Here is a 54,683-nt window from a genome sequence, read left to right as displayed (position 1 = left end):
ACGCCGAGAACAACCTCTCCCTTGACCCGACCACCCTCTGGGTGTCGAAGGTCTACGTGGACGAGGGGCCGACGCTGAAGCGTTTCCGTCCGCGGGCCCAGGGCCGCGCGTACCGGATCCGCAAGCGCACGAGTCACATCACCGTCGAGGTCGAGTCCCGTCCCAAGACGGAAGCCCGTCCCAAGGCGGTTCGCAAGACCAGCGCGAAGGGAAGTAACCGGTAGTGGGTCAGAAGATCAACCCGCACGGCTTCCGGCTGGGGATCACCACTGACTGGAAGTCCCGCTGGTACGCCGATAAGCAGTACGCCGAGTACGTGGCCGAGGATGTCAAGATCCGCAAGCTGCTCGGCCGTGGCATGGAGCGTGCCGGCATCTCGAAGGTGGAGATCGAGCGCACTCGTGACCGCGTTCGCGTCGACATCTTCACCGCACGGCCGGGCATCGTCATCGGTCGTCGTGGCGCCGAGGCCGACCGCATCCGCGGTGAGCTGGAGAAGCTCACCAAGAAGCAGGTGCAGCTGAACATCCTCGAGGTCAAGAACCCCGAGTCGGATGCGCAGCTCGTTGCCCAGGGTGTGGCGGAGCAGTTGTCCAACCGCGTCGCCTTCCGGCGCGCGATGCGCAAGGCCATTCAGTCGGCCATGCGCTCCCCGCAGGTCAAGGGCATCCGCGTGCAGTGCGGCGGTCGTCTCGGCGGTGCCGAGATGTCCCGTTCCGAGCACTACCGCGATGGCCGAGTGCCGCTGCACACGCTGCGCGCGGACATCGACTACGGCTTCTTCGAGGCCCGCACCACGTTCGGCCGTATCGGCGTGAAGGTGTGGATCTACAAGGGTGACGTCGTCGGTGGTCTGAACGCCAAGCGTGAGCGTGACGCCGCCCCGTCGGCCGACCGCGCGCCTCGTCGCGACCGCGATGCCCGCCCGAACCGGGCCCGTCGTTCTGGTGCCAGCGGCACCACGCCGACGAGCACCGAGGCTGGGCGCGCCGCGGCCGACGCACAGGCCAGCGAGACGCCGGCAGCCCCGGCCGCTGAAGAGAAGACGGAGGGCTGAGTCGTGCTCATCCCGCGGAGGGTTAAGCACCGCAAGCAGCACCACCCCGGTCGGTCGGGTGCTGCCAAGGGCGGCACGAGGGTCACCTTCGGTGAGTTCGGCATCCAGGCTCTGGAGCCGGCCTACGTGACCAACAGGCAGATCGAGTCCGCGCGTATTGCCATCAACAGGCACATCCGTCGTGGTGGCAAGGTCTGGATCAACATCTTCCCGGACCGCCCGCTGACGAAGAAGCCCGCCGAGACCCGCATGGGTTCCGGTAAGGGTTCTCCGGAGTGGTGGGTGGCCAACATCAAGCCGGGTCGGGTGCTCTTCGAGATGAGCTTCCCGAACGAGGCCGTGGCCCGCGAGGCACTGCGCCGCGCGATCCACAAGCTCCCGATGAAGTGCCGCATCGTTACGCGTGAGGGTGGTGAGTTCTGATGGCAGCGGGTACCACCGCTTCCGAGCTGCGTGAGCTCACCGAGGAGGAGCTCGTGCTGCGCCTGAAGGAGGCGAAGGAGGAGCTGTTCAACCTCCGCTTCCAGATGGCCACCGGGCAGCTCGACAACAACCGTCGTCTGCGGACGATCCGGCACGAGATCGCCCGGATCTACACCGTGATGAGGGAGCGGGAGCTCGGTCTCTCGGTTTCCCCCGACGCGGTCTCCACTGGTGAGGGTGCGGCATGACCGAAAGCAACGAAGCCACGACCGAAGACCGCAACGACCGCAAGGTCCGCGAGGGTTACGTCGTCGGCGACAAGATGGACAAGACGATTGTGGTCGCGCTCGAGGACCGCAAGAAGCACCGCCGGTACTCCAAGGTCCTGCGCTCCACCACCAAGGTGAAGGTGCACGACGAGGAGAACACGGCCGGTGTGGGTGACCGCGTTCGCCTCATGGAGACGCGTCCCCTCTCCGCCACCAAGCGCTGGCGGCTCGTCGAGATCCTCGAGAAGGCCAAGTAGTAGTTCGTTGGACCGAGCCTGTCAGGTCGGAAATCTGGCAGGCCAGGAATGGTCAGGAGTTGTAAGTGATCCAGCAGGAGTCGCGGCTGCGCGTCGCCGACAACACCGGTGCGAAGGAAATCCTTTGCATCCGTGTTCTCGGTGGCTCGGGCCGCCGCTACGCGGGTATCGGGGACATCATCGTCGCGACGGTGAAGCAGGCCATCCCCGGTGCCAACGTGAAGAAGGGCGATGTCGTCAAGGCCGTCATCGTTCGGACCGTGAAGGAGCGCCGTCGTCCCGACGGTTCCTACATCCGGTTCGACGAGAACGCCGCCGTGCTCATCAAGCCGGACAACGAGCCGCGGGGTACCCGCATCTTCGGACCGGTCGGCCGTGAGCTGCGCGACAAGAAGTTCATGAAGATCATCTCGCTGGCACCGGAGGTGCTCTAACCATGAAGGTCAAGAAGGGCGACACGGTCGTCGTCATCGCCGGCAAGGACAAGGGCGCCAAGGGCAAGGTCATCCAGGCCCACCCGGACACCAACAAGGTCCTGGTCGAGGGCGTGGCCAGGGTCAAGAAGCACACCCGGATCTCGCAGACCCAGCGTGGTGCGCAGTCCGGTGGCATCGTGACCCAGGAGGCCTTGATCCACGTCTCCAACGTGATGGTCGTCGACGCGGACGGCAAGCCGTCGCGCATCGGCTACCGGACGAACGACGAGGGCAAGCGCGTCCGCATTTCCCGTCGTAACGGGAAGGACATCTGATCATGACCACTGCTGAGAAGATCATTCCGCGGCTGAAGACCCGCTACCGCGAGGAAATCGCCGCCGAGCTGAACAAGCAGTTCGACTACGCCAACGTCATGCAGATTCCGGGCGTGGTGAAGGTTGTCGTCAACATGGGTGTCGGCGACGCCGCCCGCGACGGCAAGCTGATCGAGGGCGCCGTTCGCGACCTCTCGATCATCACCGGCCAGCGTCCCGAGGTTCGGCGCGCTCGCAAGTCCATCGCGCAGTTCAAGCTCCGCGAGGGCATGCCGATCGGCGCCCGCGCGACGCTGCGTGGCGACCGCATGTGGGAGTTCCTGGACCGGCTGCTGACCATCGCGCTGCCGCGTATCCGTGACTTCCGCGGCCTGTCGGGCAAGCAGTTCGACGGCAACGGGAACTACACGTTCGGTCTCAACGAGCAGTCGATGTTCCACGAGATCGACCCCGACGCCATCGACCGCCCGCGCGGCATGGACATCACGGTCGTCACCACCGCGACCACCGACGAAGAAGGTCGGGCGCTGCTGAAGCTCCTGGGCTTCCCGTTCAAGGAGAACTGAGTCGATGGCCAAGAAGGCATTGATCAACAAGGCTGCCGCCAAGCCCAAGTTCAAGGTGCGGGGTTACACCCGTTGCCAGCGCTGCGGGCGTCCCCACTCGGTGTTCCGCAAGTTCGGCCTGTGCCGGATCTGCCTCCGGGAGATGGCGCACCGCGGCGAACTGCCGGGTGTCAGCAAGTCAAGCTGGTAAGAAGCGTTTCCACTTCGCTGTAGGCCTGCCCGCGACCGTGAACTCGGACCCTGGGCTGGGGAACCGCAGTGAGAAAGGTTGACTAGGTCACCATGACGATGACCGATCCGATCGCAGACATGTTGACTCGTCTGCGCAATGCGAACTCGGCGTACCACGACAAGGTCGTGATGCCGCACTCGAAGCTCAAGGCGAACATCGCGGAGATCCTCAAGCGCGAGGGCTACATCTCCAGCTACCGCGACGAGGCGGGTGACGTTGCGAAGAACCTGGTGGTCGAGCTGAAGTACGGCCCGAACCGGGAGCGCAGCATCGCGGGCCTCCGCCGGGTGTCCAAGCCCGGTCTGCGCGTGTACGCGAAGTCGACCAACCTCCCCAAGGTGCTCGGCGGCCTTGGCGTTGCCATCATTTCGACCTCTGGCGGTCTGCTGACCGACCGCCAGGCCAACAAGCAGGGTGTAGGCGGAGAAGTTCTCGCCTACGTCTGGTAAGGGAGGGGGACCGCATGTCGCGCATTGGAAAGCTGCCGATCACCGTTCCCTCTGGGGTCGACGTGAACATCGACGGCCAGGACGTGAGCATCAAGGGGCCCAAGGGCACCCTGAGCCTCACGATCGCTGAGCCGATCGTGCTGGAGAAGGCCGAGGACGGCACCCTCGAGGTGAAGCGTCCCGACGACGAGCGGCGCAGCCGTTCGCTGCACGGCCTCTCCCGCACCCTGGTCCACAACATGGTCATCGGTGTGACCCAGGGGTACGAGAAGAAGCTCGAGATCCACGGGGTCGGCTACCGCGTCGCGCTCAAGGGTTCCGACCTGGAGTTCGCGCTCGGCTACAGCCACCCGGTGAAGGTCGAGGCCCCCGAGGGCATCACCTTCATCGTCGAGAACCCCACGCGTTTCTCCGTCAAGGGTATCGACAAGCAGCTCGTGGGCGAGGTTTCCGCCAACATCCGCAAGCTGCGCAAGCCCGACCCGTACAAGGGCAAGGGTGTGCGGTACTCGGGCGAGAAGATCCGCCGCAAGGTCGGAAAGACGGGTAAGTGACATGAGCGAGTCGACTGCTACGAAGCGCAAGCCGGTGGGCAAGGACATCTCGACCACGCGTCGCATCGCCAAGGCCCGTCGTCACTTCCGCCTGCGCAAGAAGGTCAGCGGTACCGCCGAGCGTCCGCGCTTGGTCGTGCACCGTTCCTCGAAGCACATCACCGTGCAGATCGTGGACGACCTGAAGGGCCACACCATCGTGTCGGCCACCTCCCTGGAGGCGGACGTGCGCGCGGTGGACGGCGACAAGAAGGCCCGTGCGGCCAAGGTCGGTCAGCTTGCCGCGGCTCGCGCCAAGGACGCCGGGATCACGGCGGTCGTCTTCGACCGCGGTGGCAACGCGTACCACGGCCGCATCGCCGCTCTGGCGGACGCGGCCCGCGAGGCGGGGCTGGAGTTCTGACAATGCACATCACCGGAATTGAGAGGGACGCCTGATGCCAGGACGCACGCGTCGCGAAGGCGGCGGGGGCGAGCGCGGAGAGCGCCGCGACCGTCGTGACGGCGGCCGCGGCGGCGCGGCCCAGGAGAAGACCCCTCACCTCGAGCGCGTGGTTGCGATCAACCGCGTGTCCAAGGTGGTCAAGGGTGGTCGCCGCTTCAGCTTCACGGCCCTCGTGGTCGTGGGCGACGGCGACGGCATGGTGGGCGTCGGCTACGGCAAGGCCAAGGAAGTTCCCGCGGCCATCGCCAAGGGTGTCGAGGAAGCGAAGAAGAACTTCTTCCGCGTTCCCCGCATCGCGGGCACCATCCCCCACCCGATCCAGGGTGAGAAGGCCGCTGGCGTCGTGCTGCTGCGTCCGGCTTCGGCCGGTACCGGCGTCATCGCCGGTGGCGCCGTTCGCGCGGTGCTGGAGTGCGCGGGCGTTCACGACGTGCTGAGCAAGTCGCTGGGTAGCGACAACGCCATCAACATCGTGCACGCCACCGTTGCGGCCCTCAAGGGCCTGCAGCGTCCCGAGGAGGTCGCGGCCCGCCGCGGCCTGCCGCTCGAGGACGTCGCTCCCGCCGGAATGCTGCGCGCTCGCGCGGGTCAGGGGGTGTGACCACCATGGCACAGCTCAAGATCACGCAGGTGAAGAGCACGATCGGTACCAAGCACAACCACCGCGAATCGATCCGCACCCTCGGGCTGCACAAGATTCGCCAGTCGGTGGTGCGTGATGACACCCCCCAGGTCCGCGGTCTGATCCACGCCGTGCGCCACCTGGTGGTCGTCGAGGAGGTCAACTCATGACCATCAAGATCCACCACCTCCGTCCTGCCCCCGGTTCGCACACCGCCAAGACCCGCGTCGGCCGCGGTGAGGGTTCCAAGGGCAAGACCGCTGGTCGCGGTACGAAGGGCACGGGCGCTCGCAAGAACACCCCGGCGCGCTTCGAGGGTGGCCAGATGCCGCTGCACATGCGGCTCCCGAAGCTCAAGGGCTTCAAGAACCCGTTCCGCACCGAGTACCAGGTCGTGAACGTCGGCGACCTGGCCCGCCTGTTCCCCAAGGGCGGCACGATCGGTGTCGACGAGCTCGTCGAGTCGGGCGCGGTCCGCAAGGGCCAGCTCGTCAAGGTGCTCGGCGACGGTGACATCGCGGGCGTCAAGCTCGACGTCACCGCGCACAAGTTCTCGGGCAGCGCCGTCGAGAAGATCGCCGGCGCCGGTGGCACCACCACCGCGCTCTGACGACTGCTCCAACTGAAGGGCCCCCCTGAGCTCCGGCTCCGGGGGGCCTTTCGCTGTGCCAGACCGGATCCGGTGCGCCGGGGCGGTTTTCCGGCCCTCAGAAGGGCGCGGGTGCCCAGGGGGATGTCCACCATGCGGGCGGTCCTTGTCCGCCCGTAGCGAAGTCCTCAGGCGCCACCACGGCGTCCGCACCCGTTGTCCCCGAACCGTCACCGGGCGGCGTGGTCACGGTGCCCCGGCTCCGTCTACGGTGGTCGTGAAGTGGAATTTCCCCGTGGTCGCGAGGCAGGTCCGAGCGGTCGCGCGGGCGCTGTGTTCAGCTCAACCGGTTGACCCATCAGGCCCATCCGGGCCCAAAGATCAACCGTGCTGCAAGGTGTGAACGACGACTGGCTGCGGAGTTGCCCCCGATGACTGTTAAAGTCGCGGGCTGAACCCGGATGTCCTCCGGGTCGGTGGCGGCTACCTGCTGCGACCGGTCGAAAACCGTCGGCAATTCGCCCGTCGGTAAGTCAGTGCCGGCGGACGGCCGGTACCGCTCGATGTCGGCCCTGGGCCGACAACGCTCAGGAGGTTCGCGTGCTCGGCGCATTCCGCTCGGCTCTCGCGACGCCGGACCTACGGAAAAAGATCCTCTTCACCCTGGGGATCATCGTGGTGTACCGGTTGGGCGCGACTCTGCCCGCGCCGGGCGTGTCCTTCAAGAACGTCAAGCTCTGCGCGGAACAGATCGACCAGCAGGGGATCTACTCGCTGATCAACCTGTTCAGCGGTGGCGCACTGCTCAACTTGTCGATCTTCGCGTTGGGCATCATGCCCTACATCACCGCCTCCATCATCATCCAGTTGCTCACCGTGGTCATCCCGCGGTTCGAGCAGTTGAAGAAGGAAGGCCAGGCGGGCCAGGGCAAGCTCACGCAGTACACCCGGTACCTGACGATCGCGCTCGCGGTCCTCCAGTCCACCGGCATCGTCGCGCTGGCCGTGCGCAAGCAGCTCTTCCCGAACTGCGCCGAGCCGGTCGTCCCGAACGACACCATCTTCACGCTGATCGTCCTGGTCGTCACGATGACCGCGGGCACCAGCGTCATCATGTGGCTCGGCGAGATCATCACCGAGAAGGGCATCGGCAACGGCATGTCGTTGCTGATCTTCACCGGTATCGCCGCCCGCATCCCGGCCGAGGGCTCGAACATCCTGGCCAAGGGTGGCCTGACGTTCTTCCTGGTCATCGTCGCCGGTCTGATCATCATCGCCAGCGTCATCTACGTGGAGCAGGCCCAGCGCCGCATCCCGGTCCAGTACGCGAAGCGCATGATCGGTCGCCGCATGTACGGCGGCACCTCGACCTACCTGCCGCTGAAGGTGAACCAGGCGGGCGTCATCCCGGTCATCTTCGCGTCCTCGCTGCTGTACCTGCCCGACCTGATCGCCCGGCTGACGGCGTCGACCGACCCCGGTGCCACGCCGAGCTGGTGGGCGACCTTCGTGGCGACGCACCTGGTGAGCCAGTCCAGCCCGGTGCACATCGCGCTGTACTTCCTGCTGATCGTCTTCTTCACGTACTTCTACGTCGGCATCACGTTCAACCCCGACGAGCGTGCGGACGAGATGAAGAAGTTCGGCGGGTTCATCCCCGGCATCCGTCCGGGACGTCCCACCGCCGAATACCTGCGCTTCGTTCTGGGCCGCATCACGCTGCCCGGCTCGCTCTACCTCGGCATCGTGGCCATCCTCCCGAACATGTTCCTGGAACTGACCGGTGAGGGTCAGAACCAGAACTTCCCGTTCGGCGGCACGGCCGTGCTGATCATGGTGGGCGTCGGCCTCGACACCGTGAAGCAGATCGAGAGCCAGCTCATGCAGCGCAATTACGAAGGGTTCCTCCGCTAGTGCGACTCGTTCTCGTTGGCCCGCCTGGAGCGGGCAAGGGCACCCAGGCCACCGTGTTGAGCGAGAAGCTCGGCGTGCCGCACATCTCCACCGGGGACCTCTTCCGCGCGCACATCAGCGACCAGACCGAGCTCGGCCGGGAGGTCCAGGAGTACCTGGACTCCGGCGAGCTCGTCCCGGACGCCGTGACGAACGAGATGGTCCGCGAACGCCTGGCCCAGCCGGACGCCGTCGAGGGCTTCCTGCTGGACGGCTTCCCGCGCAACGTCGCACAGGCGGGTGTGCTCGGCGAGATCCTCGCCAGGGACGAGCAGAAGATCGACAACGTGCTGGAGTTCAAGGTCGACGAGGACGTCGTCGTCGAACGCCTGCTCGCCCGCGGCCGGACGGACGACAAGGAAGACGTCATCCGCCACCGCCAGCAGCTCTACCGCTCGGAAACCGCCCCGCTGCTCGACTACTACGACAAGATCGTCGTCAGCATCGACGCCGTGGGCGACGTCAACGAGGTCAGCGAGCGCGCCTTGCGTGCCCTGCGCGGCGAGCGGTGAGCGGTGGAGTCCTCGATGTCCTTCGTCGCTTCGTCCCCGGTGGCCGTGAACGCATGATCGAGATCAAGTCGCGCGGCGAACTGGAAGCCATGCGCGCCGCAGGCCTCGTGGTGGCCCGCACGCTCGCCCTGGTGTCCTCGCACGCCAAGGCGGGCATCAGCACCCACGAACTGGACGAGCTGGCAGAGCAGAACATCCGTGAAGCGGGCGCCATCCCGTCCTTCAAGGGCTACAACGGCTTCCCGGCCAGCATCTGCGCCTCGGTCAACGAACAGGTCGTCCACGGCATCCCCAGCCGCACCCAGGTGCTGAAGGAGGGCGACCTCATCTCCATCGACTGCGGCGCCATCCTCGAGGGCTGGCACGGCGACTCGGCCCTCACCGTCGCGATCGGCGAGGTGACCCCGGCCGAGTTGTTGCTGTCGGAGGCGACCCGCACGTCGATGCTCGCGGGCATCGAAGCGGCGGTGGCCGGTGGGAAGCTGTCGGACATCTCGTTCGCCATCGAAGCGGAGACGATCGCGGCGGGGGAGCGGGACGGGTTCGAGTACGGGATCGTGGAGGGGTACGGCGGTCATGGCATCGGGACCAAGATGCACATGGAGCCGTTCCTGCCCAATTACGGGAAGCCGGGTAAAGGGCCTCGGTTGAAGCCCGGTATGGCTATCGCGATCGAGCCGATGTTGACGCTGGGGACCGAGCACACGGCTGAGTTGGATGACGGGTGGACCGTTGTGACCACTGATGGGTCGCGCGCGGCTCACTGGGAGCACAGCATCGCGATCACGGAGGATGGTCCTTGGGTGCTCACGGCGCTTGAGGATTGAGGGTTGGTTGACGGTTGAGGGCCTCACCTGCGGGTGGGGCCCTTTGTCGTTGGGTCTTTGGTTCGGGGCTCGGGTGGCTTGGGCTCGGTTGGTGCGGTGGGCGGGCAGGGCGGGTTGTTGGGGGTGGGGTTGGCCCTCGCGGGGGTGCGGTGGGTGTGTTCGATTTGACTTGGGGCCCCTCTTTTTGGCGCTAGTCGGGCCAAAACGGCAGGTGGAGAGCTTGCCGCCCGACTGAGTTTAGCGCCAAAAACCCCAAGTAAAATCGAACACGCAATGCGCCCGCGTTCCGTCCTTTGGTTCTAGACTTTAATGCTCAAAAACGGGACGCCGCCTACGCAGCGTGGCCGATTTTACTTGGGGGATTTGCCCCTTAAACTTGCGTCGGACGGCAGCTTCACCTTCTGCCCTTTATTGTCCGACGAAGGGGCAAATCTAGGGGCCCCAAGTCAAATCGGCCACATCCTCGCTGGTACTTCGGTACGGCACCCGACCCCGCCGGAAGCCGAAGCCACAGGCCCCCGACCACGCTGCCAGCCGCACCCACCGTTCCCGCAGCCACTCGACCCACGACACCAAGATCCGTACCCAACCACCCCCAACCCCGAACCCTCACCCGCCCTCCCCACACGCACGGGGGCTAGCCCCATGTACCCCAGCCCTCAACCAAGCCACCATGGACGACGTGAGCGACGACACGCCGACCATGAGGGCCGCTGACAACGATCGTGAAGCGATCGTGGAGTTGTTGACGCGCGCACAGGCCGAAGGGCGTCTCGACCTGGCCGAGTTCGACCATCGGGTTCAGCTCGCGTGGTCGGCGCAAACGTATGCGGACCTCTCCGCCCTCATCGCCGACCTGCCACCTGACGACGAGTCCTCCTCCAGGTCTCCGCACCGTCCTGAGCAGCAGGTCTACCAGCACCAGACCTACCACCCACCGGCCTACCAGCCGCCCACCTACCAGCACGCCACGTACCTCCCGGAAGTCCGCCAGTCGAACAAGGCCGCGCGCTTCCTCTTCCGGGCCTGGGTCGCGGCCAGCATGATCAATTTCGTCATCTGGGCACTGGTCAGCGTCACGACCCTGGAGTGGGCCTACCCGTGGTGGATCTGGGTCGTGGGGCCCTGGGGAGCGCTCATCCTGGCGGGTCGGATGACCCGATTTGGGCAACAGGGCTGAACTGCGTACTATGGGTAGGTGGCGCACACGTCGCGCCGGTTCCGTCATGCCTGTGATGGTGGCCAGAGATGGTCGAGCTCCAGGTGATCAGTGGTTCGCAAGGGCCCGTCGGAGTCGGGGAGGCGCGTGTCCACATCCGGGAATACCACCGTCACGAAACGCGGAGGACATGGGCAAGAAGGACGGGGCCATTGAGGTCGAGGGCCGCGTAGTCGAGCCGCTCCCCAACGCGATGTTCCGAGTCGAGTTGGAGAACGGTCACAAGGTCCTGGCACACATCAGCGGCAAGATGCGTCAGCACTACATCCGCATCCTTCCTGAGGACCGGGTTGTCGTGGAGCTCTCGCCCTACGACCTGTCCCGAGGGCGCATCGTCTACCGCTACAAGTGACCTCCACGGTGGCCGGGGCAGCCGCCTCGGGCACGCGGCAAAGCAGGAGAGCTCAGGCGTGAAGGTTCAGCCGAGCGTCAAGAAGATCTGCGACAAGTGCAAGGTGATCCGCCGTCACGGGCGAGTCATGGTGATCTGCGAGAACCTGCGCCACAAGCAGCGTCAGGGCTGATCAACCCCTCCGCACTTCGTCGTGGTCCTCAGATGGACGCGACAAAGTAGTAAGCCTCCTCGTACCTGCCAGGCGTTCCGACGCCTGGCGCACCCCCGGACTCCAGGCCGGGGCCGGGACACCACGTGTGAAAGCACGCGGAACGGCACAGCGAGTCAGTCCCGGAACCGGACGAGGAGCAGACCTGGAGCGACACCTGTTAGGAGCAAGCGCCGTATGGCACGACTCGCTGGCGTCGACCTCCCCCGCGAAAAGCGGATGGAGATCGCGCTGACCTACATCTTCGGTATTGGTCGCACGCGCTCGAAAGAGCTGCTGACCGCTACCGGGATCAGCTTTGACCTCCGGGTCAAGGACCTGGGTGACGACGACCTCGCGAAGCTGCGCGAGTACGTCGAGACCAACTTCAAGGTTGAGGGTGACCTTCGCCGCGAGGTTCAGGCCGACATCCGCCGGAAGATGGAAATCGGCTGCTACGAGGGTCTGCGCCACCGTCGCAACCTGCCCGTCCGCGGGCAGCGCACCAAGACGAACGCGCGTACCCGCAAGGGGCCGAAGAAGACCGTCGCCGGCAAGAAGAAGGCCGGAAAGAAGTAAGACCTCGCGTCTTTAGGTAGGAGATCACCGAAGTGCCACCCAAGTCCCGCACGGGCGCCGGGGTCAAGAAAGTCCGGCGCAAGGAAAAGAAGAACATCTCGCACGGCCAGGCTCACATCAAGAGCACGTTCAACAACACGATCGTGTCGATCACCGACCCGACCGGGAACGTGATCGCCTGGGCGTCTGCCGGACACGTCGGCTTCAAGGGCTCTCGCAAGTCCACGCCGTTCGCCGCGCAGATGGCTGCTGAGAGCGCTGCCCGCAAGGCCGCCGAGCACGGCATGCGCAAGGTGGACGTGTTCGTGAAGGGCCCCGGTTCCGGCCGGGAGACCGCGATCCGTTCGCTGCAAGCCGCAGGCCTCGAGGTCGGCACCATCCAGGACGTGACCCCGCAGCCCCACAACGGCTGCCGCCCGCCCAAGCGGCGCCGGGTCTGAGGCACGGGGAGGAGTAAGAAACCATGGCTCGTTACACGGGACCAGCAACGCGCATCTCGCGCCGGCTCAAGGTCGACCTCGTCGGCGGCGACAAGGCGTTCGAGCGTCGTCCTTACCCGCCCGGCCAGCACGGCCGCGGTCGGATCAAGGAGTCCGAGTACCTGCTTCAGCTCCAGGAGAAGCAGAAGGCTCGCTACACGTACGGCGTGCTGGAGAAGCAGTTCCGCCGCTACTACGAGGAAGCGGTTCGTCGCCCCGGCAAGACCGGCGAGAACCTGCTCCAGATCCTCGAGACCCGTCTGGACAACGTGGTGTACCGGGCCGGTCTGGCCCGCACCCGTCGGATGGCCCGCCAGCTCGTCGCTCACGGTCACTTCATCGTGAACGGCCAGAAGGTCAACATCCCCAGCTTCCGGGTGTCGAAGTTCGACATCATCGACGTGAAGCCGAAGTCGCTGCCGACGCTGCCCTTCGAGGTCGCCAAGGCCACCTTCGGTGACCGTCCGATCCCCGGTTGGCTCCAGGTCGTCCCCTCGACCCTCCGCATCCTGGTCCACCAGGTTCCGGAGCGGGCGCAGATCGACACGCCGGTGACCGAACAGCTCATCGTCGAGCTCTACTCGAAGTGATCCTCCTCCGGCCGGTCACCACCAGGTGGCCGGCCGGAGTCGGGTCCCACGGCGGCGCGAATGGTGTGCCGCACGTGTTTGCCGGTCTCCGCGACCGGCGTTTCCTTCGGCGTCAAATAGCGGTCGTCGATGAGATGAAGGAAGAACCCAGTGCTTATTTCCCAGCGCCCCTCGCTCGGCGAGGAGTCCGTCAACGAGACCCGCTCCCGGTTCGTGATCGAGCCGCTCGAGCCGGGCTTCGGCTACACCCTCGGCAACTCCATCCGCCGCACCCTGCTCTCCTCGATCCCCGGCGCAGCCGTGACCAGCATCCGCATCGACGGCGTGCTGCACGAGTTCACCACCGTGCCCGGTGTCAAGGAGGACGTCACCGACATCATCCTGAACCTCAAGGAGCTCGTCGTCTCCTCGGAGGAAGATGAGCCGGTGACGATGTACCTGCGCAAGCAGGGCCCCGGTGCGGTCACCGCAGGCGACATCGTGCCCCCGGCCGGTGTCACCGTGCACAACCCCGACCTGCACATCGCCACCCTGAACGGCAAGGGCAAGCTGGAGATCGAGCTCGTCGTCGAGCGCGGTCGCGGCTACGTCCCCGCCGTCCAGAACAAGCAGGCCGGTGCCGAGATCGGCCGCATCCCGGTTGACTCGATCTACTCGCCCGTCATGAAGGTGACCTACAAGGTCGAGGCCACCCGTGTCGAGCAGCGCACCGACTTCGACAAGCTGATCCTCGACGTGGAGACGAAGCCCTCCATCACGCCGAGGGACGCGGTTGCTTCCGCTGGCAAGACCCTGGTCGAGCTGTTCGGTCTCGCTCGCGAGCTGAACATCGACGCCGAGGGCATCGAGATCGGCCCCTCGCCCGCCGAGGCGGACACCATCGCGGCGTTCGCGATGCCGATCGAGGACCTCGACCTGACCGTGCGGTCGTACAACTGCCTCAAGCGCGAAGGCATCCACACCGTGGGCGAGCTGGTCTCGCGCAGCGAGGCGGACTTGCTGGACATTCGCAACTTCGGTGCGAAGTCGATCGACGAGGTCAAGATGAAGCTCGTTGGCCTCGGCTTGGCGCTGAAGGACAGCCCCCCTGGGTTCGACCCGTCGGCCGCTGCGGCCGACTACCCGGCCGAAGGCTGGGCGGACGGCGGCGTGGACACCCACGACGACGGTCAGGACTACGCGGAGACCGAGCAGCTCTGAAGGCCGTGAAAACGGCTGGGCCGGAGCAGAGGATCAGAAAGTAATCCGAGGAGCAAGCGATGCCCACCCCCACTAAGGGACCCCGTCTCGGCGGGTCGCCGGCCCACGAGCGGCTCATGCTGGCCAACCTGGCCACCGCGCTGTTCACCCACGGCCGGATCACGACCACCGAGGCGAAGGCGAAGCGGCTGCGGCCGTACGCCGAGAAGCTGATCAGCAAGGCCAAGGTCGGTGACCTGCACAACCGTCGCGAGATCCTGAAGGTCATCCGCGACAAGGACATCGTCCACAAGTTGTTCGCGGAGATCGGCCCGTTCTTCGTCGACCGCAACGGTGGCTACACCCGCATCACGAAGACGCTGGCGCGCAAGGGCGACAACGCCCCCATGGCCGTCATCGAACTGGTGCAGCAGAAGCTGGTCGCCACCGAGGCCGAGGCGGCCCGGAAGACCAAGTTCGCCAAGGACGAGAAGGCTGAGAAGCCCGCCGTCGTTGCCGACGACGCCGAGGTCAAGGACCAGGACGCCGACGCGCCCGAGTCCGCGACCAAGGACGCCGCCGAAGCCCCCGCCGAGGGTGCTGACGAGGCTCCCAAGGCCGAGGACAAGGTCGAGGACAAGAAGGACGAGTCCTGACGGACCCGCTCATCGCAGACGAGCCCGTTGCCCCCACTGGGGACGACGGGCTCGTTCGCGTCCGCCTCGACCTGGCGTACGACGGCACGGACTTCTCCGGCTGGGCGCGGCAACCGGGGCGCCGCACCGTGTGCGGTGTCCTGGAGGACACGCTGTCGATGGTGCTGCGCGAGGACGTGAAGCTGACCGTCGCGGGCCGCACCGACGCCGGGGTGCACGCCACCGGCCAGGTCGCCCACGTGGACCTCCCGTCCACCGTGGACGTCGACGGCCTCCCCAAGCGCCTGTCCCGCGCGCTGCCCGCGGACGTCCGCGTCTTCCGGACCCGGATCGTCCCGCCGGAGTTCGACGCCAGGTTCTCCGCCATGCGCAGGCACTACGAGTACCGCGTCACCGACGCCGTGGCGGGCGCGCACCCGTTGCGCCGCCTGGACACCCTGTCCTGGCCCCGCCCGCTGGACCTGGACGCCCTCACCGCGGCGTCCGCCCTCCTGCTCGGCGAACGCGACTTCTGCGCCTTCTGCCGCCGCCGCGAAGGCGCCACCACGATCCGCGAGTTGCAGCGCCTCGACTGGACGCGCGCCGAGGACGGCGTGTTGACCGCGTACGTGTCCGCCGACGCGTTCTGCCACTCCATGGTCCGCAGCCTCGTAGGGGCGCTCCTGGCCGTCGGTGAGGGCCGCAAACCACCCGCCTGGCCCGCCTCCCTGCTGACGTCGACCGAACGCTCCAGCCAGGTCACCGTCGCACCCCCGCACGGCTTGGCACTCGTGCGCGTCGACTACCCACCGGATTCGGAACTGGCCGCCCGCTCCGCCATCACCCGGAACGTGCGCGTGCTGGGTTAACGGTTATCCCCACACCAAAGAATGAGTTCCGTGTGGACGGACGATCCCTACGCTTGTCGATATGACGGAAGCTTTCCGACCCACGGCCGCCGAGCGCGCGATAGGGCGTGAATTGGAGCGGTGGTGCCGTTCCCGCGACCTGAGCCTGGTCGAACTCGGCCGCTTGGTCGGCTGCTCGAACGCCAAGCTGAGCAAACTGGAGAACGCCCTGTGGCCCGTCGCGCCGGGTGACGTGGTCGCCATCGGCATGGCGTGCAGGATCGACGACGACGAGCGCAACGCGCTGTTCGACCAGGCCACGTGGACCAGGCGCCAACGTTTGCTCGGTGCCGACACGGTCATCTTCGACGCGGCCAGGGACTACATCGAGCTGGAGTTCGAGGCGAGCCTGGTGCGAACCTTCCGGATCGACCTGATCCCCGGACTGTTCCAGACACCCGACTACATCCTCGCGTCGGCGAGGGCCGATGACCCGGTGCGCGCCGAGGTGACCGCGCTCCAGCAGATATCCATGCGAGCGGCCAGGCAGGAAAGATTGACCAGCAAGGACCCGCTTCGAATCGAAGCGGTGTTGACCGAGGCGGTCATCCGCACCCCATTTGGTGGGGCGAAGACCATGAAGGCGCAGTTGCTGCACCTGCTGACATTGGGCGAATTGTCGAATGTCACCGTTCAGGTGGTGCCATTTGTGGCTGGTGCGTATCCGGCGCCGGCTTCGCCTTTCAACGTGCTTTCATTCGCCCATGTTCTGCACGACGATGTCGTCTACACGGAGAACTTCCAAGCGGGTCGATATATCGAGAGCCCGGAGGAGCGGGCTGGGTATACGCTGAGATTCGCCCGCTTGCAAGACCTCGCGCTCAGCCCAGAGGCTTCGTTGGAGCTGATCGCCGAGGTGGTGGGCGACTGACAGCGACCAGCAGGGGAGTGCTCGCGATGAGCCAGTGGCGGAAGTCCACCTACAGCGTCCCCAATGGTGAGTGCGTGGAGGTGGCCTACCTCGGTGCGATCCGGGACTCCAAGAACCCCACCGGGCCCGTCCTGTCGGTTGGGCGGTCGGCGCTCGAGGCGTTCGTCGCCGCCGTCAAGGCCGGGCGCGTCTAGGCGTCCAGCGCACCCAGGTAGGCCTCGACGACCTCGACGAACTCCTCCCGGCTGAGCACGGTTTCGTCGTCGGTGTACTCGTTCACGACGAGCACGTCGTCCTGCCGCACCACGGCGGTCGTGCAGTCGCCGCCCCAGCGCTGGTCGTCGCCGTCGTCCGGCACCTCACGCGCGGCGTCGGCGGCCTCGACGAGGTAGCGGCGGGGCACGTCCTTGAGGAAGTCGTACAGGGCTGTGGCGTCGTCGTCGGGGTAGATGGCGACGGTGCCGTCGTCCTTGAGCGCGAACCGGACCTTCACGGGACCTCCCTTGGCGCGTACACCGGCCACGCGGTGCTCACGTCGTCGAACGCGGCTGTCCGTGAATCTTGACCGGCGGTCACGAAACCGCGGATCAGGACACCCCGGTAGCGGCCTTCCCACTGCGACAGGGTGGGTCTGCCGTCGTCCCGCACGACAGGGGTCCTGCCCTCGAAGGCGCAGCGGATGGCGTGCGCCACCTCGTGCCTCGACCAGTGGTCGGGGAAGAAGGAGCTGTTGACCTTCGCCGCGGTGCGGCCATCGGGCAGCACGTGCTCCAGCCGGGCCTCGTAGACCTGGCGGAGGTCGGGGGTGGTGCGGCCCAGCAGGTCGATCCCGCCGCCGGAGTGGTGGTGGTAGCCGAGCAGCCTGAGCCTGCGGCGGTGGCCCTCGAAGATGTGCGTGTGCAGCGGATCCGGCATCGGGTGGCGCGGCAGCGTGAACGGCTCCGTGAGGCCCGGCGGCACGGGGTACACGGGGGCGCCGGACGGTGTGAGGCCCACGTGGTCGCGCACGGCGGTGGCGACCGTCTCCTCCAGTACCGGCGCGACGTCCGCCAGGTCGGCGAGCGTGCGCAGCCGCGCGCCGAGGTCGGCGGTCATCCCGATGACCTCCTGGCACACCTTGGCGATCTCGTCGAACGTCGACACCTCGACCCCCTGGTGCGAGGTTAGCGAAAAGGGCCCCGTCGGTGACGGGGCCCTTTTCGTCCAGGAGTGCCTAGATGTCGAGCGACCAGCTATCGATCAGGCCGGTGTCCTGCGCGTACACGTCCTTCGCCTGGAGCTTCCACTCGCCGTTGGCGTTGTCCGTGGACACGTCCACCGTGTAAGTGGCGTTGACGTCGTCGGCGCTGTCGCTGCCGTTCGACACCTTCAGCGTGCGCACCGCGCCGCTGGGGGTGATGAGCGCCAGTTCCACGTCACCGCGGTAGGTGTGCTTGACGTGCACCTCGACCTTGGTGGCCGTGGAGGCCTTGCCCGCGCAGCCCGAGACGGTGATGGAGCTGGTGACGCCGGCACCCTTGTCCGGGATCGCGACGTCGGTGTCGTTGGTCTGCGCGGTGCAGCCGGTGGGCGGCGGGCCGGTGGGGCCGCCGACCAGGTACAGCAGCTTGTTCGGCGAACCGGTGCCCGCGTCGGGGATGGCGTTCGACGTGGCGCCGTCCACCAGTGCGTCGCGCACCTCGGCGGGGGTGGCCGCCGGGTTGCTCGCCAGGTAGACCGCGGCCGCGCCGACCACGTGGGGCGTGGCCATCGAGGTGCCGCTGATGGTGTTGCTGGCGTTGTCGTCGGTCAGCCACGACGACGTGATGTTCGTGCCGGGGCCGAAGATGTCCAGGCACGGGCCGATGTTGGAGTACGAGGCGCGGGCGTCGGTGATCTCCGTCGCGCCGACCGTGATGCCGTTCGGCGTGCGCGCGGGCGACGTGTTGCACGCGTTGGCGCCGAAGCTGTTGCCCGCCGCGAGGCCGTAGGTCACGCCGGAGGCGATGGAGTTCGTGACGGCCAGGTCGACGGTGTCGTTGGCGCCACCGCCGAGGCTCATGTTGGCGACCGCCGGGCCGGGGTTGGCGATGTGGTGCTGGGTGACCCAGTCGATGCCCGCGATGACGCCCTCGAAGGTGCCGGAGCCACCGCAGTTGAGGACGCGGACGCCGACCAGCTTGGCGGCCTTCGCGACGCCGTACCTCGTGCCGCCGACGGTGCCCGCGACGTGCGTGCCGTGGCCCGCGCAGTCGGTCGAGTCGTCGTCGTTGTCGACGGTGTCCCGGCCGGAAACGGCGCGGCCACCGGCGAATTCGCTGTGCGTGAAGCGGATGCCGGTGTCGATGATGTACGCCGTCACCCCTTCACCGCTGTTCGGATAGGTGTAGGAGTTGTCCAGCGGGAGTGCGTGCTGGTCGATCCGGTCGATACCCCACGACGGTGTGGGCGTCTGCGTCTCAGAAATGCTGACCTCGGCGTCCTGCTCCACGTAGGAGACCGACGGGTCCGCGGCGAGCTTGCGGGCCTGCGCCTCGGTCATCGTCGCGGAGAAGCCGCGGACCGCGCTCTGGTAGGTGTGCTTGACCTGCGCGTCGTACTTCGCGCTCAGGCTCGCGGTCTGCGCGCTGACACCGGTGGAGCCGGTGTCCTTCAAGACCACGATGTAGCTGTCCTTCAACGCTTTCGCGGCGCCGAAGCCGCGAATGTCGCCCTCAGGGGCCGCGCCGGCCGAGGCTCCGGTCAACGCCGCGGTGATCGCCACCGCGGTACCGGTGGCCAGTCCGACGACGGCCACCCTTCTGGCCCAAGATGCCCGAACGTCTCCCATATCTGGGTTCTCCCTCGTCGCAGGGTGTACACGGAGCGTGTCCTGCCCGATCCGCTCCGTGCCCTACGGCAGTTGATAGTTCTTTCGCCTCCTACAGCGCAAGAATTTCCCGGAATATGGCTGCGGACAAATTGTCCACAGATTTGCCGCGGCTGTGAATGAATTGCTTCGCGGAGCCGATCGACACGCGCATAAAATTGTGCCCCGGTCCTGATTGGTCCGGGGCACAAGTCTTTCCGAATAATGGGAACGTCAGTCGCCGCGCCGAACAGCCCCTAGGATCTGCGTCTCGCCGGGCGTGGTGACCAGGCGCAGGGGACGCCAGAGGTTCTGGCCGAGCGCGATCACCTGGTCGTCCTTCAACGTCGTCAACTGGTGCGCCATCTGCGGCGGCAGCCGCCAGATCTGGCCCGCGAGCTGCGCCTGCCCGACCGGCAGCCGCTGGACCAGCACGAGGTCCGCGGAGGACGCCGTGCTCGTCGCCTGCGGGTGCAGGTAGGGGAGCACGTACATGGTCGTCTGCCACGGCGACCGCGGCGGGAACAGCTCCTGCGGGACGTGACCGCCGTCGTGCACGACCAGCAGCGGCGCGTCCTCCGACGGCCTCGGCAGCTCGACGGGGCTGAGCCTGCGGATCTGCGCCAGCGGCGACGGGCGGCCGTCCTGGCCGGTGCCCGCGGCCCGCGTGATCGGCTGCCACGCGGCGGGCCTGCCGGTCGAGATGGTGATCCACGCGCCGGTCGCCATCGCCCGCAGCGCCACCTGGCGGGCCAGGTAGAGGCCGCCGACGACGACCATGCGGGTCGGCGCCGACCGCAGCACGGAGATCGTGAGCGGCTCGCCGTTCAGGCCGGAGCCGAGCACCATGCCGCCGCGGTCGCCGCTGGGGCTGACCACGTCCAGCATGCTCGGCGACACCAGGAACTCGGGCGCGATGCCCTTGCCCCGGCTCTGCGCGTCCAACAGCCGTGAACTGCTCATGCCACGCCTCCCAGCGGGAGCGTCGCCGCGAGACCCGCCACCTGCAAGCCGCGCAACGGGGTCAGGGTGATGTCCAGCTTGTCGCTCAACGCCTTGAGGCGGTCGTCCGCCTTGTCCAGCTCGGTCGGCGTCCGAGCGCTCACGCGCACGAGGCCGCGCAGGCCGATCTGGCCGTCCTCGCTGCTCGGCGAGATCGACATGGACAGCGTCGACGACAGCGCGCGCACACCGGTCAGCGAGTTCAGGTTGTCCCGCATGCCCTTCGAGGGCCAGCTCGTGATCGCGTAGCTGGCGTGACCAACGCCACCCACCGTCACACCGGACCACTTCTCCCGCAGCGTCACGGGGTTCGTGCCCGCCGCGGCGGCCGACAGCTCGGCGGCCGAGATGCCGGCGCGGATCAGCTCGTCCGGGTCGAGCGGGCGGATCGTCACGCCAGCCGATTCGAGGGCGTTGCGGACGCGGGACAGCGCACCGATGAGGGCGCGGTGCGCGCCGACCACGCCGCCGCCGCGCTCCCGGATCGCCGCGGCGCAGCGGCGCGGGTCGAGGCGGACCGCGATCCACGTGGTGCGCCGGGCCGCGGCGGGCAGCGGGCCGAGCACCTCCAGGTACGACGCCAGCGCGGGTGAACCGGGCGGCAGCGCGGCGCTTCCGGGGTAGCAGTGCCAGATCACCGAGATGGCGTCCAGCACCACACCGCGGTCTTCGAGGCACGGCGCGAGCGCGCCCAGCGGCAGGCTCGGCGCGCTGCCGACCGGCGAGATCAGGCCGGGCGCCGGGTCGACCAGCAGCACGGCCGTCCACGCGCCCTGGTGCCACGCGAGGCCGAGCGGCCTGCGCTCGTGGTCCTGGCCGTGCGCGACGACGAGGTCCGGCACGGCGAGGCGCAGCAGCGCGACGCGCGGGTCCTCCTGGCCGATGACCGAGGTCTCCTCCTCCGACGGCGGCTTCATCTCCGTCGGGGCGTCTCGTTTGGCCGTGCGGCTGTGCGAGCGGAAGTTGTAGCGGGCCGTCAGGCCGATCCACTGGGTCAGCCAGCGGCCCCGCCTGCGCGCGAACGCGAGGACCAGCGCGACGAACGCGATGCCGCCCGCCACGTACAGCAGCTTGATGTCGATCGCCAGCAGCACGAGCCCGATCGCGATGCCGACCTCCAGCACCACCAGGTTGGCGACCGGCAACGCCCCGAGGCTCGCGCCCGCCGCGCGACGTCGGGCCCGGCCGACGGGACGGGCCGCGGCGGCGGGAGGACCCGAGGGCTTGCCCTGCGGCGGAGGCCCTGGCGGGCGAGCCGTGCCGGGGTTGGGCGGGCCCGGATGTGGAGTGGTCACGGACATCCGTTCTGGTCTCTTTCGCCTCGGTGTTCGGTGCGCCTCGGACTACGAGGAAGATGTCCTTGGAGAGCGTTCGGATCGGGTCTGGTCAACCCGCTCACGGAGCGGCCCTCATCGGGATATCCTGCCGAACCGTACCGCGACCGGGAGAGCAGCGAGCCGCTAATGGCATCAACACCCACCACCAAGTCACAGGTCCAGGCATATCGCTTCGTGCTGCGCCGGATGCAGTCGGCCCTGGTGCGCAGAGACGCGGTGATGCTGCACGACCCGATGCGCAACCACTCGCGCGCGACGCTCGTGGGCGTGGTCCTCGGCGCCGTCGGGATGATCGGGTTCCTGATCTGGGGCCTCTTCTCGCCGGACCCGAAGCTCGACGACGAGACGCGGATCGTCATGAGCAAGGAGAGCGGCCAGATCTACGTGGTCCGCCAGTCGGCCCAGAAGCAGCTCATCCCCGTGTTCAACCTCGCGTCCGCGCGGCTGCTCCTGCTCAGCGAGTCCAATCCGGACAAGGGGCAGACCGGTCAGGGCGGCGGTGACGCGGCCGCGAGCCCGTCGTCGATCAGCGGTGGCGAGCTGAAGATCGTCAGCGAGAAGGCGCTCGCGAAGATCCCGAAGGGACGCCTGACCGGGATCGTCGACGCGCCGGACATGATGCCCGGCAGCACGGACCAGCGGATCGGCGCCGAGTGGTCGGTCTGCGACCAGGCGACGCTCGACCGCACGCAGAACAACCCCGAGGCGAACACCAAGATCAAGACCACCGTCCTCGCGGGAATCTCGGGCGGCGGCCGCAAGCTGGACGGCAACCGCGCGGTGCTCGTGACGACGGACAAGACCAGCAAGAAGGCGTTCCTGGTCTACAAGCGACCGGACAACAGCAGCCTCACGTCGACGAGCACGGTGCGCGCTCCCGTCGACCTGTCGAACGTGAAGCTCGTGAACGCGCTGAACCTCCAGGGCAAGACCCCTCGGCCGATCAGCGCGGGCCTGCTCAACGCCATCCCGCAGGTCGGCGACCTCAAGGCGCCCGACATCCCCGGCCAGGGCGACCCGGTCGAGTACGTCCAGGGCGGCGTCGTGGTCGGCGACATCCTGGCGGCCCACCGCACCGGCGAGAAGGACGTCTACTACGTGGCCCTCAGGGAGGGCATGCAGGAGGTCCCGGTCGCCGTGGCCGACATGATCCGGTTCGCCATCCGGGGCGGTGACTCCAAGCCGAAGGAGATCGTCCTGTCCCAGGTGAACAAGGTGGTCTCCTCGCTGAACCTGGAGAACTACCCGACGGACATCCCGCAGGTCGTCGACCTGAACGAGGACAACGTCGTGATGTGCCTCGGCTGGCGCGCGGACAACGTGACCGCGGACAACAAGTCCGAGCACACCGAGGTCACCATCGCGCCCACGTTGCCCGGCAACAAGAACCTGGTCCCGGTGGAGATCAACCAGGTCGGCGCCACCGGCGAGGTCGTCAGCCAGTTCGTCATGGCCGAGGGCAAGGTGGGTGTGGTGCGCAGCGCGACGTCGACCGAGAACTTCGGCACCGGCCCGATCCAGTTGATCACCGGCCGCGGCGTGAAGTACGGCATCCCGGACGTCCTGACCAGCGGCGCGCTCGGTCTCGGCAGCGAGGGCTTCATGCCCGCGCCCGCCAACATCGTCGGCCTGCTCCCGGACGGTCCGCAGCTCAACCGCAACGACGCCACCCGCAGCTACGACTCCGTGCCGTCGCCGAAGGGCGTGCTGCCCGAGGACGCGGCCAAGCAGAACACCGCGGGCGGCTGACCCCTCGGGGGAACCGCGCAGAGCCCGGCGGCGTCCGAGCGGGTGGTGCACGCCAGTCGCCGGGAGGCACGTGATGAGTGATGTGGTTCGACGCCTGGGCAGCGCCGGGAACACCCCGGCGCGCTCGGGCGGCGTCTCCGTCGACGCGCGGTGGCTGGAGTTGTACGCCGAGCGCGTCGACGACGCCGCCGAGGAGCTGACGCACGCCCGCTCCGAGCTGCGGGACAGCCCGTTGCGCCCGCAGAGCTTCGGCGAGATCGGCAGGACGCTCCGCAGCGCCGAGGCGTACGGGCGCGCGTCGAGGGCGATCCAGCAGCAGCTCGACCGCGCGTGCGACGTGCTGGCCGCCGCGGGCAAGGGGCTCCACGACGTGGCGGGCCACTACGGCGGCGCAGAGGACGAAGCCGTGCAGCAGATCAAGAAGGCCGACCGCCGGTAGGGGAACCACATGCGAGGCAAGGACGGACGGCTGATCGAGTCGGAGGTCGGGGCCGAACTCGACTACCTGTCCCAGATCAGCCGCCGCCTCGGCGTCGCGGACCTGGTCGAGGACTACTTCGCGCCCGTCGTCGGCGACTGGAACGACCTCCACGACGAGGCCGAACGCTGGCGCGCGGCCGGACGAGCCGCGGAGAACGTGACCAAGGACCTGCTGAAACCGTTGGGGCGCTTGGACTCCGCGTGGCAGGGCGCGTCGGCGGACTCCTTCGTGGAGCACATGCGCAAGGTCGGGCTCGCGGGGAACGACATGACCGACGCGATGACCGCGATGGGCGACGCGCTCGACGAGACCGCCGAAGGCCTCCGCGGGATAGTGCAAGACATGTCACACGTGTTCCGGGACACAGCCGACGTGGTGTCCGGCGCGGCCGGGCTGCCGCTGGACGGCGACGCGCGGATCATCGGGCACCTCGACGAGCTCCGGGAGCCCGCGAAGGAGATGTACGAGTCGGTCCGGGACGTGCTGGAGGCGTTCCTCCGGCTGTGCGACGGGTTGAGCGGTGAGGACGCCGAGTTCGCCGGACCGAGGATGGAGCACCGGTACCCGGAGGAGAACTGGGCGTTCGCCGCGCCCGCCACCACGCCGCAGGCGGTGACCGCCGGGCCCGGTGTGGGGGCGGTTGCGGCCGCGGGTGGCGGTTCGATGAGCGGGACGCTGCCGACCGGCGGTGGTTCGGCGGGTGGCGGTTCGGTCGGCGGTGGCTCTGCGGGTGGCGGTTCGGTCGGCGGTGGTTCGGCCGGCGGTGGTTCGGCCGGCGGTGGTTCGGTTGGTGGCGGCTCTGCGGGTGGCGGTTCGGTCGGCGGTGGCTCTGCCGGTGGTTCGGTGGGTGGTGGCTCGGTCGGCGGTGTGGGGAGTGCCCCTGCGGCGGCTGAGCACGGCCCTACGCAGTCCGGGGGGTTCACGGCGGTGCAGGAACCCCACCCGGCGGACTCCGGCGCTGTGAGGCCCGCTGCGGCCGCGGCGGGCGGCGGTGGCGGCGCTGCCTCCGGCGGCCAGCCGATGGGCGGCGCGATGATGGGCGGCGCCCCGATGGGCGGCGGCGGCCAGCAGGGCGGCGACAAGGAGCACAAGTCCAAGGTCCGCCTCGCGGGCTCCACCGAGGACGTGCTCGGCAAACCGAAGAAGAGCGCCCCGCCGGTGCTGGGGCAGGACTAGACCGGCCGGTAGCGGACAGCGGAACGGGCGGTGTTCGGCGGATGTCACCGCCGGGCACCGCCCGTTCTCGTGCTGGTGGGGTCAGCCGCGGCGGACGACCGAGCGGCCGCGGGTGCGGCCCATGGTGTGGACGATGAACAGCGTCAGCAGCAGCAGTCCGACGCCGATCCCGGTGCCGGACAGGGCCACCACGAGCTGCGTGTTGTCCTTGTGCAGGCCGGGACCGAGGTCCGTGTTCAGCGGGGCGATCTGCGGGACCACCGCGCCCTCGGCCTCGGCGGGCAGGTCGGCCGTGAGCGCGGCGATCGGGTTGATCATCCCGGCGCCGACCTTGTGGTCGCGGCCGGACGGGTTGCCGGGGTGCTGCGCCGTCGCCGTGAGGCGGTCCATCACCTGCCGCGCGGTCAGGTTCGGGAACTTCTGCCGGACCAGCGCCGCGACACCCGCCACGTACGGCGAGGCGAACGAGGTGCCCTGGATCGTCGTCAGCGCACCCTGCTCGTCGGCGTTGGCGTTGGTCAGGCCGGTGCCCTTGGGGTCGATGGTGGTGATGTCCTCGCCGGGAGCGGCGATGCTGACCCACGGGCCCCACACGCTGAACGTCGACGGCTCGCCGAGCTTGTTGATCGACGCCACCGACAGCACGTCCTTGCTGTACCAGGGCGGGGACGCGATCACCTTCACGGTGTCCGGGTTCTGGTTGTCGTTCTGGTCCTTGCAGCCCGTCCCGTCCGAGCCGATGTTGCCCGCGGCGGTGACGATGACGGTGTCCATCTTGTTCACCGCCCAGTCGATGGCGGCCTGGAGCTTCCGCTCGCCCGCGCTCGGCGCCTTCGGCGAGTCGCACGACGTGAGCGAGATGTTGATGACGTCCGCGCCCTGGTCGACGGCCCGCACGATGGCCTGCGCGAGCGTCGTCACCTTGCCCGCGGACTTCCGCACGTCGGCGCCGGTCTTGTCCTTGAACTCGTACCGGTCGCTGGTCTGCCGGATCGCCAGGATCTCCGCGTCGGGGGCCGCCCCGACGAACCCGGTGTCGGGGTCCCGGCTGGCCGCCGCGACACCGGCGACCTCGGTCCCGTGCCCGTCGCAGTCGGTCGTGCCCTTCTCCGCCGTGACGACGTAGTCGCCCGTCGCCCTGACCCGACCCTTCAACCGCGGGTGCTCGGCCTCCACCCCGGTGTCGATGATCGCGATCTTCACGCCCTGGCCGGTGGCGAACTCGTGCGCCTCCTCCAGCCGCAGCACCATCTGCGCGCGCGGCTTGGGGACGAGCGCCCGGTTGCCGGTGCTGGAACCGATGCAGGCCTTGTTCGTGCGGGTGTACTCCACGTCGGACTTGGGCTCGGCGGGCGCGTCGAGCACGCTCGGGTCGACCGGCGGCGGCACCGAGTTCGGCGTGGTCTGGGCGACGGCGACGGGGCCTGCCAGCGGCCCGGTCGCGAGCAGCAGCGCGACGGCCGTCGCGGCGGCGGCCTTCTTGACGGTGCGGGAAACACGCATGGTGGGAGGTGTCCTCGCGGTCAGGGCGCGATCAGTTGGCGCATCACGATGTAGAGGTCCATCACGGCGAGCGCGAGCGGCAGCACGGAGGCGATGAGGATGCCCTCCAGCACGTCCACCGTGCGGCGGAGCACGGGCGAGAACTTCTGGTTCGGGAAGATCACGCCGAGCACCAGCGCCACGGCCGCGACGACGACCAGCGCGCCGAACACGTACAGCAGCCGGGTCGCGGGGGAGGAGTCCATCATCCAGCCGAGCAGCACGCCCGCACCCGCGACCATGCCGCTGGCGAGCAGCGCCACGGCCTGCGCGCCGTTCGCGTAGGCCCGGCCGCGGAGCAGCAGCACGAGGGTCACGGCGCCCGCGAGCAGCGGACCCCAGATCGTCCCGTCCGACGCGGCGATCACGGCGGCGACCGCGGTGACCGCGCCGCTGCCGATGATCATGCCGGTCATGTACTCGTGCGCCGTGGCGGTGCGCCGCTCGATGACGGCGTACTCCGGGAAGCCGGTGTCCTCCTTGAGGTCCTCCGCGCTCCCCGGCACGATCGGCAGCGGCAGCTTCGCCAACTGGATCGTGATCCTGGGCAGCACCGACAGCGCCGCCAGCGACACCGCCGCGGTCGCCGCCGCGATGCCCGGCGACGGGTGCGCGATCAGCGACGCGAACAGGAACGCGATGGCCCCGAGGCCCGCCGCGGTCGCGGCGGCCACGAACACCGTGATGCCCTGGCCGATCAGCAGGATGGCGGCCGACGCGAAGATCAGCACCAGCACGCTGCCCAGCAGCAGGTTCGGCCGCCCGAGCGAGCCGGGGACGATGTAGAGGCCGGACACGAACGCCATCGGGAGCGCGCCCGCGGCGACGACCAGCACACCGGTGTCGACCGCGCTGTAGGAGCGGGCGACGACCGCGCCCGCGGCGAGCGCCGCGACGGCCGTGACACCGGCGGTGATGGCGACCGGGAGGCTGCTGCCGCCCATCAGGCTGCCCGACATCAGCAGCGACACCGCGGCGGCGATCAGCGCCAGCGCGCCCGCGATGTGGCCGTAGCGGCGGGCGGTGTCCTTGGTCCACGGCCGGAAGCTGTCCGGGTTCGACTCCGCGATGGCGTCCACCACGTCGTCGAACAGCGGCGGCGGGGGGTTCTCGTTGCGCCTGCGGAGCTGGAGCAGATCACCGTCGACCACGCCGAGCGACGCCAGCGTGCGGCCGGGGTCGAGAGGGCTGTCGCCCAACCTCGCCAGGCACCAGCCGCCGTGCCGCACACCGCCGTCCGGAGTGGCCTCCTTGGCCATGTCCAGCAGCATCGGCAGCAGGTCGGCCACGGCGACGTCGGCGGGCAGAGCGACGTCGATGCGCGTCCGCGGCGCAACCACGGTCACCCGGCTGAAGACCGTCGTACCGGTTGCCACCAGTACCTCCTGAGTTTCTGTTTCGCTCGTTCCGCCGAACGGACACACCGGCCCGGCGAGCGACCCTAGTATGGCCGTACCGGTCACGTGCGCACCGGCGGTTCGGGGAAGACGTCCCACTTGGTCCTCCGCCGACCCGCGTGAGCCTCGCGGACACGTGAGCCCTAGTGTCCGGAAGTGCTGGTGGTGCGCCCGTGAAGCGGCGCAGTGGGGTTGTTCGACAAACGACTTGAAGAGGTGCCTGTCAGGTGAGCACGCTGCAGTTCAAGCGAACGCCACGCCTCGCTGCCCCGCGGCCGCCCGGTGGCGAGGTGCACCTCGAACCACCGCCCGAGGTGCCCCGGATCATCCCCGGCAACATCATGATGAAGGCGCTGCCCGCCGTCATGATCGCCTCTTCGCTCGGGATGATGGCGCTGATGTTCAGCACCGGCTCCAGGGCTCCCGCCGCGATGATCATGCCGGGCATGATGATGATCTCGACCGTCGGCATGATGGCCGGCGGCATGGGCAGCGGCAAGGGCCAGAAGAAGGCCGAGATGAACGAGGACCGCAAGGACTACCTGCGGTACCTCGGCCAGATGCGGGACCGCGCCCGTGAGGCAGCCGACGAGCAGCGCGCGGAGCGCGAGTGGGTCCACCCCGACCCGCAGATGCTGTGGTCGCTCGCCACCACCCGCCGCATGTGGGAGCGCCGCCAGAACGACCCAGACTTCTGCCACCTGCGCGCGGGCCGCGGCTCGCAGCGGCTGGCCACCCGGCTCGTGCCGCCGCAGACCGGCCCCGTCGAGGAGCTGGAGCCGATCGCGACGCTGGCGCTGCGCCGCTTCGTGCGCGCCCACTCGCTCGTGCCGGAACTGCCGATCTCCATCGCGCTGCGCGGGTTCGCCGCGGTCGGCCTGATCGGCGACACCGAGATCAAACGGGGCCTCGCCAGGGCGCTGCTGGCCCAGCTCGCCACGTTCCACTGCCCGGACGACCTGCTGATCGCCGTCGTCACCACCGGCCGCACCAAGGCCCAGTGGGAGTGGGCGAAGTGGCTGCCGCACGTGCAGCACCCGACGATCGTCGACGGCATCGGCCAGATGCGGATGATGGCGGGCTCGCTCGCCGAGGTCGAGCAGATGCTGGACGAGCAGCTCCGCGACCGCCAGCGGTTCACCCGCAACGCGCCGCCGCCCGCCGACCAGCCGCACATCGTGATCGTGATCGACGACGGCGACGTGACCCGCGAAGAGCAGATCCTGCTCGAAGAGGGCCTCGTCGGCGTGACGCTGCTCGACCTGTCGGAGTCGCTGGGCAACCTGACCGCCCGCCGCGGCCTGCGGCTGGTGATCGAGGACGACAAGCTTGGCGCCCGCAGCGCCAGCGGCGTCGAGTGGTTCGGCCGTCCCGACTGGCTGAGCCTGGTCGAGGTCGAGGCGCTCGCCCGCCGCCTCTCGCCGTACCGGGTCGGCGGCGTCGACACCGGTGGCAGCGAGGAGGACCCGCTGTCGATGAGCAACAACCCGCCGCTGCTGGAGTTCCTGAACATCCCCGGCGACCCGATGACGTTCGACGTGCAGCAGGCGTGGCGGCCGAGGCCGGTGCGCGACCGCTACCGGGTGCCGTTCGGCATCGGCGAGTTCGGTCAGCAGGTCGAGCTGGACATCAAGGAATCCGCGATGGAGGGCATGGGTCCGCACGGCCTGTGCATCGGCGCGACCGGTTCCGGCAAGTCGGAGTTCCTGCGCACCCTCGTGCTGGGCATGCTGGCCACGCACTCGTCGACCTCGCTCAACATGATCCTGGTCGACTTCAAGGGTGGCGCGACGTTCCTGGGCCTGGACAAGGCGCCGCACGTCGCCGCGACGATCACCAACCTCGCGGGCGACCTGACGCTGGTCGACCGCATGAAGGACGCCATCGCGGGTGAGGTGTCGCGCCGCCAGGAGGTGCTGGCGAAGGGCAACTACAAGAACGTCTGGGACTACGAGAAGGCGCGCGAGAACGGCGCCGACCTCGACCCGCTGCCCGCGCTGTTCATCTGCATCGACGAGTTCTCCGAGATGCTGACGGCGAAGCCGGACTTCATCGACATCTTCCTCCAGATCGGTCGAGTCGGCCGCTCGCTCCAGATCCACATGCTGCTCGCCTCGCAGCGCCTCGAAGAGGGCAAGCTGCGCGGTCTGGACACGTTCCTGTCCTACCGGATCGGTCTGAAGACGTTCTCCGCGGCCGAGTCCCGCGCGGCGATCGGCGTGCCCGACGCGTACGAGCTGCCGCCCATCCCCGGCTCCGGCTACCTGGGCATCCAGGGGTCGCCGCTGGTGCGGTTCAAGGCCCTCTACGTGTCCGGCCCGTACCGGCCCGCCGGTCTCCAGGCCGCTGGCCCGTCCGCCGCGGTCAGCGGCGACAAGCGGCCCCGCTACTTCGTGCCGGACTACATCGAGATCCCCAAGGAGCCGATCCGGCCGATCGCGCCGGTCGTCGAGGAGAAGAAGGAAGACAGCAACGAGCCCAGCCAGCTCGAGGTCATCGTCAACAAGCTCGTCGGCCAGGGCCCGCCCGCGCACGAGGTGTGGCTGCCCCCGCTGAACGAGCCGCCGTCGCTGGACACGATGCTGCCCCCGTTGCAGCCCACCGAGGACCGCGGCCTCACGTCGCCGGGCTTCGTCACCAACGGCAAGCTCCAGGTCGCCATCGGCGTCGTGGACAAGCCGTTCGAACAACGCCGCGACCTGCTGTGGGCGGACTTCTCCGGTGCCGCGGGCCACGGCGCGATCGTCGGCGGCCCGCAGTCGGGCAAGTCGATGATGCTGCGCACGCTCATCACGTCGATGGCGCTCACGCACACCCCGCAGGAGGTGCAGTTCTACTGCCTCGACCTCGGTGGTGGCACGCTCGCCGCGCTGGAGCGGATGCCGCACGTCGGTGGTTTCGCCAGCAGGCTGGACGTGGACAAGTCGCGCCGCATGGTCGCCGAGCTGACCGGGTTGATCTCCGAGCGCGAGCAGCGGTTCCGCGCGCAGGGCATCGACTCGATGGTCGAGTTCCGCAACCGCAAGCGGCGCGGGGAGATCAAGGACGACGCCTTCGGCGACGCGTTCCTGATCGTCGACGGCTGGATGAACTTCCGCCAGGAGTTCGACACCCTCGAACCGCTGGTGCAGCAGTTGGCGGCGCAGGGCCTGTCCTACGGCGTGCACGTCGTCATCGCCGCGAACCGGTGGGCCGAGATCCGGCCTGCCATGAAGGACCTGCTGGGCACCAGGTTCGAGCTGCGCCTCGGTGACCCGAGCGAGTCCGATGTGGACCGCAAGGTCGCCGTCAACATCCCGCCCGGCAGGCCCGGTCGAGGGCTCTCCCCGCAGAAGCTGCACTTCCTCACCGCGCTGCCCCGCATCGACGCCTCGTCCGACCCGACGAACGTCGCCGCCGGCATCGCCGACCTCATCGGCAAGGTCAACCAGGCGTGGCGCGGCCCGCACGCCCCGGCCGTCCGCCTGCTGCCCGACCTGCTGCCGTACCCGCAGCTCATCGCCCAGGCCGACCAGGTGAGGCCGAACCGCGGCCACATGGTCCCGATCGGCGTGGACGAGGACGAGCTGGCCCCGGTCTACCTGGACTTCGACAACGACCCGCACTTCATGTCGCTGGCCGACGGCGAGTCCGGCAAGACCGGCATGCTCCGCGCGATCGTGCGCGGCATCATGACGCAGTACACGTCGTCGGAAGCCCTGATCCTGCTGGTGGACTACCGCCGCACGATGCTCGGCTTCATCGACACCGACCACCTGCTCAGCTACGCGGTCTCGTCCGCGCAGCTCGTCGACCTGGTCAAGGACGTCCGCGGCTCGATGGTCGGCAGGCTCCCCGGCCCGGACGTCACCCAGGACCAGCTCCGCAACCGGTCCTGGTGGAAGGGCCCGGAGCTGTTCGTCATCGTCGACGACTACGACCTCGTCGCCCCGCAGGGCGGCCAGAACCCCTTGCAGCCCTTGGCGGAGTTCATCCCGCAGGCCAAGGACGTCGGTCTCCACATCGTCGTCGTCCGCCGCATGGGTGGCGCCTCGCGCGCCATGTTCGACCCGATCATCGGCAAGCTGAAGGAGATCGCCTCGCCGTTCATGATCGGCAGCGGCTCCAAGGAGGAGGGCAACCTCGTGGGCAACCTCAAGGCGTCGCCGCAGCCTCCCGGCCGGGGCACGCTGGTCACCCGCAAGAACGGCCAGCAGCGCGTCCAGTTCGCCTGGGTCGACCCGGAGTAGAGCACCTCGACACGACGAGAGGCCCGCGGCGCACGCCGCGGGCCTCTCGTCGTCCGCCGACCTGTCGACGAACGGATCCCGCGGGCCGGACCGGTGGGGGAGCACCGGTCGGATCCGCGGGATCGGTTCCCCAGCTCGTCACCGCAATGCTCCCGAAGCGTGGGAACCACCCCCCTTGGGATTCCCGCCGCCCGCTCGCACCCCCACCGGAGAACCGGATCCCCCCAACCTCGGCAACCGGTGTTTCCGCTGGTGGCAACTCTGCCGCGGTGAACGAACGCCACTCTGCCCGGTGCCGCTCACGCGGCGCTCACACTCCGGCCACACCGCGACCGATTGCCATATGCTGGGCGGGCGCGGGGGGAGAAGCGTTCGGTGAGGGTGGGGTTCGGAGTCCTGGGGCCGCTCGACGGTGATCCGCGCGTCGCCGTCGCCCGTGCGAACTTCGAGGCACTGGGGAGACCGTGAACCGGCCGGTCACCGAGGTCGTACCGTCTGGAGGACGGGCTGCGGCACGCTCCCGGACGGCATCGGGTATGCATGTGTCGCCCGGCTGTCCTGCCGGATGAGGGGATTCGGATGAGCTTGCACGTCGCGGTCGACTTCGGCACGTCCAGCACCTGCGTCGCGATGTCGGTGCACGGGCGGGAGCCGCAGGTCGTCGTGTTCGACGGTCAGCCGCTCGTGCCCTCCGCCGTGTTCGCCGCCGCCGACGGCACCCTGTTCGTCGGCCACGAGGCCGAGCGGCAGGCCGCCGTCGACCCGTCGCGGTACGAGCCGAACCCGAAGCGCCGGATCGACGACGGCGAACTGCTGCTCGGCACCAGCGTGCTGCGGGTGTCCGACGTGGTGCGCGCGGTGCTGGGGCGCGCGGTGGGCGAGGCCAGGCGGGTCGCGGGCGGGATGCCGGTGGACCTCCTCGTGCTCACCCACCCCGCCGACTGGGGTGCCGTGCGGACCCGCGTGCTGCTCCAGGCCGCGAGCGGGCTCGCCAACGACGTGCGCCTGGTGCCCGAACCGGTGGCCGCCGCGGTGTTCCACTCCGCGGGCCACGCCATGGCGGAGGGCGCGACGCTGGCCGTGCTCGACCTCGGGGCGGGCACGGTGGACGCGACGGTGATCAGCCGCCAGGGCGGCGCGTTCCGCGTGCTGGCCACCAAGGGCGACCAGAGCTTCGGCGGCGCGGACGTCGACCAGATGCTGCTGGAGCACCTCGGCTCGCAGGTGCCGCCCGGCGACCGCGACGGGTGGCGGCAGCTCGTGGAGGGCCAGGCGCTGGCCGACCGCCGTCGACGGCGGGTGCTGCGCCAGGACGTGCGGGGCGCCAAGGAGACGTTGTCGCGGCACGCGTACACCGACGTGCCGATGCCGCCGCCGTTCCCCGACGCGCACGTCACGCGCGGTGACCTGGAGCGGCTGATCAGCGCCCCGCTCAACCGGGCCGTCGCGCTGGTGCTCGGCGCCGTCCGGAACACCGGGCTGAACCCGCGCCAGCTCGCCGGGATCTTCCTGGTGGGCGGGTCGAGCCGGATCCCGATGGTCGCCAGGCTGGTCATGGAGCAGTCCGGGGTCGTGCCGACGAGCATCGACCAGCCGGAGACCGTGGTCGCCAGGGGCGCGCTGCGCGCCGTGAACGTGGAGCAGGCCCAGCCGCCGAAACCCCTTCCACCGGAGGACGACACCCGCAAGATCACCCGGCGCATCGGCGCTGCCGAGAGCTTCCGCGGCGCATTCCCCCCGACCCCCGCGCCGGGATTCCCGCAGCAGTCCGTCGTCCAGGTGGTCAAGATCCCGGCCAAACACCGGTCGCGCGTTCCACTGCTCGTCATCGGCGCTGTTCTGCTGGTCGCGGTGATAGGCGCTTCGGTCGCCTATGCGCTCACGAAGAAGGACACGCCGAATTCCGGTGGAACGAGTAGTTCACAAACCGCGCCATCCGGTAAACCGATAGCGATGTACGACTACAGCTTCACCGCGCCTGCCGAATGGAATCAGAGCGGCGGCGATCCCGCGTCCCGCAAGGTGCAGTTGCGTCCCAGTGGTGGGGAATCGTCGAAGGACGTCATCGCTGTGCAAGAGCAAAAGCTCACCTACGACGCCTCGGCTGATCGCGACCGGGCCGTGGGTGAACTGCGGGCGGCGTACGAAAGTGCACAGAACCTTGCCGATTTCACCCCGTCGACGCGCTTCGCCGACAAGGATGTCGTGTACTACAAGGAACGGCCGCAGGGCGTGACCATCGACTGGTACATCGTGCTCAAGGGTGACGCGCAGGTCAGCGTCGGCTGTCAGTACACGCCCTCGGGCGAGGAACGGGTCCGCGCCGCGTGCGAGCAGGTGGTCCGCACGATGACCGTGACCAGTTGATCCACCAGGAGGGTTGGGCATGACCTCGGAAGCGTTCGCCCGGTTCCGCGCGGACCTCGCGGCGGCCGTCACCAGGGGGCGTCGGGCCGCGTCCGACGCCGGTGTGCGCAACGACGCGGCCCGCGCCCGCACCCGTGAACTGGCCCAGCGGGCCAGGGAGAAGAAGGCCGAGCCCGGTGTGCCCGCCACGTCGCCGGACGTGCGCCGGGTGGCCGGTGGGTTCCGCGAGGAGCGCGGGCTGCCGGTCGAGGAGTTCCCCGAGACGGGTGAAACGTTTGCTCCCGAAAAGACGACCGACGCGAATGCAAATACTCCGCCGACCACTCCGAGTTCACGTCCCGCACCCGGCCCGAGGGGTCAACTACCCCGTCGGAGCGACGATGACGAGGACTTTTCGCAAGGGCAAATCCTCTACTGACCGTGATGGGCCCACCCGGCGCCGTTCACTAGAGCAACTGTTTCGAAGGAATCCGCGACAAGACGGAACCGGCATGGCACTGTGTCCGTCGTAGGGGCAGTGCAAGCCGAGATCGTGCGGCCCGAAGAGTGACTACGTAGGGGGTTTTCCCAATGGCCAGGCTTTCAACCGGTAGCCAGGAACTGCTGACCGCTGGTCAGGACATCGTCAACACAGGCGATTCCATCGACGGCATCCTGAAGAGCCTCAACGGCATCATCGACAGCATCGGCGCCCAGTGGCAGGGTACTGCCAAGGACGCGTTCATGACGCTGAACACCCGGTTCGACGAGGACGCCAAGAAGCTGAACCAGGCGCTGAAGGAGATCGCCGAGCAGATGACCGGTGGCGCGAACCTGTACATCCAGCAGCAGGAAGAGCAGTCGCAGGCGATGAGCAGCGTGGCGAACCGCCTCGGCGGCAACTGATCTCGCCCGTTCGACATCTGTTCGACCATTCCGTTTTTTCACCGCTGAATAGGACTTGGGGAATTTCATGAACGACCAGCAGATTACAGTCGACTTCGGCCACCTGGAGGGTCTCGCGGGGGACATCAGCTCCCAGGCGAGCACGCTCGACAGCACGCTCGAGGACCTGAAGAGCCGCATCGCCCCCGTCGTGGCGCAGTGGGAAGGTGGCGCCGGTGAGGCGTACACCGCCGCCCAGCACAACTGGGACACCGCCGCGGCCGACCTCCAGCAGGTGCTCGCGCAGATCGCCACGGCCGTTCGCGCCGCCGGTGAGTCCTTCGCGCAGGGCGAGCAGCAGAACACCGCCCGCTGGGGCTAGAACTTCCGTCACCCAGCGTGACCTCGCGGGCTCTGGAACCCTCCGGTTCCGGGGCCCGCGCACGTTTTGCCCGCCGGTTGGCGGGGGCCGTTTTGACCCGGCCACGACCCAACCGGTATCTTCCTACGTTGTTGTGCGGTATCCGGTGCGACATTGCGCGCCGCGTGTGTTCTGGTCCACTTGCCCAGCTCGTTCTCGAGGGGCAATGCGGCCTGGAGCAGCCGCCGCAATGTCCACCAGACGCAAGTGACGACGAGGTAGATCCGTGCGCACGTACAGCCCGAAGGCCGGCGAGGTGACCCGCGCCTGGCATGTGATCGACGCCCAGGACGTGGTGCTCGGTCGGCTCGCCACCCAGGCCGCGACGCTGCTGCGCGGCAAGCACAAGCCGACTTACGCCCCGCATGTCGACACTGGCGACTTCGTCGTCATCATCAATGCTGACAAGGTTGCCCTCACCGGCAACAAGCGGGACCAGGAGTTCGTCTACCGCCACAGCGGTCACCCGGGCGGTCTGCGCAAGCAGTCGTTCGGTGAGGTGCTTGACACCCGCGCTGACCGGCTCGTCGAGAAGGCCATCAAGGGCATGCTGCCCAAGAACCGCCTCGGCAGCGTGATCGGCAGCAAGCTGAAGGTCTACAGCGGCCCTGAGCACCCCCACGCAGCGCAGCAGCCGCAGCCCTTCGAGATCACCAAGATCGCCCAGTGACCGGCGACGAGCACACCGAGGAAGTCACTGTGACCACCCCTGAGAACGAAGTCGAGGCCGTCGAGACCGACGCCGTCGACGCCGTTGAGGCCGACGACGCCACCGAGGTCGACGCCACCGAGGTCGAGGCCGTCGAGGCCGACGCCGAGGAGACCGACGCCGAAGAGGGCGACGACGAGGTCGTCGCGCCCGTCGTCAAGCACTCGCTGAACGGTGCCCACCACCTCGCGCAGACCGTTGGTCGGCGCAAGGAGGCCATCGTCCGCGTGCGCCTCGTTCCCGGCACCGGCAAGTTCACGCTCAACGGCAAGAGCCTCGAGCAGTACTTCCCGAACAAGGTGCACCAGCAGCTCATCCGTGAGCCCCTGGTCACCACGGAGAAGCCCGAGACGTTCGACGTGCTCGCCACCCTGCGTGGCGGCGGCACCACCGGCCAGGCCGGTGCGCTCCGCCTCGCCATCGCGCGTGCGCTGATCGCGATCGACATCGAGGACCGCCCGGTCCTCAAGAAGGCCGGCTTCCTCACTCGTGACCCGCGGGTCAAGGAGCGCAAGAAGTACGGTCTGAAGAAGGCCCGCAAGGCGCCCCAGTACAGCAAGCGCTGATCGAGCCCTCACCCAGCTTCACCCCTGCGGGAGCAGCCAGTTCTTCACCGAACTGCTGCTCCCGCAGTGCTTTCCGGCCCCATTTGCTGTGCGGTTGATCACGGAGGACCCTCGGATCATGGCTCGCCTGTTCGGCACCGACGGAGTACGCGGTCTCGCCAATGCGGACCTCACCCCCGAACTGGCACTGTCCGTGGCGGCGGCCGCGGCGCGGGTGCTCGCCGAGCACGACCGAACCCACCGCCCGGTGGCGCTGGTCGGTCGTGACCCGCGGGCCAGCGGCGAGATGCTGGAGGCCGCGGTCGTCGCCGGTCTCAGCTCCGCGGGCGCCGACGTGCTGCGGGTCGGTGTCCTGCCGACGCCCGCCGTCGCGTTCCTGGTGGCCGCGCTGGGCGCGGACGTCGGCGTGATGATCTCCGCGTCGCACAACGCCATGCCGGACAACGGGATCAAGCTGTTCGCCGCGGGCGGCCACAAGCTCCCGGACTCGGTCGAGGACGAGATCGAGCAGAAGATGCTCACCCACGACGGCCGCCCGACGGGTGCCGCCATCGGTCGGGTCCGCGACGTCGAGGACGCCGAGGTCCAGTACGTCGAGCACCTGCTCAAGATCACCCCGCACCGCCTCGAAGGCATCAAGGTCGTCGTGGACTGCGCGAACGGCGCCGCCTCGATCGCCGCGCCGGACGCCTACCGCCGCGCGGGCGCCGAGGTCGTGGAGATCAACTCCACGCCGGACGGCCTGAACATCAACGACAACTGCGGATCGACGCACCTCGACGTCGTGCGCGCCGCGGTCCTCGAACACGGAGCCGACCTTGGCATCGCCCACGACGGCGACGCCGACCGGTGCCTCGCGGTGGACGCGCGGGGCAACGAGGTCGACGGCGACCAGATCATGGCCGTCATCGCCGTCGCCATGCGCGACGCGGGCGAGCTGACCGACAACACGCTCGTCGCGACGGTGATGAGCAACCTCGGCCTGCACATCGCCATGCGCGAGCAGGGCATCGCGCTCCGCACGACCGGGGTGGGCGACCGGTACGTGCTGGAGGAGCTGCGCTCCGGCGGTCTCGCGCTCGGCGGCGAGCAGTCCGGCCACGTCGTCCTCCCGGCGCACGCCACGACCGGCGACGGCCTGCTGACCGCGCTGCGCCTGATGGCGCGGATGGCGGAGACCGGCAAGTCCCTCGCCGAGCTGGCGGGCGTGATGAGCAGGCTCCCGCAGGTCCTGATCAACGTCCGCGTGTCGGACAAGGCCGTGGTGGCGAAGGACACATCGGTCAGCGACGCCGTCGCGGAGGTCATCGCCGAGCTGGGTGACACCGGCCGCGTGCTGCTGCGCCCGTCGGGCACCGAGCAGCTCGTCCGGGTGATGGTCGAGGCCACCAGCCACGAGGTCGCCGAGTCCGCCGCGCGCAGGCTCGCCGGTGTGGTTTCCTCGGTGCACTGATCCGGAGTTGGGGGCGGGCATGGTCAATCTGGTCCTGGGGTTCATCGTCGGTGTCGCCGTGGGCGCTGGTGGCTTCTTCGCCATCACCAAGGCCAAGGCGGGGCAGCGGCAGGGGTTCCCGCCCCCGAACCAGGGATTCCCGCCCCAGCAAGGTTTTCCGCCTCCCAACCAGGGCTTCCCGCCTCCCCAGCAGGGCCCGTACCCGCCCCAGCAGCAACAGCAGCAGGGGCCGCCGCAGCAGTGGTGATCCGCTGCCGTCCGGGCGCGGTCGTTGTTTACTAAGGCAACCGACTGCTCCAACCGGCCTCCCCGAGGCTGGTGAGCTGGGATTCTTGTGCGGAACCCGGAAGGGCAGGGCCGCGTCTCACCGGGGACTTATGGGGAGGCAGGAGCACATGGCGGGCTATCAGGCCAATGCGGGCGAGATGATGTCGTCGGCGACCACCATCCAGGGTGTCGCGTCCGACGTCGAGGAGTACAAGGCGAAGGTCACGGCCAGCGCCGTGGGCGCGGGCGACTTCGGTCGCGCGCACCAGGCGGGCGGGTCCCGCTACCTCGCGGGGCTGCCGAAGATCGCCGAGGCGGTCGCCGCCCACTCCGCCGCCCTCAAGGGCCTCTCCGACAAGCTCCGCAACTCCGCCAACGGCTACGACTGGTCCGACACGGCGAACGCGCAGAACCTCGCGAACACCGGGGGCAAGTGATGGCCACTCCTTCCTGGGAAGACGTCAAGAAGGTCGTCGACAACCCCGCGGTGTCCTACGAGGACAAGAAGGCGCTGCTCAACGCCTACTACGCGAACGACGTCAAGACCGACATCACCGGTACCCACAACGACGAGTTGGAGGAGTACCTCGACGACTACGACATCTCGTGGGGCGACGGGCAGTGGCAGGCCACCAAGGACTCCATGCCGTGGGCCGACAGCTCGGAAGACCGGCTGAAGGACGCCTACGAGAAGGGCAAGAAGGCCGCCGACGAGGGTGACGCCCGCAACGCCCAGCACGAGAAGGACAAGAAGGCCGGGCAGGACGCGCTGGACGCGTCGGCGCAGCGCGCGTCCGACGGCGGCGCGGGTGTCGGCAACTCGAACGACCTGCTGAACGCGGGCGCGCCGGGCCTGAAGTACTTCGAGAACTTCCTGCCGGTGTACGAGTACGCCAAGAAGATCATCGACGGCGGCTCGGTCGTCACCGACGTCGGCAAGATGCGCGAGCGCTACGACGAGCAGCGCGACATCGACTTCCACAAGATCGACATCGACATCGTCGAGCTGCGCCAGGTCGCCCAGGACTCCCGCGACCGCCAGGGCGACGCCGAGAAGTCGATGAGCAAGCTCTGGTCCGGGTGGGACGGCAAGGCGGCGGACGCCTCCCGCAAGTTCGTGACGGACATGTCGCAGCGGGCCGCGACGCACGCCGACGCCGTCGACCACATCGCCGAGGTCACCAGGGCCGCCTGCCACACCGTGTCCGGCCTGGTGAACACCAAGGCCAGGACCGTCCTCGAAGGCGTCCGCAACGTCAACGACATCGCCGGTCTGAGCCCCGACCAGATCAAGGAGGTCGTCGACGGCTGCACGGCTGAGGACGAGGCGAAGCTGCGCCGCGTCGCCGGGTTCGTGAACTACACCATCGACGACAGTTGCGGCGACGGCGACGAGTGGAAGCGCCTGGTCCGCGACGAGGCGAACAAGTGGATCCGCGGCACGTTCAAGGCCGACGTGGACGGCAAGTGGAAGGTGTTCGACACCATCTGCACGACCACCAAGGACTCCGTCGACAAGGCGTGGGAAGAGGTCGGCAAGCAGGTCGACGCGTTCAACACCAAGCCGTTCGACCCTCCCAAGGAGACCCCGGCGGAGAAGCCCGCGGAGAACACCGGCAACGGGAACGGGAACGGCAACTCCGGCAACACGGGCAGCAGCGGGAGCGGCAGCACGGGGTCGGGGAGCAGCGGGAGCGGCGGGGGTTCCGGTAGCGGCGGTGGCGGGTCGGCCCCGGCCACGCCGTCGATCCCGGAGATGCCGAAGCCGGAGAACCCGCTCGACAAGGACGGCGACGGCAAGCCCGACGACGCCAACGGCGACGGGAAGCCGGACGACGCGGACGGCGACGGCAAGCCGGACACCCCCGGTGGTGAAGGCGGCAAGCCCGGCGAGGAGAAGAACCCGGAGAGCGTCACGATCACCAGTGGCGCCAACGAGATCAAGATCACCGAGCCGGACGCGCGCGGTCACGTGAAGGTGACCGTCGACACCCCGAACGCCCCGCCGAAGACGTACGACCTGGACTTCAGCAAGAACCCGGACGCGGCCAAGGCCCTCATGGCGCAGAACGGCGCCGCGGGCCTCGCGCAGGCCCTCACGGGCCAGGCGAGCGGTGGTCAGGCGGGCGGCGGCCAAGCGGCGGGCACCACCCCCGGCGCGGCCCCGACCCCCGGCGCCCCCGGTGCCGGTGGCGCGATCCCGATCGAGGCGGGCGCCGACGGCAAGGCCGTGATCGAGATGGACGGCCTGTCGATCACCGCGGAGGTCGACCCGCTGACCGGTGAGATCAACCTCACCGTCGACGACGGTGAGGGCGAGCCCCAGCAGTACGGCGTCGAGTTCGGCGAGGACGAGCCGGAGGTAGGCGGCACGCCGGGCCGACCGGACGTCACCACCATGCCCGCGTTCGCGGAGGGCGACCAGAACTTCACCACCATGCCCGCGTTCGCCGACGGCGGCCAGGGCTTCGGCACGATGCCCGCGTTCACCGAGGGCTTCGTCGAGCCGGGCCAGGGCGGGGGCGACCAGGCGTTCGCCAGGGACCTCGGTGGCCAGGGCTTCGCGGAGCCCGCGTTCGCCGAAGCACAGGGCCTCGGCGGTCAGGGCTTCACCGAGCCGGGCCTCGCGCCCGCCTACGGCGAGTTCTCCGGTCAGGGCTTCACCGAGCCGAGTTCCAGCGCTCCCGGTTCCGGTGGCCAGGGCTTCTCGCAGCCCGGTTTCACCGAACCGGTGGCCGCCCAGCCCGCCGGGTTCACCGCGCCCGGCTTCGCCCAGTCCGGTGTGGACCCGGTGTTCCGGGAGGCGTCCCAGGAGGGCACCACGTCGACGTCGGGTGCGTCGGCGGTCGGCGGCGGCTTCGACCGCGCCGACTCGGTCCTCGGCCCGCAGGTCCCGTCGGGCCCGGCGGACTCCGCGGTCGGCCCGCAGATCCCCGGCTCCACCGCTGACCCCATGTGGGGGCCGCCCGCTCCCACCGGTGAGGCCGGTCTCGCCGACACCAACGCGTCGCAGGCGGGCGAACCCGGTTCGGCGTCGCTGCCGTCCATGCAGGACGGTGCGCACTCCGGCCAGCCCGCGGGCGGCATGATGGGCGGCGGCATGATGGGCGGGCCCCCGCCCGGTGGCGGCGGCCAGCAGGGCAGCGGCGACACGGAGCGGGGCGCGAGCCAGTGGCGCACGACCGGCTCGCTGTTCGACGACGACGCCAGCCTCGGCCGCGTTCAGGGCGCGCTCGGGGAGGAGAACGCACGATGACCGGGGTGAGGGCCGATGGCTGAGTTCGAGTCGTTGGAGAGCGTCAAGAGGAAGCTCGAAGGCATCAGGTCCGAGCACTCGGCGCGCATGGAGCTGGCGAGCCGCAAGTTCGAGGAGACGGACAAGGCCACCGCCCAGAGCCACAAGGACTTCGTCGACAAGTCGAAGCGCCTCGTCGACCGCCTCCGCGAGATGGCGAAGGCCCAGCGCGAGGGCCCGGTCAAGAAGAAGCCGAGCGAACTGGCCTTCGGCATCGAGGACGACGAGCAGGGTCCGGACGAGTTCGCCGACCAGGTGGCGGCGGCCGAACGCGCCAGGCTGGCGGCCGCGTCCCACACCGTGGAGGGCTCCTTCCTCCAGGGCGCTCCCCAGGCCGCCCCGAGCAGGTGGACCCCACCACAGCCCACCCCGGAACCGGCTCCCCAGCCCCCGGTGCGGCCCCTGCCCCCGACCCGCCGCCCACCGCAGCGCCCGGCGGCCGACGACGATGACGACTTCGGCAACGCCAGCTACCTGACGTGACACGAAGGGCCTCCCCGCCGCGGCGGGGAGGCCCTTCTCACACCGGGATACCTGAAGTGACATGACGAAGGCCTCTCCTCAGCCGAGGAGAGGCCTTCGTCGTGGTTCGGGGACCGGTCAGCGGTGCGGAGGGCCGGGAGGTGGTCCGTAGCCCGGTGCCGGAGGTCCGTACCCGGTGGGCGGCGGCCCGTACCCCTGCTGCCCCGGCCCCTGCTGGCCCTGTCCCTGTTGGCCCTGGGGCGGCCCATAGCCCTGGGGTGGCCCGTAGCCCTGCTGCGGGCCGGGCTGCCCGTACCCCGGCCCCTGCGCGGCGGGGCGTGGTGCGCTGCGCAGCGCGGTCATCGTGGGTGGCAGGACGGTCAGGAGCGCGGCGAGGACGCCGAGGACGACGGCGGTCATCTGGGTGCCGTCGACGCTGACCCCGGTGAAGCCGAAGTAGTTCTTGTACACGATCTCCAGCACCATCGGGGCGATGGCGAGCAGCGCTCCGATCCAGATCACCAGCACGCCCGCGACCTTGCGCGCCAGCAGGAGCACGGCGGCGAAGCCGAAGAGCAGCACCGGCAGGAACTGGCTCCACTCGGAGACCGCGCCGAGCAGCGCCAGCGTGTCGCGGTCGCCGCCGGTGGCCTTCATCTGGACGTCGACCAACTGGGGGTTGGTGTCGACCTCGTCGGCGTGCAGGACGCTGATCAGGCCGAGCGCGGCCCAGAAGACCGCGACTCCGGCCGCGGCGACGGCGGCGATGACGACGAAGGCCGTCGAGCCGCCGCGCGGTGGTGGCCCGTAGCCCGGCGGTGGTTGTTGCTGTCCTGGCATCACGGGCTCGACGGTAGCGGGAAGTGCCCGCCGCCACTGCCGGGTTGGCGCAGGTCTACCTGGTCAGTGCCGCGCGCTGGTAGGTCAGGTCCGCGCCCTTGACGTCGTTGTCCAGCAGCGCGTCGTACGTCTTGTCGCCGGTCAGCGTGCGCAGCAGGAACGCGGTGGTGAACGCCTTCGCGAGCTTGTTCGCGGCGCGTTCCCCCTTGCCGTCCAGCAGGAGTTCGCTCCAGTGCCTGCCCTCGGCGAAGCCGAGGTGGCCCACCTTCGGCAGGGTCCGCACCTGCACCGGCCCGAGCCACGCCTCCGCGATGGCCTCGGAGTGGCCGACGGGCGGGGCGATGCGGTCCTCGCCCGCGGCGAGGTGCAGGCCCGGCACCGCGACGCGGCGGGCGGCGTCCAGCGCGGACGGTCGGGTTTCGGTGGCCGCCAACGTGATCACCGAGCGGACGCGGTCGTCGTCGGCCGCGGCCAGCACGGCGGCGCCGCCGCCGAGCGAGTGGCCCGCGACGGCGAGCTTGGTCGGGTCGACGCTGATGGCGCCGTCGCCGAGCCGGACGCCCGAGCAGATGTCCAGTGCGGTGCGGAGGTTCGCGGCGTGCAGCCGCGCGGACAGCAGCGGGCCGCGCTGGGTGTTCGGGGCGGCGGCGACGATGCCCCACGACGCGAGGTGGCGGAGCAGGCCGACGTAGCGGCCGACGGGCTGGAGCCAGCCGTGGCCGAACGCGACGGCGGGCAGCCCGTAGCCGGACGCGGGCGTGAACACCGCCCCCGGCAGCCCGACGAGAGCCAGCTCGCCCCGCAGCACCTCGTGCTCGCCGGGCTTGCTGAGCTGGTCCAACGCCTGCTTCGCCGAGTAGCCGCTCACCCCTGGAACCGTAGTGGATGGCGGGGATTCGCGAGACTCGCGCCACACGGCCGCATTGGTCTACACCAAAGTGGCCTGTGACCTGCGCAAACCGCCGCTCGTGACACTTTCGGGTTATGGCCGTGGTCTAGCTACTCTGTCCGGGTGTGCGGAATCGTGGGATACGTGGGTCACCGGTCGGCGCTCGACGTCGTGCTCGACGGACTGAGGCGGATGGAGTACCGGGGGTACGACTCCGCCGGCGTCGCCGTCCTGGACGGCGAGGGCGGTCTGACAGTCGAACGCAAAGCGGGCCGCCTGGCCAACCTGGAGGCCCAACTCGACGTGGTCGGGCGCGAGTCCTTCGGCGGCACGGCGGGCATGGGCCACACCCGGTGGGCGACGCACGGCGCGCCCGTCGACCGGAACTCGCACCCCCACCGGGACTCGACCGGTCGGGTGGCGGTCGTCCACAACGGCATCATCGAGAACTTCATCGCGCTGCGCACGGAGCTCGAGGGCTTCGGCGTCGAGATGACCAGCGACACCGACTCCGAGACCGCCGCCCACCTCGTCGCGCGGGCGTACGCCGACGGCGAGACCGCCGGTGACCTGACCGCGAGCGTCCGCGCCGTGGTGCGCCGCCTGGAAGGCGCGTTCACGCTGGTCGTGACGCACGCCGACGTGCCGGACCAGGTCGTGGCGGCCCGCCGTTCCTCCCCGCTGGTGGTCGGCGTCGGCGAGGGCGAGCACTTCGTCGCCTCGGACGTGTCGGCGTTCATCGAGCACACCCGCCAGGCCGTGGAACTGGGCCAGGACCAGATCGTCGTGATCACCGCCGGGGGCTACGAGGTCACCGACTTCCACGGCGAGCCCGCCACCGCGAAGCCGTTCACCGTGGACTGGGACCTGTCGGCCGCCGAGAAGGGCGGCCACGACTACTTCATGCTCAAGGAGATCGAGGAGCAGCCGGAGGCGCTGGCGAACACGCTGCGCGGGCACTTCGACGGCGGCCGGATCATCCTGGACGAGCAGCGGCTGTCCGACCAGGACCTGCGCGACGTCGACAAGGTGTTCGTCGTGGCCTGCGGCTCGGCGTACCACTCCGGCCTGGTCGCGAAGTACGCCATCGAGCACTGGACGCGCCTGCCCGTCGAGGTCGAGCTGGCCAGCGAGTTCCGCTACCGCGACCCGGTGCTCGACCGCGACACGCTCGTCGTCGCCGTCTCGCAGTCCGGTGAGACGGCGGACACCCTGGAGGCCGTGCGGCACGCCCGCGAGCAGAAGGCCCGCGTGCTGGCCGTGTGCAACACCAACGGCGCCCAGATCCCGCGCGAGTCCGACGCCGTCCTCTACACCCACGCGGGCCCGGAGATCGGCGTCGCCTCCACCAAGGCGTTCCTCGCCCAGATCGCGGCGAACTACCTGGTCGGCCTGGCGCTGGCGCAGGCCCGCGGCACCAAGTACCCGGACGAGGTCGCCCGCGAGTTCCGCGAGCTGGAGGCCATGCCGGACGCCGTGGCGAAGGTGCTCGGCACGACCGAGCAGGTCCGCGCGCTCGGCCGCGAGCTGGCCGACTCGAAGGCGGTCCTGTTCCTCGGCCGCCACGTCGGCTACCCGGTGGCGCTCGAAGGCGCGCTGAAGCTCAAGGAACTGGCGTACATGCACGCCGAGGGCTTCGCCGCCGGTGAGCTGAAGCACGGTCCGATCGCGCTGATCGAGGAGGGCCTGCCGGTCGTCGTCGTCATGCCGTCGCCGAAGGGCCGCGCGGTGCTGCACTCGAAGATGGTGTCGAACATCAGCGAGATCCAGGCCCGCGGCGCCCGCACGATCGTGATCGCCGAGGAGGGCGACGAGACGGTCCGGCCGTTCGCCGACCACCTCATCGAGATCCCGGCGGTGCCGACGCTGCTCCAGCCGCTCATCTCGACGGTGCCGTTGCAGGTCCTCGCCGCCGAGATCGCCCGCAGCCGCGGCTACGACGTCGACAAGCCCCGCAACCTCGCCAAGTCCGTCACGGTCGAGTAGGCCGCCCTAGGCTTGGTCCATGCGCGGTTTCTGGAGCACCGAACACGTCAAGGCGGCCGAGGACCGGCTGCTGGCCCGCACCCCGGAGGGCGCGCTCATGCGGCGCGCCTCCTTCGGGGTGGCCACGGTCGCGCTGGAGCTGCTCGGCGGGCGCAGGCGGGTGGGCCTGCTGGTCGGGGCGGGCAACAACGGTGGTGACGCGCTCTGGGCCGGGTACTTCCTCCGCCGCCGGGGCGTGGCCGTGACCGCCGTCCTGCTCGACCCCGACCGCGCGCACCCGGCGGGCTTGGCCGCGTTCCGCAGGGCGGGTGGCCGGGTCGCGTCCGAGCTGCCCGAGGTCGACCTGGTCGTCGACGGCGTCGTCGGCCTGTCCGCCAGCGGCCCGCTCCGGCCCGCCGCCGCCGCGCACGTCGCGAAGGTCACCGCGCCCGTCCTCGCCGTGGACCTGCCCAGCGGCGTGGACCCCGACACGGGTGTCACCGGCGGCCCGTTCGTCGAGGCGCACACCACCGTCACGTTCGGCTGCCGCAAACCCGTGCACGCCCTGGCCGACTGCGGCGACGTGCGGCTGGTCGACATCGGTCTCCAGCCCGAGCTGCCCGGCCCGGACCTGATGGAGCTGGAGGACGCCGACGTGGCGTTCGCCTGGCCCGTCCCCGGAGTCGGCGACGACAAGTACAGCCAGGGCGTCACGGGCATCGCGGCCGGGTCGGCCACCTACCCCGGCGCCGCCGTGCTCTCCACCGGGGCGTCGGTGCTGGCCACGTCCGGGATGGTCCGCTACGCGGGCCAGGCGGCCGACGCCGTTCGGGCCCGCTGGCCCGAGTCGATCTGCACGGGCTCCATCACCGACGCGGGCCGCGTCCAGGCGTGGTCCGTCGGGCCTGGTCTCGGCACCGGTCTGAGCGCCGAGAACGTCCTCCGCTACGTGCTGGACGCGGGCGTGCCGGTCTGCGCGGACGCCGACGCCATCACGATGTTCGCCAACAACCCGGACCTGTGGGACGCCCGCGACCCGGACACCACCGTCGTCCTCACCCCGCACGACCGCGAGTACGCGCGGCTGATGGGGGAGGAGGTCGGCACCGACCGGGTGGCCGCCGCGAAGCGGGCCGCCGAGCGCTTCAACGCCGTGCTGCTGCTCAAGGGCAACACCACGATCGTCGCCGACCCCGGCGGCGCGGTCGCCGTGAACCGGTCGCGGTCGGCCTGGCCCGCCACGGCGGGCTCCGGTGACGTGCTGTCCGGGATGATCGGCTCGCTGCTGGCGGCGGGCGTCTACCCGCTGCTGGCGGCGGCCTGCGCGGCGCACGTGCACGCGCTGGCGGGCGAGCTGGCCGCCGACGGCGCCCCGATCCCGGCGTCGTCGCTGATGGCCGCCATCCCGGACGCGATTCGTTCCGTGCGGGCTGTGACACCATGATTGGCCTCATGGCTGCCTCCACCCCCCGCGCCGAGCTCGTGATCGACCTCGCCGCGTTCCGCCGCAACGTCGCCGTGCTGGCCGGTCTGGCCGATCGCACCGGCGCCGCGACCATGGCCGTGGTCAAGGCCGACGGCTACGGCCACGGCGCCGTCGACATGGCCCGTGCCGCCCTCACGGCGGGCGCGACGTGGCTGGGCGCCTGCTCGCTGGCCGAGGCGCTGGTCCTGCGCGAGGCGGGCATCACCGCTCGCGTGCTGTCCTGGTTGGACCTGCCCGGCGAGGACTTCGCCGCGGGCGTGGCGGCCGACGTGGACATCTCGGTGGCCTCGCCCCGGATGCTCCGCACCGTCGCCGAGGCCGCGCGCGCCGTCGGCGGACGGGCCCGGATCCACCTCAAGATCGACACCGGGCTGAGCCGCAACGGCTGCCAGCCCGCGGACTGGCCCGCGCTGGTGGCGGAGGCCGCCGACACCCCGGACGTCCAGGTGGTCGCCATCTGGTCGCACCTGGCGTGCGCGGACGAGATCGGCCACCCGTCGATCAGCCTCCAGGCTGAGCGCTTCGACCTGGCCTACCGGCAGGCGCTGGCCGCCGGCCTGCGACCGCTGCGGCACCTCGCGAACTCCGCGGCCCTCATCACCCGCCCGGACCTGCACTTCGACCTCGTCCGCACCGGCATCGCGACGTACGGGCTGAACCCGGTGCACGTGCCGCTGGACCTGAAGCCGGTGATGACGTTCCGCGCGGGCGTGGCGCTCACCAAGCGCCTCCCGGCAGGCGAGTCGGTGTCGTACGGCCTCACCTGGACGACCCCGCGGGACACGACCATCGCGCTGGTCACGGCGGGCTACGCGGACGGCGTGCCGCGCAGCCTGTCCGGGCGGATGGAGGTACTGGTCGCGGGCAGGCTGCTCCCCGTCGTGGGCCGCGTCTGCATGGACCAGATCATGGTCGACTGCGGCGACCTCGACGTGCGGGAGGGCGCCGAGGTCGTCCTCTTCGGCCCCGGCGACCGCGGCGAGCCCACCGCGCGCGACTGGGCGGACAAGACCGGCACGATCGACTACGAGATCGTCACCGGCATGCACCGCCCCCGGCTGCGCCGCACCTACGTGGGCGTCCCGGAGCTGGTCGAGACGTGAACTCGCTCTGGAAGACCATAGGGCTGGCGACCGGTGTGATCGGCGCCGCCGCGACCGGTGCCGCCGTCGGTGCCGCCGCGCACCGCAAGAAGGTGTCGCAGGAGCGCAAGGCCAGGGATCCGCTAGCCGACGAGCCGCTGGGCGAGCTGCCCGCGGACCGCGAGTCGACCGTCGCGGCGGACGACGGCGTGCCCCTGTTCGTGGAGGAGGTCCTCCCGGAGGACGGCGGCGAGCCCGAGCTGACCGTCGTGCTGGTCCACGGGTTCGCCCTGGACCGCCGCTGCTGGCACTTCCAGCGCCGCGACCTGGCGAAGCTGACCGAACCGCGGGTCCGCGAGGTCCTCTACGACCAGCGCAGCCACGGTCGGTCGGGTCGGTCCACGGCCGAGAGCAGCACCATCGAGCAACTGGCCCACGACCTGGACGCGGTGATCCGCGCGGTCGTGCCCGACGGGCCACTGGTCCTGGTCGGCCACTCCATGGGCGGCATGACGATCATGGCGCTGGCCGAGCAGAAGCCGGAGCTGTTCGCCGACCGCGTGCGCGGCGTCGCACTGGTCGGCACGGCCGCCGGGGCCGTCGGCGGCGCGGGCCTGTCCAAGTCGGTGCTGTCCCGCTACAACCCCGTCACGCTCGGGATCGGTCGCCTGGCGGGCATCCAGCCGGGCTTCGTCGAGTGGGCGCGGCGGCGGGCGGACAAGGTCACCTGGGGCGGCATCAGGGTGCTGGCGTTCGGCGACCGCAAGGTCAGCCCGCTGCTGGTCGACCTGATGGAGAAGATGATCAACCAGACCAGCGTCAAGGTCCTGACGGAGTTCCTGGAGACCCTGGGGACCCACGACCGCTACCGCGCGCTGGCCGGACTCCGCCACTGCGAGGTACTGGTCATCAGCGGCGACGCGGACCGGCTCACCCCGTTCTCCCACGCGGAGCGCATGGCGGAGGAGATGCCGGACGGCGAACTGGTGCGCGCGCCCGGCGCGGGCCACATGGTCATGCTGGAACAACCGGAACTGGTCACCGGGCACCTGATCGGTTTGATTCGGCGGTCCGCCGTCGAGCAGGACGAAAGTCGACGGCGATGGTGGCGACGAGCGTGAACAAGACCTTGGAACTCCCCCGCGTGGAGGACACCGAGGCGTTCGGTGAACGGCTGGGCAAAGTGCTCCAGGGCGGTGACCTGCTGCTGCTGGCGGGGCCGCTGGGCGCGGGCAAGACGGCGCTGGTGCGGGGCCTCGCCGTGGGGCTGGGCGTCACCGGCCGGGTCAGCTCGCCCACGTTCGTCATCGCGCGGGTCCACGAGCCCGCCGAGGGCGGCCGGGGCATCACCCTGGTCCACGTCGACGCCTACCGGCTGGGCGGCGACCTCGAAGAGCTGGACGACCTCGACCTGGACACCGACCTGGTCGACTCCGTGGTCGCGGTCGAGTGGGGCGAGGGCGCGGCCGAACGCCTCTCCGAGGACCACCTGCTCATCCGCCTGGAGCGCCGCGAGGACGACGTCCGCCTGGCCCACCTGCTCCCGCACGGCTCGTGGGTGGACCGCGAACTGCCCTAGGGTCCGGCGATCCCCCTGACCACGCCCAGCTCCACCAGGTCCTGCGGGCGCAGTTTCAACTGGTCCGCCGTGGCCCTCACCTGCGCCGGGTCGCGCTTCAGGATCGCGGCGGCCAGTTCGGGCGCGATCACGGAGAAGTAGGCGTCGGGGGCGATCCACGTCTGGTCGGGTGACGCCAGCGCCAGTGCCCCGCCGGACCCGCCCTCGCCGACGACCAGCGTCGTGACGGGCACCCGCGCGGCGGCCAGCGTGCCGAACAGCTCGGCGATGGCGGGTCCTACCCCGGCGCGTTCGGCCGCGGCGTCGTTGGCCGCTCCCGGCGTGTCCACCAGCGTCAGCACCGGCAGCCCCAGCCGTTCGGCGAGCCGGACGACCCGGCTGGCGGTGCGGAACCCGGCGGGCGTGTTGGCGGTCCCGGTCTGCGCCGCGTAGACCACGGACCGGCCCTCGTGCAGCCCGATCCCGCAGAGCATCCCCGGATCGACCCCACCGGCCCGGTCGCCGCTGAACGGCACCCGCGCGGAGAAGTAGTCGTCGAGGTAGGCCTGCGCGCGTGGGCGGCGCGGGTCCCGCGCCCGTTCCACGGCCGACCACCCGTCGGCGGGCAGGTCCGTCGCGCCCAGCACGCGGGGCACCGAGGCGGGCCGCAGGTCGCCGCCCATCAGCAGCGGCAGCAGCGCCCCCAGCACGCCGCCCAGCTCGGCGGGCTCCACGACGAGGTCCACCGCGCCCGCCGCGAACTGGCCCTCGCTGGTGTACGCGGGGTCGTCCAGGTCGGCCTCCGGCCGCACCCGTGAGCCCGCGAAGCCGACCTGGGCGCCCGGCACGGCCAGCACCACGTCGGCGCCCGCCCCCAGCGAAGCCCAGATCCCGCCGGTCGTCGGGTCGCACAGCACGGACACGTGCGGCAGCCCGACCTCGGCGTGCCGCGCGCACAGCCCGGAGATCCGCTGCAACTGCCGCAGCGACGCCATGCCCTCCTGCATCCGGCTGCCGCCGGTCGCGATCACCGACACCACCGGCAGGCCCTCCGCCCCGGCCTCGGTGAACGCCTCCTCGATGAGGTCGCCGGTGGCCGTTCCGACGGAGCCGCCGAGGAACCGGAAGTCGAACGAGATCGCCACGGCGTCACCCCGCCGCTCCCACGACACCGACTCGTCGCCGCCGGTCTTCGACCGGGCCCGCCCGAGCTGGGCGCCGTAGCCGGCCCACCCGAGGGGGTTCATGCGCCAAGGGAACGCTTGAGGACCTTGCCCATGTCGTTGCGCGGCAACGCTTCCAGGAACCGCACGACCCTCGGCCGCTTGTGCGGGGACAGCAGCTTCGCCACGTGGTCGGCCAGCTCGGCCTCGCTCGGGAACTCGCCGGTGGCGGGCACGATCCACGCCACGACCCGCTCACCGAGGTCCTCGTCCGGCTCCCCGGTGACGGCCGCCTCGGCCACCCCCGGATGTTCCAGCAGGGCGTTCTCGATCTCGCCCGCGCCGATCTTGTACCCGCCGCTCTTGATCAGGTCGGTGGCCCGGCGGCCGACGATCCGCACGTACCCGTCCGGGTCAAGCACGGCCATGTCGCCGGTCCGGAACCAGCCGTCCACGAACGCGGCGGCCGTGGCGTCCGGCCGGTTCAGGTACTCCAGGAACAGGTTCGGCCCGCGCACCTCGATCTCGCCGATCCCGTCCTCCTCGCCGGAGAGCCGCACGTCGACGCCGTCCAGCGGCAGCCCCACGGTCCCCGGCCTGCGGTCACCGGACGCGCGGACGCTGGTGTTCATCAGCGTCTCGCTCATCCCGTACCGCTCGACGACCTCCTGACCGGTGGCCGCCGTGATCCGCGCGTGCACCGTCGCGGGCAGCGCGGCGGACCCGGACACCAGCAGCCGGGCCGCGGAGAACCCGGCGGCCAGCGTCGGGTCGGCCTCCACCTCGGCGGCGATCCGCGAGTACATCGTCGGCACGCCGAACATCACCCCGCTACCGCCCAACGCCTCCGAGGCGGCGGCGACGGAGAACTTCCCGAGGTGCTTCACGGTCCCGCCGCGCCGCAGCGGCCCGAGCACGCCGAGCCCCAGGCCGTGCACGTGGAACAGCGGCAGCGCGTGCACGACCACGTCCTCGGCCGTCCACCCCCACGCGGTGGCCAGCGAGTCGAGGTTGCTGCTCAGTGCCCGGTGGGGGAGCACGACACCCTTGGGCGGACCGGTGGTCCCGGACGTGTAGATGATCAGTGCGGGCGTCTCGGGGCCGAGCGACCGCACCTCGACCGGCGGCCCGGACGGCAGCGTCCCGTCCAGCACCAGGTCGGGCGAGCTGTCGGACATGATGTGCGCCAGCTCGCGCTCACCGATCTTCGGGTTGATCGGCACCACGGGCACGCCGGCGAGCAGCGCGCCGACGACGGCCACGACCGTCTCGACGGTCGAGTGCGCCCACACGGCCACCCGCGACACCCCGGCCAGCCCACCGGCGACCGACCGCGCCTCCTCGGCCAGCTCCCGGTACGTCAGGGTCCTGCCGGGGAAGTCGAGCGCGATCTCATCGGACGGCGAGGCGAGCGCGGGGATCAACATCTGCTGAACGATGCCGGCCCCCGCGCCCGCCGTGCATCACAAGTGTGGTTCGAGCCACGCCATCAGGTGCGCCTTGGGCTTGGCGCCCACCGCTTGGGCCACCAGAGCACCGTCCTTGTACAGGTGCAATGTCGGCGCGGCCATCACCGCGAGGTCCCGCGCGGTGCGGGGGTTGGCGTCGATGTCGAGCTTGGCCACCGTCAGCGCGTCGCCCTGCTCGACCGCGATCTGCTCCAGCACCGGCTCGACCATCCGGCACGGCCCGCACCACACGGCGCTGAACTCGACCAGCACCGTCCCCTCGCCCACCGCGTCAGCGAACGTCTCATCCGTCAGCGTCCTCAAGTCCACTCCCACCACTCGTCGCGCACACCGGTGTGGAGAAGGGCACCTCGGCCAGCGCCAACTGGTCGCGCAGCCGGTCGCGCACCGCCGTCATCCGGTCGATCAGGTCGTCGACCTCGGCGAGCTTGCGCCGGTAGACCGCGACCGACGCCGGGCACGAGTCACCGGTGGGGTGCCCGTCCCGCAGGCACTCCACGAACGGCCGGGTCTCCTCCAGGGCGAACCCGATGCCGGTCAGCGACCGGATCTCGGTGACCAGCCGCAGGTCGGACAGGTCGTAGGACCGGTAGCCCTTGGCGTCCCGCCGAGCGGGCAGCAGGCCCTGCGCCTCGTAGTAGCGCAGTGCCCTGGTCGTCGTCCCGGCCAGCTCGGCCAGTTCCCCGATGCGCATGGCGACCCCGTTCGATGCTCGGGCCCGGCAAGTGGCCCTTCGTCCTCCGCGGGCGATGCTCCACCTTGACGCCGACGTCAAGGCAAGGGCGGGTGGCGACCACCCGTACCCTTGACAACCGTGCTCGTCCTCGCCATCGATACCGCCACACCCGCGGTCACCGCCGGTGCAGTCGACCTGACGGCCGATTCGCCGCCCCGCCTGCTCGCCGAGCGGGTGACGCTCAACGCGAAGGCCCACGGCGAACTGCTCACCCCGCACCTCCAGGCCGTCCTCGCGGAAGCGGGGAAGACGTTCGCCGACGTCGACGCGATCGTCGTCGGCGCGGGTCCTGGACCGTTCACCGGCCTGCGGGTCGGCCTGGTCACGGCCGCCGCGCTGGGGCAGGCGCTCGACCGCCCGGTGTACCCCGTGCCGACGCCCGACGCCGTCGCGCTGGCCGCGGGCACGGGTGAACCCCTGCTCGTGGCGACCGACGCGCGTCGCAAGGAGGTCTACTGGGCCGTCTACGACGCGGCGGGCCGCCGGACCGCGGGGCCGGGCGTCGACCGGCCCGCCGACCTGGCCGAACGCGGCTTGGACGTGCGCGCGGCCGTGGGGGAGGGGGCCGTGCTCTACGCGGACGTCCTCGGCTTCCCGGTCGTCGAACCGCACCACCCGACCCCGCTCGCCCTGGTCCGGGCCGCCGCGGCCGAGCTGCTCGCGGGCGCCGAGCCCGGCCCGTTGACCCCGCTCTACCTGCGCAGGCCCGACGCGGTCGAGCCGGTCGGCCGCAAGCGGGTGACACGGGCATGAGCCGCGCCAGTCTGGTGACGATCGCGCCGTTGCGCCGCGAGGACGTGCCGCGCTGCGTCGAGATCGAGCACGAGCTGTTCCCCGGCGACG

The 54,683-nt window shown here is 69.8% G+C and carries 64 protein-coding genes (2 of these 64 cut by a window edge); 51 read left to right on the top strand and 13 right to left on the bottom strand.

From position 1 onward, the window contains the following. The 29 genes from rplV to NZH93_RS36200 all read left to right on the top strand — a co-directional run. Positions 1-224, top strand: partial view of a 50S ribosomal protein L22 gene (rplV, locus tag NZH93_RS36340; RefSeq protein WP_259627819.1) — the 3' portion only. Its footprint begins 205 nt before the window's first position; only the last 224 of its 429 coding nucleotides appear in the window; its start codon lies beyond the left edge, outside the window; the stop codon is at positions 222-224. After that, a complete protein-coding gene (gene rpsC, locus NZH93_RS36335; RefSeq protein ID WP_106187116.1) occupies positions 224-1,057 on the top strand; it encodes a 30S ribosomal protein S3 in 834 nt (277 codons plus the stop codon). Before rplV ends, rpsC begins: the two co-directional genes overlap by 1 nt. 3 nt (positions 1,058-1,060) lie before the next feature. Continuing rightward, a complete protein-coding gene (gene rplP, locus NZH93_RS36330) occupies positions 1,061-1,480 on the top strand; it encodes a 50S ribosomal protein L16 (RefSeq protein WP_106187117.1) in 420 nt (139 codons plus the stop codon). Then, complete coding sequence (rpmC, locus tag NZH93_RS36325) at positions 1,480-1,728, top strand: 50S ribosomal protein L29 (protein WP_106187118.1); 249 nt, start codon at positions 1,480-1,482, stop codon at positions 1,726-1,728. Before rplP ends, rpmC begins: the two co-directional genes overlap by 1 nt. Beyond that, positions 1,725-2,006: a 30S ribosomal protein S17 gene (rpsQ, locus tag NZH93_RS36320; protein WP_259627818.1), complete on the top strand. Its 282-nt coding sequence runs from the start codon at positions 1,725-1,727 to the stop codon at positions 2,004-2,006. Before rpmC ends, rpsQ begins: the two co-directional genes overlap by 4 nt. A gap of 65 nt (positions 2,007-2,071) precedes the next feature. Further along, on the top strand, positions 2,072-2,440 hold the full coding sequence (gene rplN, locus NZH93_RS36315; protein WP_106187120.1) for a 50S ribosomal protein L14: 369 nt from the start codon (positions 2,072-2,074) through the stop codon (positions 2,438-2,440). A 2-nt stretch (positions 2,441-2,442) separates the two neighbouring features. Next, positions 2,443-2,757 carry a 50S ribosomal protein L24 gene (gene rplX / locus NZH93_RS36310; protein ID WP_106187121.1) on the top strand — a complete coding sequence of 105 codons (315 nt, stop codon included), beginning with the start codon at positions 2,443-2,445 and terminating at the stop codon, positions 2,755-2,757. A gap of 2 nt (positions 2,758-2,759) precedes the next feature. Then, complete coding sequence (gene rplE, locus NZH93_RS36305) at positions 2,760-3,323, top strand: 50S ribosomal protein L5 (protein WP_259627817.1); 564 nt, start codon at positions 2,760-2,762, stop codon at positions 3,321-3,323. 4 nt (positions 3,324-3,327) lie between these two features. After that, positions 3,328-3,513 (top strand): type Z 30S ribosomal protein S14, encoded by a 186-nt coding sequence (locus NZH93_RS36300; protein ID WP_053715226.1) that lies wholly within the window; start codon positions 3,328-3,330, stop codon positions 3,511-3,513. A gap of 92 nt (positions 3,514-3,605) precedes the next feature. Continuing rightward, on the top strand, positions 3,606-4,004 hold the full coding sequence (rpsH, locus tag NZH93_RS36295; RefSeq protein WP_106187123.1) for a 30S ribosomal protein S8: 399 nt from the start codon (positions 3,606-3,608) through the stop codon (positions 4,002-4,004). Positions 4,005-4,018: 14 nt separating this feature from the next. Continuing rightward, entirely contained in the window at positions 4,019-4,558 is a 540-nt protein-coding gene (rplF, locus tag NZH93_RS36290; RefSeq protein WP_259627816.1) for a 50S ribosomal protein L6, read from the top strand. A gap of 1 nt (position 4,559) precedes the next feature. Further along, complete coding sequence (rplR, locus tag NZH93_RS36285; RefSeq protein WP_259627815.1) at positions 4,560-4,961, top strand: 50S ribosomal protein L18; 402 nt, start codon at positions 4,560-4,562, stop codon at positions 4,959-4,961. A gap of 34 nt (positions 4,962-4,995) precedes the next feature. Further along, on the top strand, positions 4,996-5,604 hold the full coding sequence (rpsE, locus tag NZH93_RS36280) for a 30S ribosomal protein S5 (RefSeq protein ID WP_259627814.1): 609 nt from the start codon (positions 4,996-4,998) through the stop codon (positions 5,602-5,604). A gap of 5 nt (positions 5,605-5,609) precedes the next feature. After that, the gene (gene rpmD, locus NZH93_RS36275; protein WP_259627813.1) at positions 5,610-5,795 is read left to right on the top strand and encodes a 50S ribosomal protein L30; all 186 of its coding nucleotides are present in this window, start codon (positions 5,610-5,612) and stop codon (positions 5,793-5,795) included. Next, the gene (rplO, locus tag NZH93_RS36270) at positions 5,792-6,235 is read left to right on the top strand and encodes a 50S ribosomal protein L15 (protein WP_259627812.1); all 444 of its coding nucleotides are present in this window, start codon (positions 5,792-5,794) and stop codon (positions 6,233-6,235) included. Before rpmD ends, rplO begins: the two co-directional genes overlap by 4 nt. A gap of 579 nt (positions 6,236-6,814) precedes the next feature. Continuing rightward, positions 6,815-8,128: a preprotein translocase subunit SecY gene (gene secY / locus NZH93_RS36265; protein ID WP_259627811.1), complete on the top strand. Its 1,314-nt coding sequence runs from the start codon at positions 6,815-6,817 to the stop codon at positions 8,126-8,128. After that, positions 8,128-8,679 carry an adenylate kinase gene (locus NZH93_RS36260; protein ID WP_259627810.1) on the top strand — a complete coding sequence of 184 codons (552 nt, stop codon included), beginning with the start codon at positions 8,128-8,130 and terminating at the stop codon, positions 8,677-8,679. The genes secY and NZH93_RS36260 overlap by 1 nt, the downstream gene beginning before the upstream one ends. Before the next feature lie 53 nt (positions 8,680-8,732). Further along, positions 8,733-9,506, top strand: a complete 774-nt coding sequence (map, locus tag NZH93_RS36255; RefSeq protein WP_259627809.1) for a type I methionyl aminopeptidase — start codon at positions 8,733-8,735, stop codon at positions 9,504-9,506. 682 nt (positions 9,507-10,188) lie between these two features. After that, positions 10,189-10,686: a DUF1707 SHOCT-like domain-containing protein gene (locus NZH93_RS36250; protein WP_259627808.1), complete on the top strand. Its 498-nt coding sequence runs from the start codon at positions 10,189-10,191 to the stop codon at positions 10,684-10,686. Positions 10,687-10,855: 169 nt separating this feature from the next. Then, complete coding sequence (gene infA / locus NZH93_RS36245; RefSeq protein WP_005166804.1) at positions 10,856-11,077, top strand: translation initiation factor IF-1; 222 nt, start codon at positions 10,856-10,858, stop codon at positions 11,075-11,077. A 58-nt stretch (positions 11,078-11,135) separates the two neighbouring features. Continuing rightward, the gene (gene rpmJ, locus NZH93_RS36240) at positions 11,136-11,249 is read left to right on the top strand and encodes a 50S ribosomal protein L36 (RefSeq protein ID WP_010148647.1); all 114 of its coding nucleotides are present in this window, start codon (positions 11,136-11,138) and stop codon (positions 11,247-11,249) included. A gap of 216 nt (positions 11,250-11,465) precedes the next feature. Then, positions 11,466-11,846, top strand: coding sequence for a 30S ribosomal protein S13 (gene rpsM / locus NZH93_RS36235; RefSeq protein WP_259627807.1), 381 nt, complete (start codon positions 11,466-11,468; stop codon positions 11,844-11,846). 32 nt (positions 11,847-11,878) lie between these two features. Continuing rightward, positions 11,879-12,286: a 30S ribosomal protein S11 gene (gene rpsK, locus NZH93_RS36230; protein ID WP_106187134.1), complete on the top strand. Its 408-nt coding sequence runs from the start codon at positions 11,879-11,881 to the stop codon at positions 12,284-12,286. Positions 12,287-12,309: 23 nt separating this feature from the next. After that, positions 12,310-12,915 carry a 30S ribosomal protein S4 gene (rpsD, locus tag NZH93_RS36225; protein WP_259627806.1) on the top strand — a complete coding sequence of 202 codons (606 nt, stop codon included), beginning with the start codon at positions 12,310-12,312 and terminating at the stop codon, positions 12,913-12,915. 150 nt (positions 12,916-13,065) lie between these two features. Beyond that, entirely contained in the window at positions 13,066-14,115 is a 1,050-nt protein-coding gene (locus NZH93_RS36220) for a DNA-directed RNA polymerase subunit alpha (protein ID WP_259627805.1), read from the top strand. Positions 14,116-14,174: 59 nt separating this feature from the next. Further along, positions 14,175-14,750 (top strand): 50S ribosomal protein L17, encoded by a 576-nt coding sequence (rplQ, locus tag NZH93_RS36215; RefSeq protein ID WP_259627804.1) that lies wholly within the window; start codon positions 14,175-14,177, stop codon positions 14,748-14,750. A gap of 11 nt (positions 14,751-14,761) precedes the next feature. Beyond that, the gene (gene truA / locus NZH93_RS36210; protein WP_259627880.1) at positions 14,762-15,598 is read left to right on the top strand and encodes a tRNA pseudouridine(38-40) synthase TruA; all 837 of its coding nucleotides are present in this window, start codon (positions 14,762-14,764) and stop codon (positions 15,596-15,598) included. Between the two features lie 61 nt (positions 15,599-15,659). Then, complete coding sequence (locus NZH93_RS36205) at positions 15,660-16,508, top strand: helix-turn-helix domain-containing protein (RefSeq protein WP_259627803.1); 849 nt, start codon at positions 15,660-15,662, stop codon at positions 16,506-16,508. Positions 16,509-16,534: 26 nt separating this feature from the next. Further along, on the top strand, positions 16,535-16,702 hold the full coding sequence (locus NZH93_RS36200; RefSeq protein WP_259627802.1) for a DUF397 domain-containing protein: 168 nt from the start codon (positions 16,535-16,537) through the stop codon (positions 16,700-16,702). Here the strand turns inward: NZH93_RS36200 and NZH93_RS36195 are convergent. The 5 genes from NZH93_RS36195 to eccE all read right to left on the bottom strand — a co-directional run bounded on the left by NZH93_RS36195 (position 16,699) and on the right by eccE (position 21,638). After that, positions 16,699-17,001: a hypothetical protein gene (locus tag NZH93_RS36195; protein ID WP_259627801.1), complete on the bottom strand. Its 303-nt coding sequence runs from the start codon at positions 16,999-17,001 to the stop codon at positions 16,699-16,701. The genes NZH93_RS36200 and NZH93_RS36195 overlap by 4 nt on opposite strands. Further along, the gene (locus NZH93_RS36190) at positions 16,998-17,651 is read right to left on the bottom strand and encodes an EndoU domain-containing protein (protein ID WP_259627800.1); all 654 of its coding nucleotides are present in this window, start codon (positions 17,649-17,651) and stop codon (positions 16,998-17,000) included. Before NZH93_RS36190 ends, NZH93_RS36195 begins: the two co-directional genes overlap by 4 nt. A gap of 70 nt (positions 17,652-17,721) precedes the next feature. After that, the gene (locus NZH93_RS36185; protein WP_259627799.1) at positions 17,722-19,317 is read right to left on the bottom strand and encodes a S8 family peptidase; all 1,596 of its coding nucleotides are present in this window, start codon (positions 19,315-19,317) and stop codon (positions 17,722-17,724) included. A gap of 252 nt (positions 19,318-19,569) precedes the next feature. Continuing rightward, positions 19,570-20,298 carry a hypothetical protein gene (locus NZH93_RS36180; protein ID WP_259627798.1) on the bottom strand — a complete coding sequence of 243 codons (729 nt, stop codon included), beginning with the start codon at positions 20,296-20,298 and terminating at the stop codon, positions 19,570-19,572. Next, on the bottom strand, positions 20,295-21,638 hold the full coding sequence (gene eccE / locus NZH93_RS36175) for a type VII secretion protein EccE (protein WP_259627797.1): 1,344 nt from the start codon (positions 21,636-21,638) through the stop codon (positions 20,295-20,297). Before eccE ends, NZH93_RS36180 begins: the two co-directional genes overlap by 4 nt. Before the next feature lie 162 nt (positions 21,639-21,800). On the opposite strand from eccE, the gene eccB reads away from it, so the two are divergent. The 3 genes from eccB (at position 21,801) to NZH93_RS50180 (ending at position 25,080) form a co-directional block, all read left to right on the top strand. Then, positions 21,801-23,423, top strand: coding sequence for a type VII secretion protein EccB (gene eccB / locus NZH93_RS36170; RefSeq protein ID WP_259627796.1), 1,623 nt, complete (start codon positions 21,801-21,803; stop codon positions 23,421-23,423). Positions 23,424-23,496: 73 nt separating this feature from the next. Next, the gene (locus NZH93_RS36165) at positions 23,497-23,862 is read left to right on the top strand and encodes a hypothetical protein (protein WP_259627795.1); all 366 of its coding nucleotides are present in this window, start codon (positions 23,497-23,499) and stop codon (positions 23,860-23,862) included. Between the two features lie 9 nt (positions 23,863-23,871). Next, on the top strand, positions 23,872-25,080 hold the full coding sequence (locus NZH93_RS50180; protein WP_276024726.1) for a WXG100 family type VII secretion target: 1,209 nt from the start codon (positions 23,872-23,874) through the stop codon (positions 25,078-25,080). An 81-nt stretch (positions 25,081-25,161) separates the two neighbouring features. Here the strand turns inward: NZH93_RS50180 and mycP are convergent, their stop codons facing one another. After that, positions 25,162-26,583, bottom strand: coding sequence for a type VII secretion-associated serine protease mycosin (gene mycP / locus NZH93_RS36155; protein ID WP_259627794.1), 1,422 nt, complete (start codon positions 26,581-26,583; stop codon positions 25,162-25,164). Between the two features lie 20 nt (positions 26,584-26,603). Further along, on the bottom strand, positions 26,604-27,998 hold the full coding sequence (eccD, locus tag NZH93_RS36150) for a type VII secretion integral membrane protein EccD (RefSeq protein ID WP_259627793.1): 1,395 nt from the start codon (positions 27,996-27,998) through the stop codon (positions 26,604-26,606). A gap of 248 nt (positions 27,999-28,246) precedes the next feature. On the opposite strand from eccD, the gene eccCa reads away from it, so the two are divergent. The 12 genes from eccCa (at position 28,247) to NZH93_RS36090 (ending at position 42,673) form a co-directional block, all read left to right on the top strand. Continuing rightward, the gene (gene eccCa, locus NZH93_RS36145; RefSeq protein WP_259627792.1) at positions 28,247-32,248 is read left to right on the top strand and encodes a type VII secretion protein EccCa; all 4,002 of its coding nucleotides are present in this window, start codon (positions 28,247-28,249) and stop codon (positions 32,246-32,248) included. 579 nt (positions 32,249-32,827) lie between these two features. After that, positions 32,828-34,615 (top strand): type VII secretion-associated protein, encoded by a 1,788-nt coding sequence (locus NZH93_RS36140; protein WP_259627791.1) that lies wholly within the window; start codon positions 32,828-32,830, stop codon positions 34,613-34,615. 19 nt (positions 34,616-34,634) lie between these two features. Beyond that, a complete protein-coding gene (locus NZH93_RS36135; RefSeq protein WP_259627790.1) occupies positions 34,635-35,033 on the top strand; it encodes a hypothetical protein in 399 nt (132 codons plus the stop codon). Between the two features lie 152 nt (positions 35,034-35,185). After that, positions 35,186-35,500, top strand: coding sequence for a WXG100 family type VII secretion target (locus NZH93_RS36130; RefSeq protein ID WP_259627789.1), 315 nt, complete (start codon positions 35,186-35,188; stop codon positions 35,498-35,500). Between the two features lie 67 nt (positions 35,501-35,567). Then, on the top strand, positions 35,568-35,861 hold the full coding sequence (locus NZH93_RS36125; RefSeq protein WP_259627788.1) for a WXG100 family type VII secretion target: 294 nt from the start codon (positions 35,568-35,570) through the stop codon (positions 35,859-35,861). A 265-nt stretch (positions 35,862-36,126) separates the two neighbouring features. After that, positions 36,127-36,570, top strand: a complete 444-nt coding sequence (rplM, locus tag NZH93_RS36120) for a 50S ribosomal protein L13 (protein ID WP_259627787.1) — start codon at positions 36,127-36,129, stop codon at positions 36,568-36,570. 29 nt (positions 36,571-36,599) lie between these two features. After that, positions 36,600-37,175, top strand: a complete 576-nt coding sequence (gene rpsI / locus NZH93_RS36115; protein WP_259627786.1) for a 30S ribosomal protein S9 — start codon at positions 36,600-36,602, stop codon at positions 37,173-37,175. Positions 37,176-37,293: 118 nt separating this feature from the next. Beyond that, positions 37,294-38,628 (top strand): phosphoglucosamine mutase, encoded by a 1,335-nt coding sequence (glmM, locus tag NZH93_RS36110; RefSeq protein WP_259627785.1) that lies wholly within the window; start codon positions 37,294-37,296, stop codon positions 38,626-38,628. Between the two features lie 19 nt (positions 38,629-38,647). Continuing rightward, complete coding sequence (locus tag NZH93_RS36105; RefSeq protein WP_259627784.1) at positions 38,648-38,875, top strand: hypothetical protein; 228 nt, start codon at positions 38,648-38,650, stop codon at positions 38,873-38,875. Positions 38,876-39,023: 148 nt separating this feature from the next. Next, positions 39,024-39,332 carry a type VII secretion target gene (locus NZH93_RS36100; RefSeq protein WP_259627783.1) on the top strand — a complete coding sequence of 103 codons (309 nt, stop codon included), beginning with the start codon at positions 39,024-39,026 and terminating at the stop codon, positions 39,330-39,332. Then, the gene (locus NZH93_RS36095) at positions 39,332-42,151 is read left to right on the top strand and encodes a hypothetical protein (RefSeq protein WP_259627782.1); all 2,820 of its coding nucleotides are present in this window, start codon (positions 39,332-39,334) and stop codon (positions 42,149-42,151) included. Before NZH93_RS36100 ends, NZH93_RS36095 begins: the two co-directional genes overlap by 1 nt. Before the next feature lie 15 nt (positions 42,152-42,166). Next, entirely contained in the window at positions 42,167-42,673 is a 507-nt protein-coding gene (locus tag NZH93_RS36090; protein WP_259627781.1) for a hypothetical protein, read from the top strand. Positions 42,674-42,790: 117 nt separating this feature from the next. Here NZH93_RS36090 and NZH93_RS36085 read toward each other — a convergent pair whose 3' ends face one another. Together NZH93_RS36085 and NZH93_RS36080 are read right to left on the bottom strand one after the other, a co-directional pair. Continuing rightward, on the bottom strand, positions 42,791-43,495 hold the full coding sequence (locus NZH93_RS36085) for a hypothetical protein (RefSeq protein WP_259627780.1): 705 nt from the start codon (positions 43,493-43,495) through the stop codon (positions 42,791-42,793). Positions 43,496-43,547: 52 nt separating this feature from the next. Further along, positions 43,548-44,360, bottom strand: a complete 813-nt coding sequence (locus NZH93_RS36080; RefSeq protein WP_259627779.1) for a dienelactone hydrolase family protein — start codon at positions 44,358-44,360, stop codon at positions 43,548-43,550. Positions 44,361-44,504: 144 nt separating this feature from the next. Here NZH93_RS36080 and glmS point away from each other — a divergent pair, with 144 nt between their 5' ends. Genes glmS through tsaE form a run of 5 tightly spaced genes read left to right on the top strand, consistent with a single transcriptional unit; the run spans position 44,505 to position 50,493 of the window. Then, a complete protein-coding gene (glmS, locus tag NZH93_RS36075) occupies positions 44,505-46,367 on the top strand; it encodes a glutamine--fructose-6-phosphate transaminase (isomerizing) (RefSeq protein ID WP_259627778.1) in 1,863 nt (620 codons plus the stop codon). Between the two features lie 19 nt (positions 46,368-46,386). After that, on the top strand, positions 46,387-47,790 hold the full coding sequence (locus NZH93_RS36070; protein WP_259627777.1) for an NAD(P)H-hydrate dehydratase: 1,404 nt from the start codon (positions 46,387-46,389) through the stop codon (positions 47,788-47,790). 8 nt (positions 47,791-47,798) lie between these two features. Further along, positions 47,799-48,935 (top strand): alanine racemase, encoded by a 1,137-nt coding sequence (gene alr, locus NZH93_RS36065; RefSeq protein WP_259627776.1) that lies wholly within the window; start codon positions 47,799-47,801, stop codon positions 48,933-48,935. Beyond that, the gene (locus NZH93_RS36060; RefSeq protein WP_259627775.1) at positions 48,932-50,035 is read left to right on the top strand and encodes an alpha/beta fold hydrolase; all 1,104 of its coding nucleotides are present in this window, start codon (positions 48,932-48,934) and stop codon (positions 50,033-50,035) included. Before alr ends, NZH93_RS36060 begins: the two co-directional genes overlap by 4 nt. Continuing rightward, the gene (gene tsaE / locus NZH93_RS36055) at positions 50,017-50,493 is read left to right on the top strand and encodes a tRNA (adenosine(37)-N6)-threonylcarbamoyltransferase complex ATPase subunit type 1 TsaE (protein WP_259627774.1); all 477 of its coding nucleotides are present in this window, start codon (positions 50,017-50,019) and stop codon (positions 50,491-50,493) included. The genes NZH93_RS36060 and tsaE overlap by 19 nt, the downstream gene beginning before the upstream one ends. Here the strand turns inward: tsaE and NZH93_RS36050 are convergent. Genes NZH93_RS36050 through NZH93_RS36035 form a run of 4 tightly spaced genes read right to left on the bottom strand, consistent with a single transcriptional unit; the run spans position 50,490 to position 53,798 of the window. Next, the gene (locus tag NZH93_RS36050) at positions 50,490-51,719 is read right to left on the bottom strand and encodes a carboxyl transferase domain-containing protein (RefSeq protein WP_259627773.1); all 1,230 of its coding nucleotides are present in this window, start codon (positions 51,717-51,719) and stop codon (positions 50,490-50,492) included. The genes tsaE and NZH93_RS36050 overlap by 4 nt on opposite strands. Next, positions 51,716-53,062: an acyl-CoA synthetase gene (locus NZH93_RS36045; RefSeq protein WP_259627772.1), complete on the bottom strand. Its 1,347-nt coding sequence runs from the start codon at positions 53,060-53,062 to the stop codon at positions 51,716-51,718. Before NZH93_RS36045 ends, NZH93_RS36050 begins: the two co-directional genes overlap by 4 nt. A gap of 36 nt (positions 53,063-53,098) precedes the next feature. Beyond that, positions 53,099-53,407, bottom strand: coding sequence for a thioredoxin family protein (locus NZH93_RS36040; RefSeq protein WP_259627771.1), 309 nt, complete (start codon positions 53,405-53,407; stop codon positions 53,099-53,101). Then, positions 53,388-53,798, bottom strand: a complete 411-nt coding sequence (locus NZH93_RS36035) for a MerR family transcriptional regulator (RefSeq protein WP_259627770.1) — start codon at positions 53,796-53,798, stop codon at positions 53,388-53,390. Before NZH93_RS36035 ends, NZH93_RS36040 begins: the two co-directional genes overlap by 20 nt. 120 nt (positions 53,799-53,918) lie before the next feature. Here NZH93_RS36035 and tsaB point away from each other — a divergent pair, with 120 nt between their 5' ends. Further along, entirely contained in the window at positions 53,919-54,593 is a 675-nt protein-coding gene (gene tsaB / locus NZH93_RS36030) for a tRNA (adenosine(37)-N6)-threonylcarbamoyltransferase complex dimerization subunit type 1 TsaB (RefSeq protein WP_259627769.1), read from the top strand. Then, positions 54,590-54,683 carry the beginning of a ribosomal protein S18-alanine N-acetyltransferase gene (rimI, locus tag NZH93_RS36025; protein WP_276024725.1) on the top strand. 392 nt of this gene lie beyond the right edge of the window, so only the first 94 of its 486 coding nucleotides appear in the window; the start codon lies at positions 54,590-54,592; its stop codon lies off the right edge, out of view. The genes tsaB and rimI overlap by 4 nt, the downstream gene beginning before the upstream one ends.

This window comes from Umezawaea endophytica, assembly GCF_025061645.1.
Lineage (GTDB): Bacteria > Actinomycetota > Actinomycetes > Mycobacteriales > Pseudonocardiaceae > Umezawaea > Umezawaea endophytica.
This window is presented reverse-complemented; position numbering and strand designations above follow the sequence as displayed.

What these genes read in the sequence shown, in the direction of transcription:
- rpmC (WP_106187118.1), top strand. Translation starts at nt 1,480, where the DNA reads ATGGCAGCGGGTACCACCGCTTCCGAGCTGCGTGAGCTCACCGAGGAG.
- rpsQ (WP_259627818.1), top strand. Translation starts at nt 1,725, where the DNA reads ATGACCGAAAGCAACGAAGCCACGACCGAAGACCGCAACGACCGCAAG.
- rplX (WP_106187121.1), top strand. Translation starts at nt 2,443, where the DNA reads ATGAAGGTCAAGAAGGGCGACACGGTCGTCGTCATCGCCGGCAAGGAC.
- rplE (WP_259627817.1), top strand. Translation starts at nt 2,760, where the DNA reads ATGACCACTGCTGAGAAGATCATTCCGCGGCTGAAGACCCGCTACCGC.
- NZH93_RS36300 (WP_053715226.1), top strand. Translation starts at nt 3,328, where the DNA reads ATGGCCAAGAAGGCATTGATCAACAAGGCTGCCGCCAAGCCCAAGTTC.
- rpsH (WP_106187123.1), top strand. Translation starts at nt 3,606, where the DNA reads ATGACGATGACCGATCCGATCGCAGACATGTTGACTCGTCTGCGCAAT.
- rplF (WP_259627816.1), top strand. Translation starts at nt 4,019, where the DNA reads ATGTCGCGCATTGGAAAGCTGCCGATCACCGTTCCCTCTGGGGTCGAC.
- rplR (WP_259627815.1), top strand. Translation starts at nt 4,560, where the DNA reads ATGAGCGAGTCGACTGCTACGAAGCGCAAGCCGGTGGGCAAGGACATC.
- rpsE (WP_259627814.1), top strand. Translation starts at nt 4,996, where the DNA reads ATGCCAGGACGCACGCGTCGCGAAGGCGGCGGGGGCGAGCGCGGAGAG.
- rpmD (WP_259627813.1), top strand. Translation starts at nt 5,610, where the DNA reads ATGGCACAGCTCAAGATCACGCAGGTGAAGAGCACGATCGGTACCAAG.
- rplO (WP_259627812.1), top strand. Translation starts at nt 5,792, where the DNA reads ATGACCATCAAGATCCACCACCTCCGTCCTGCCCCCGGTTCGCACACC.
- map (WP_259627809.1), top strand. Translation starts at nt 8,733, where the DNA reads ATGATCGAGATCAAGTCGCGCGGCGAACTGGAAGCCATGCGCGCCGCA.
- infA (WP_005166804.1), top strand. Translation starts at nt 10,856, where the DNA reads ATGGGCAAGAAGGACGGGGCCATTGAGGTCGAGGGCCGCGTAGTCGAG.
- rpsM (WP_259627807.1), top strand. Translation starts at nt 11,466, where the DNA reads ATGGCACGACTCGCTGGCGTCGACCTCCCCCGCGAAAAGCGGATGGAG.
- rpsD (WP_259627806.1), top strand. Translation starts at nt 12,310, where the DNA reads ATGGCTCGTTACACGGGACCAGCAACGCGCATCTCGCGCCGGCTCAAG.
- rplQ (WP_259627804.1), top strand. Translation starts at nt 14,175, where the DNA reads ATGCCCACCCCCACTAAGGGACCCCGTCTCGGCGGGTCGCCGGCCCAC.
- NZH93_RS36205 (WP_259627803.1), top strand. Translation starts at nt 15,660, where the DNA reads ATGACGGAAGCTTTCCGACCCACGGCCGCCGAGCGCGCGATAGGGCGT.
- NZH93_RS36200 (WP_259627802.1), top strand. Translation starts at nt 16,535, where the DNA reads ATGAGCCAGTGGCGGAAGTCCACCTACAGCGTCCCCAATGGTGAGTGC.
- NZH93_RS36185 (WP_259627799.1), bottom strand. Translation starts at nt 19,317, where the DNA reads ATGGGAGACGTTCGGGCATCTTGGGCCAGAAGGGTGGCCGTCGTCGGA.
- NZH93_RS36180 (WP_259627798.1), bottom strand. Translation starts at nt 20,298, where the DNA reads ATGAGCAGTTCACGGCTGTTGGACGCGCAGAGCCGGGGCAAGGGCATC.
- eccE (WP_259627797.1), bottom strand. Translation starts at nt 21,638, where the DNA reads ATGTCCGTGACCACTCCACATCCGGGCCCGCCCAACCCCGGCACGGCT.
- eccB (WP_259627796.1), top strand. Translation starts at nt 21,801, where the DNA reads ATGGCATCAACACCCACCACCAAGTCACAGGTCCAGGCATATCGCTTC.
- NZH93_RS36165 (WP_259627795.1), top strand. Translation starts at nt 23,497, where the DNA reads ATGAGTGATGTGGTTCGACGCCTGGGCAGCGCCGGGAACACCCCGGCG.
- NZH93_RS50180 (WP_276024726.1), top strand. Translation starts at nt 23,872, where the DNA reads ATGCGAGGCAAGGACGGACGGCTGATCGAGTCGGAGGTCGGGGCCGAA.
- mycP (WP_259627794.1), bottom strand. Translation starts at nt 26,583, where the DNA reads ATGCGTGTTTCCCGCACCGTCAAGAAGGCCGCCGCCGCGACGGCCGTC.
- NZH93_RS36140 (WP_259627791.1), top strand. Translation starts at nt 32,828, where the DNA reads ATGAGCTTGCACGTCGCGGTCGACTTCGGCACGTCCAGCACCTGCGTC.
- NZH93_RS36135 (WP_259627790.1), top strand. Translation starts at nt 34,635, where the DNA reads ATGACCTCGGAAGCGTTCGCCCGGTTCCGCGCGGACCTCGCGGCGGCC.
- NZH93_RS36130 (WP_259627789.1), top strand. Translation starts at nt 35,186, where the DNA reads ATGGCCAGGCTTTCAACCGGTAGCCAGGAACTGCTGACCGCTGGTCAG.
- NZH93_RS36125 (WP_259627788.1), top strand. Translation starts at nt 35,568, where the DNA reads ATGAACGACCAGCAGATTACAGTCGACTTCGGCCACCTGGAGGGTCTC.
- glmM (WP_259627785.1), top strand. Translation starts at nt 37,294, where the DNA reads ATGGCTCGCCTGTTCGGCACCGACGGAGTACGCGGTCTCGCCAATGCG.
- NZH93_RS36105 (WP_259627784.1), top strand. Translation starts at nt 38,648, where the DNA reads ATGGTCAATCTGGTCCTGGGGTTCATCGTCGGTGTCGCCGTGGGCGCT.
- NZH93_RS36100 (WP_259627783.1), top strand. Translation starts at nt 39,024, where the DNA reads ATGGCGGGCTATCAGGCCAATGCGGGCGAGATGATGTCGTCGGCGACC.
- NZH93_RS36095 (WP_259627782.1), top strand. Translation starts at nt 39,332, where the DNA reads ATGGCCACTCCTTCCTGGGAAGACGTCAAGAAGGTCGTCGACAACCCC.
- NZH93_RS36090 (WP_259627781.1), top strand. Translation starts at nt 42,167, where the DNA reads ATGGCTGAGTTCGAGTCGTTGGAGAGCGTCAAGAGGAAGCTCGAAGGC.
- NZH93_RS36070 (WP_259627777.1), top strand. Translation starts at nt 46,387, where the DNA reads ATGCGCGGTTTCTGGAGCACCGAACACGTCAAGGCGGCCGAGGACCGG.
- alr (WP_259627776.1), top strand. Translation starts at nt 47,799, where the DNA reads ATGGCTGCCTCCACCCCCCGCGCCGAGCTCGTGATCGACCTCGCCGCG.
- tsaE (WP_259627774.1), top strand. Translation starts at nt 50,017, where the DNA reads ATGGTGGCGACGAGCGTGAACAAGACCTTGGAACTCCCCCGCGTGGAG.
- NZH93_RS36050 (WP_259627773.1), bottom strand. Translation starts at nt 51,719, where the DNA reads ATGAACCCCCTCGGGTGGGCCGGCTACGGCGCCCAGCTCGGGCGGGCC.
- NZH93_RS36045 (WP_259627772.1), bottom strand. Translation starts at nt 53,062, where the DNA reads ATGTTGATCCCCGCGCTCGCCTCGCCGTCCGATGAGATCGCGCTCGAC.
- NZH93_RS36035 (WP_259627770.1), bottom strand. Translation starts at nt 53,798, where the DNA reads ATGCGCATCGGGGAACTGGCCGAGCTGGCCGGGACGACGACCAGGGCA.